The organism is Pelomonas dachongensis (assembly GCF_043555865.1).
GTDB lineage: Bacteria > Pseudomonadota > Gammaproteobacteria > Burkholderiales > Burkholderiaceae_C > Pelomonas > Pelomonas dachongensis.
Genome location: NZ_JBIGHY010000019.1, coordinates 1 through 50,256, shown reverse-complemented (window position 1 = coordinate 50,256; position 50,256 = coordinate 1). Strand labels below are relative to the sequence as shown.

General features: G+C 64.2%; 44 protein-coding genes and 3 pseudogenes. 25 read left to right on the top strand and 22 right to left on the bottom strand.

The window, feature by feature from the left end:
• Positions 1–122: 122 nt before the first annotated feature.
• The 3 genes from ACG02S_RS25565 to imuA (ACG02S_RS25555) are packed head-to-tail and all read right to left on the bottom strand — an operon-like array spanning position 123 to position 5,310.
• Positions 123–3,215: an error-prone DNA polymerase gene (locus ACG02S_RS25565; RefSeq protein WP_394473326.1), complete on the bottom strand. Its 3,093-nt coding sequence runs from the start codon at positions 3,213–3,215 to the stop codon at positions 123–125.
• Between the two features lie 9 nt (positions 3,216–3,224).
• Complete coding sequence (locus tag ACG02S_RS25560) at positions 3,225–4,541, bottom strand: Y-family DNA polymerase (RefSeq protein ID WP_394473325.1); 1,317 nt, start codon at positions 4,539–4,541, stop codon at positions 3,225–3,227.
• Positions 4,471–5,310, bottom strand: coding sequence for a translesion DNA synthesis-associated protein ImuA (gene imuA, locus ACG02S_RS25555; RefSeq protein WP_394473324.1), 840 nt, complete (start codon positions 5,308–5,310; stop codon positions 4,471–4,473). The genes ACG02S_RS25560 and imuA (ACG02S_RS25555) overlap by 71 nt, the downstream gene beginning before the upstream one ends.
• Positions 5,311–5,469: 159 nt before the next feature.
• Here imuA (ACG02S_RS25555) and ACG02S_RS25550 point away from each other — a divergent pair, with 159 nt between their 5' ends.
• A complete protein-coding gene (locus ACG02S_RS25550; RefSeq protein WP_394473323.1) occupies positions 5,470–6,435 on the top strand; it encodes an SOS response-associated peptidase family protein in 966 nt (321 codons plus the stop codon).
• A 16-nt stretch (positions 6,436–6,451) separates the two neighbouring features.
• Positions 6,452–7,105 (top strand): zinc-finger-containing protein, encoded by a 654-nt coding sequence (locus ACG02S_RS25545; RefSeq protein ID WP_394473322.1) that lies wholly within the window; start codon positions 6,452–6,454, stop codon positions 7,103–7,105.
• Positions 7,106–7,116: 11 nt separating this feature from the next.
• Here the strand turns inward: ACG02S_RS25545 and ACG02S_RS25540 are convergent, their stop codons facing one another.
• Positions 7,117–7,419: a helix-turn-helix domain-containing protein gene (locus ACG02S_RS25540; RefSeq protein WP_394473321.1), complete on the bottom strand. Its 303-nt coding sequence runs from the start codon at positions 7,417–7,419 to the stop codon at positions 7,117–7,119.
• On the opposite strand from ACG02S_RS25540, the gene ACG02S_RS25535 reads away from it, so the two are divergent.
• The 5 genes from ACG02S_RS25535 (at position 7,371) to ACG02S_RS25515 (ending at position 15,408) form a co-directional block, all read left to right on the top strand.
• Entirely contained in the window at positions 7,371–8,300 is a 930-nt protein-coding gene (locus tag ACG02S_RS25535; protein WP_394473320.1) for a transposase, read from the top strand. The two genes, ACG02S_RS25540 and ACG02S_RS25535, sit on opposite strands and share 49 nt — an antisense overlap.
• Positions 8,297–8,791 carry an RNA polymerase sigma factor gene (locus ACG02S_RS25530; protein ID WP_394473319.1) on the top strand — a complete coding sequence of 165 codons (495 nt, stop codon included), beginning with the start codon at positions 8,297–8,299 and terminating at the stop codon, positions 8,789–8,791. The genes ACG02S_RS25535 and ACG02S_RS25530 overlap by 4 nt, the downstream gene beginning before the upstream one ends.
• Positions 8,792–8,793: 2 nt before the next feature.
• A complete protein-coding gene (locus tag ACG02S_RS25525; RefSeq protein ID WP_394473318.1) occupies positions 8,794–9,855 on the top strand; it encodes a FecR family protein in 1,062 nt (353 codons plus the stop codon).
• A 71-nt stretch (positions 9,856–9,926) separates the two neighbouring features.
• Positions 9,927–12,944, top strand: a complete 3,018-nt coding sequence (locus tag ACG02S_RS25520; RefSeq protein ID WP_394473317.1) for a TonB-dependent receptor domain-containing protein — start codon at positions 9,927–9,929, stop codon at positions 12,942–12,944.
• 142 nt (positions 12,945–13,086) lie between these two features.
• Complete coding sequence (locus ACG02S_RS25515) at positions 13,087–15,408, top strand: prolyl oligopeptidase family serine peptidase (protein WP_394473316.1); 2,322 nt, start codon at positions 13,087–13,089, stop codon at positions 15,406–15,408.
• A 220-nt stretch (positions 15,409–15,628) separates the two neighbouring features.
• On the opposite strand, the pseudogene ACG02S_RS25510 reads toward ACG02S_RS25515, so the two are convergent.
• Positions 15,629–16,316 (bottom strand): annotated as a pseudogene (locus ACG02S_RS25510) (IS30 family transposase); the annotation flags it as partial.
• Positions 16,317–16,347: 31 nt separating this feature from the next.
• Between ACG02S_RS25510 and ACG02S_RS25505 the strand changes: the two are divergent.
• Complete coding sequence (locus ACG02S_RS25505; RefSeq protein WP_394473315.1) at positions 16,348–16,695, top strand: transposase; 348 nt, start codon at positions 16,348–16,350, stop codon at positions 16,693–16,695.
• On the opposite strand, the gene ACG02S_RS25500 is transcribed toward ACG02S_RS25505, so the two are convergent.
• Both ACG02S_RS25500 and ACG02S_RS25495 read right to left on the bottom strand, forming a co-directional pair.
• Entirely contained in the window at positions 16,623–16,982 is a 360-nt protein-coding gene (locus ACG02S_RS25500; RefSeq protein WP_394473327.1) for a FecR/PupR family sigma factor regulator, read from the bottom strand. The two genes, ACG02S_RS25505 and ACG02S_RS25500, sit on opposite strands and share 73 nt — an antisense overlap.
• Positions 16,983–17,026: 44 nt before the next feature.
• Positions 17,027–18,028: a transposase gene (locus tag ACG02S_RS25495; RefSeq protein WP_394473314.1), complete on the bottom strand. Its 1,002-nt coding sequence runs from the start codon at positions 18,026–18,028 to the stop codon at positions 17,027–17,029.
• A 468-nt stretch (positions 18,029–18,496) separates the two neighbouring features.
• On the opposite strand from ACG02S_RS25495, the gene ACG02S_RS25490 reads away from it, so the two are divergent.
• Both ACG02S_RS25490 and ACG02S_RS25485 read left to right on the top strand, forming a co-directional pair.
• Entirely contained in the window at positions 18,497–18,613 is a 117-nt protein-coding gene (locus tag ACG02S_RS25490) for a benenodin family lasso peptide (protein ID WP_394473313.1), read from the top strand.
• Between the two features lie 140 nt (positions 18,614–18,753).
• A complete protein-coding gene (locus ACG02S_RS25485) occupies positions 18,754–19,224 on the top strand; it encodes a hypothetical protein (RefSeq protein WP_394473312.1) in 471 nt (156 codons plus the stop codon).
• A gap of 29 nt (positions 19,225–19,253) precedes the next feature.
• Here the strand turns inward: ACG02S_RS25485 and ACG02S_RS25480 are convergent, their stop codons facing one another.
• Genes ACG02S_RS25480 through ACG02S_RS25460 form a run of 5 tightly spaced genes read right to left on the bottom strand, consistent with a single transcriptional unit; the run spans position 19,254 to position 24,326 of the window.
• Positions 19,254–19,484, bottom strand: coding sequence for a hypothetical protein (locus ACG02S_RS25480; RefSeq protein ID WP_394473311.1), 231 nt, complete (start codon positions 19,482–19,484; stop codon positions 19,254–19,256).
• Between the two features lie 27 nt (positions 19,485–19,511).
• Complete coding sequence (ku, locus tag ACG02S_RS25475; protein ID WP_394473310.1) at positions 19,512–20,462, bottom strand: non-homologous end joining protein Ku; 951 nt, start codon at positions 20,460–20,462, stop codon at positions 19,512–19,514.
• A gap of 34 nt (positions 20,463–20,496) precedes the next feature.
• The gene (ligD, locus tag ACG02S_RS25470; RefSeq protein ID WP_394473309.1) at positions 20,497–23,904 is read right to left on the bottom strand and encodes a DNA ligase D; all 3,408 of its coding nucleotides are present in this window, start codon (positions 23,902–23,904) and stop codon (positions 20,497–20,499) included.
• Positions 23,905–23,919: 15 nt separating this feature from the next.
• Positions 23,920–24,147: a hypothetical protein gene (locus ACG02S_RS25465; protein WP_394473308.1), complete on the bottom strand. Its 228-nt coding sequence runs from the start codon at positions 24,145–24,147 to the stop codon at positions 23,920–23,922.
• On the bottom strand, positions 24,144–24,326 hold the full coding sequence (locus tag ACG02S_RS25460; RefSeq protein ID WP_394473307.1) for a DUF3606 domain-containing protein: 183 nt from the start codon (positions 24,324–24,326) through the stop codon (positions 24,144–24,146). Before ACG02S_RS25460 ends, ACG02S_RS25465 begins: the two co-directional genes overlap by 4 nt.
• A gap of 582 nt (positions 24,327–24,908) precedes the next feature.
• Here ACG02S_RS25460 and ACG02S_RS25455 point away from each other — a divergent pair.
• The 6 genes from ACG02S_RS25455 to ACG02S_RS25430 all read left to right on the top strand — a co-directional run bounded on the left by ACG02S_RS25455 (position 24,909) and on the right by ACG02S_RS25430 (position 29,999).
• The gene (locus ACG02S_RS25455) at positions 24,909–25,304 is read left to right on the top strand and encodes an HPF/RaiA family ribosome-associated protein (RefSeq protein ID WP_394473306.1); all 396 of its coding nucleotides are present in this window, start codon (positions 24,909–24,911) and stop codon (positions 25,302–25,304) included.
• Between the two features lie 343 nt (positions 25,305–25,647).
• Complete coding sequence (locus ACG02S_RS25450) at positions 25,648–25,917, top strand: hypothetical protein (RefSeq protein WP_394473305.1); 270 nt, start codon at positions 25,648–25,650, stop codon at positions 25,915–25,917.
• A 211-nt stretch (positions 25,918–26,128) separates the two neighbouring features.
• On the top strand, positions 26,129–26,650 hold the full coding sequence (locus ACG02S_RS25445) for an energy transducer TonB (protein ID WP_394473304.1): 522 nt from the start codon (positions 26,129–26,131) through the stop codon (positions 26,648–26,650).
• 417 nt (positions 26,651–27,067) lie between these two features.
• Entirely contained in the window at positions 27,068–28,516 is a 1,449-nt protein-coding gene (locus ACG02S_RS25440; protein WP_394473303.1) for a tyrosine-type recombinase/integrase, read from the top strand.
• Positions 28,517–28,691: 175 nt separating this feature from the next.
• Positions 28,692–29,009, top strand: a complete 318-nt coding sequence (locus ACG02S_RS25435; protein WP_394473302.1) for an AlpA family phage regulatory protein — start codon at positions 28,692–28,694, stop codon at positions 29,007–29,009.
• Positions 29,010–29,813: 804 nt separating this feature from the next.
• A complete protein-coding gene (locus ACG02S_RS25430; protein WP_394473301.1) occupies positions 29,814–29,999 on the top strand; it encodes a hypothetical protein in 186 nt (61 codons plus the stop codon).
• A 138-nt stretch (positions 30,000–30,137) separates the two neighbouring features.
• Here the strand turns inward: ACG02S_RS25430 and ACG02S_RS25425 are convergent, their stop codons facing one another.
• From ACG02S_RS25425 to imuA (ACG02S_RS25410), 4 genes are all read right to left on the bottom strand, one after another.
• Positions 30,138–30,545 (bottom strand): hypothetical protein, encoded by a 408-nt coding sequence (locus ACG02S_RS25425; protein ID WP_394473300.1) that lies wholly within the window; start codon positions 30,543–30,545, stop codon positions 30,138–30,140.
• A 290-nt stretch (positions 30,546–30,835) separates the two neighbouring features.
• Positions 30,836–33,934 (bottom strand): error-prone DNA polymerase, encoded by a 3,099-nt coding sequence (locus ACG02S_RS25420; RefSeq protein ID WP_394473299.1) that lies wholly within the window; start codon positions 33,932–33,934, stop codon positions 30,836–30,838.
• 8 nt (positions 33,935–33,942) lie between these two features.
• Entirely contained in the window at positions 33,943–35,271 is a 1,329-nt protein-coding gene (locus ACG02S_RS25415) for a Y-family DNA polymerase (RefSeq protein WP_394473298.1), read from the bottom strand.
• Positions 35,195–36,088, bottom strand: coding sequence for a translesion DNA synthesis-associated protein ImuA (imuA, locus tag ACG02S_RS25410; RefSeq protein ID WP_394473297.1), 894 nt, complete (start codon positions 36,086–36,088; stop codon positions 35,195–35,197). The genes ACG02S_RS25415 and imuA (ACG02S_RS25410) overlap by 77 nt, the downstream gene beginning before the upstream one ends.
• 199 nt (positions 36,089–36,287) lie before the next feature.
• Between imuA (ACG02S_RS25410) and ACG02S_RS25405 the strand changes: the two genes are divergently transcribed.
• Together ACG02S_RS25405 and ACG02S_RS25400 are read left to right on the top strand one after the other, a co-directional pair.
• Entirely contained in the window at positions 36,288–37,253 is a 966-nt protein-coding gene (locus ACG02S_RS25405; protein WP_394473296.1) for an SOS response-associated peptidase family protein, read from the top strand.
• Positions 37,254–37,273: 20 nt separating this feature from the next.
• Entirely contained in the window at positions 37,274–37,924 is a 651-nt protein-coding gene (locus ACG02S_RS25400) for a zinc-finger-containing protein (protein ID WP_394473295.1), read from the top strand.
• 82 nt (positions 37,925–38,006) lie between these two features.
• Here ACG02S_RS25400 and ACG02S_RS25395 read toward each other — a convergent pair whose 3' ends face one another.
• The 4 genes from ACG02S_RS25395 to ACG02S_RS25380 all read right to left on the bottom strand — a co-directional run bounded on the left by ACG02S_RS25395 (position 38,007) and on the right by ACG02S_RS25380 (position 40,251).
• Positions 38,007–38,591 carry a thermonuclease family protein gene (locus ACG02S_RS25395; protein ID WP_394473294.1) on the bottom strand — a complete coding sequence of 195 codons (585 nt, stop codon included), beginning with the start codon at positions 38,589–38,591 and terminating at the stop codon, positions 38,007–38,009.
• A 119-nt stretch (positions 38,592–38,710) separates the two neighbouring features.
• The gene (locus ACG02S_RS25390; RefSeq protein ID WP_394473293.1) at positions 38,711–39,310 is read right to left on the bottom strand and encodes a hypothetical protein; all 600 of its coding nucleotides are present in this window, start codon (positions 39,308–39,310) and stop codon (positions 38,711–38,713) included.
• Positions 39,311–39,346: 36 nt separating this feature from the next.
• Positions 39,347–39,772, bottom strand: a complete 426-nt coding sequence (locus ACG02S_RS25385) for a hypothetical protein (protein WP_394473292.1) — start codon at positions 39,770–39,772, stop codon at positions 39,347–39,349.
• Between the two features lie 20 nt (positions 39,773–39,792).
• Positions 39,793–40,251 carry a hypothetical protein gene (locus ACG02S_RS25380; RefSeq protein WP_394473291.1) on the bottom strand — a complete coding sequence of 153 codons (459 nt, stop codon included), beginning with the start codon at positions 40,249–40,251 and terminating at the stop codon, positions 39,793–39,795.
• A gap of 66 nt (positions 40,252–40,317) precedes the next feature.
• On the opposite strand from ACG02S_RS25380, the gene ACG02S_RS25375 reads away from it, so the two are divergent.
• The 5 genes from ACG02S_RS25375 to ACG02S_RS25355 all read left to right on the top strand — a co-directional run bounded on the left by ACG02S_RS25375 (position 40,318) and on the right by ACG02S_RS25355 (position 48,807).
• A complete protein-coding gene (locus tag ACG02S_RS25375; RefSeq protein ID WP_394473290.1) occupies positions 40,318–40,614 on the top strand; it encodes a helix-turn-helix domain-containing protein in 297 nt (98 codons plus the stop codon).
• Between the two features lie 679 nt (positions 40,615–41,293).
• The gene (locus ACG02S_RS25370) at positions 41,294–42,739 is read left to right on the top strand and encodes a hypothetical protein (RefSeq protein WP_394473289.1); all 1,446 of its coding nucleotides are present in this window, start codon (positions 41,294–41,296) and stop codon (positions 42,737–42,739) included.
• Entirely contained in the window at positions 42,736–43,464 is a 729-nt protein-coding gene (locus ACG02S_RS25365; protein ID WP_394473288.1) for a hypothetical protein, read from the top strand. Before ACG02S_RS25370 ends, ACG02S_RS25365 begins: the two co-directional genes overlap by 4 nt.
• A gap of 1 nt (position 43,465) precedes the next feature.
• Positions 43,466–47,797: a coiled-coil domain-containing protein gene (locus ACG02S_RS25360; RefSeq protein WP_394473287.1), complete on the top strand. Its 4,332-nt coding sequence runs from the start codon at positions 43,466–43,468 to the stop codon at positions 47,795–47,797.
• Positions 47,794–48,807 carry a Wadjet anti-phage system protein JetD domain-containing protein gene (locus tag ACG02S_RS25355; protein WP_394473286.1) on the top strand — a complete coding sequence of 338 codons (1,014 nt, stop codon included), beginning with the start codon at positions 47,794–47,796 and terminating at the stop codon, positions 48,805–48,807. The genes ACG02S_RS25360 and ACG02S_RS25355 overlap by 4 nt, the downstream gene beginning before the upstream one ends.
• A 55-nt stretch (positions 48,808–48,862) precedes the next feature.
• On the opposite strand, the pseudogene ACG02S_RS26475 reads toward ACG02S_RS25355, so the two are convergent.
• Positions 48,863–48,970, bottom strand: a pseudogene (locus ACG02S_RS26475) (nuclear transport factor 2 family protein); the annotation flags it as partial.
• Between ACG02S_RS26475 and ACG02S_RS25350 the strand changes: the two are divergent.
• Together ACG02S_RS25350 and ACG02S_RS25345 are read left to right on the top strand one after the other, a co-directional pair.
• On the top strand, positions 48,920–49,138 hold the full coding sequence (locus ACG02S_RS25350; RefSeq protein ID WP_394473328.1) for a hypothetical protein: 219 nt from the start codon (positions 48,920–48,922) through the stop codon (positions 49,136–49,138). The pseudogene ACG02S_RS26475 and the gene ACG02S_RS25350 overlap by 51 nt on opposite strands.
• Positions 49,074–50,012 (top strand): hypothetical protein, encoded by a 939-nt coding sequence (locus ACG02S_RS25345; RefSeq protein ID WP_394473285.1) that lies wholly within the window; start codon positions 49,074–49,076, stop codon positions 50,010–50,012. The genes ACG02S_RS25350 and ACG02S_RS25345 overlap by 65 nt, the downstream gene beginning before the upstream one ends.
• Before the next feature lie 85 nt (positions 50,013–50,097).
• Here ACG02S_RS25345 and ACG02S_RS25340 read toward each other — a convergent pair.
• A pseudogene (locus ACG02S_RS25340) lies at positions 50,098–50,256 on the bottom strand (transposase); the annotation flags it as partial.

Genomic DNA, 50,256 nt, shown 5'->3' with positions numbered 1-50,256 from the left:
ATTCCCCACGACGATCACCACAGATCGCCGTCGACCCGCACCCAGCACGCAAACAGCCCTTTACAGAGCTTGGAGCGGAACCGCCATCTCACCGCCGAATAGAAGCGGATCCTGATCGCCGTTCACAAGCGGAAATCCCGACTGCTCGTTTCCAGTTCGCCCAGCAGTGGTGTGAGGTCCTCAAGGCTTCTGGCGATCAGGCTGCAGGCATCGCCTTGTCGCTGCCACCGACCCTGCACGGCCAGCAGCCGAGACTGCAGCAACTCCTTGGGCTGGTCTTGACGAACGCTGGGCCAGACGATGACCTGCACGTTGCCGGTCTCGTCCTCGAGGCTGACGAAGACCACGCCCTTGGCGGTTTCGGGTTGCTGGCGCAGGGTGACGATGCCGCAGTAGTCCACGGTCTCCCCGTCATCCGTGAGCGACAGCTCCTCGGCGGTCAGGAATCGCCGCTCATCGAGTCGGTGGCGAAGCAGCTGTAGCGGATGGCTGCGTAGCGTCAGCCCGAGCGTGCGGTAGTCCCAGATCACCTCTTCACCTTCTGCTGCGGCCGCGAGTTCCAGGACGGGTTCGTCAACCGGTGCGTCGCGCAGCAGCTCCGGCGGCCGGCGCAGTGCGGCGGCGTCCCAGACCTGCTGTCGGCGATGGCCGCTGAGGCTGCGCAGCGCGTCGCTCGCTGCGAGCTGCTGCATGTCCAGGTGCTCAAGCCTCGCCAGACGCGCCAGTTCCTCGGCGCTCTCGAAGAAGGTGCCAGCACGGGCAGCGGTGATGCGGTCGGCGGACGCTTCCTTGAATCCCTTCACGAGCCGCAGGCCCAGCCGGACGGCGGGCTGATGCTCGATGTTCTCCAGCGTGCAGTCCCAGTCGCTGTGCAGCACGTCGATGGGCCGCACGTCAACGCCGTGTCGCTTGGCGTCCTGCACCAGTTGGCTGGGTGAATAGAACCCCATGGGCTGTGAGTTCAGGATTGCGCACAGGAACTCGGCCGGGTGATGGCACTTCACCCAGCAGGACGCATAGACCAGGATCGCGAAGCTGGCTGCGTGGCTCTCTGGGAAGCCATAGCTGCTGAAGCCTTTCATCTGCTCGAAGACGTTGCGTGCGAACGCGTCGGTATAGCCGCGCTCCAGCATGCCCTGGATGATCCGCGGCTCGTACTTGTCCAGGCTCCCCGTGCGACGCCAGGCCGCCATCGCACGACGCAGCCCATCGGCCTCGCCGGGCGTGAAGCCCGCGCAGAGGATGGCCAGCTGCATGCACTGTTCCTGGAACAGCGGCACGCCCAATGTTCGTCCCAGGGCCTTCTCGATCTCGGGGCTGGGATAGCTCACGGGCACGCGACCACTGCGGCGATCCAGGTACGGGTGCACCGAGCCGCCCTGGATGGGGCCGGGCCTCACGATGGCCACCTGCACGACCAGGTCATAGAAGCGGCGTGGGCGGTGCCGGGGCAGCATGCTCATCTGCGCGCGGCTCTCCACCTGGAACGTGCCGACGGTGTCGGCCCGGCAGATCATGTCGTAGGTGACCGGATCCTCGGCGGGGATGTCCTGCATCTCCATCATGTGGCCCTTGCGTTGCCCGATCAGGTCCAACGCCTTGCGCAAGGCCGTCAACATGCCCAGGGCCAGCACATCGACTTTGAGCAGGCCCATCAGGTCCAGGTCGTCCTTGTCCCACTGGATGATGCTGCGATCCGGCATGGCAGCGTTTTCGATGGGCACCAGCCGGCTCAACGGCCCGTTGGTCAGCACGAAGCCGCCGGTGTGCTGTCCGAGGTGACGCGGGAAGGACAGCAACTGGCCCGTCAACTCGCGCAGTTGACGCACCAGCAGGCTGTCCTTGTTCAGTCCAGCCTCGGTGATGAGTTCGTCGTTGAGATCCAGCTCCCAGGCGCTGGTGCCGCTGCGCAGCACCTCCATGGCTTCGTCGGCAATGCCGAGTGCCTTGCCGACATCGCGCAGCGTGCTGCGCGGCCGGTAGCTCGCGACGGTGGCTGTCAGCGCCGCGCGATCGCGTCCGTACTTGCGGTAGAGGTACTGGATGACCTCCTCGCGCCGCTCGTGCTCGAAGTCCACATCGATGTCTGGCGGCTCACCGCGTTCCTTGCTGATGAAGCGTTCGAACAGCATCGAGCTGCGCAGCGGATCCACCTCGGTCACTCCCGCGCAGTAGCAGACGACGGAGTTGGCGGCCGAACCTCGGCCCTGGCAGAGGATGCCGCGGCTGCGCGCGAACGCGACGATGTCGTAGACCGTGAGGAAGTAGTGCTCGTACTGCATCTCGGCGATCAGGGCCAGCTCATGCTCGATCTGGGTCTGGGCCTCCGCGGGGATGCCGCTGGGCCAGCGCCGGCCGGCTCCCTCATACACGATGCGCCGAAGGTAGGTCGTTGGCGTCTCGCCCGCAGGCACGACCTCGTCGGGGTACTGGTATTTCAGCTCATCGAGGCTGAAGTCGCAGCGATCGGCAACGCGCAGGGTCTCCAGCATCAGCTCGGGCGGGCAGCGCTCTGCAATGCGCCGGCGCGTGCGCAGGTGCTGCTCGGCGTTCTGGCGCAGCTTCAGCCCGCATGCCGTGATCGGCATGCGCAGCCGGGTGGCAGTGAGCACGTCCTGCAGCGGCTTGCGTGAGCGCACATGCATGTGCACGTCGCCGACCGCGACGATGGGCACGGCCGTGAGTTCGCTGCATTCACGCAGCTTGTGAAGCTGCACCTCGTCGTCAAGACGACGCAACTGCTCCCACCCCAGCCAGCAGCAGCCTGTCCAGTGCCGCAGCAGCCACCGCGCGATGACCTCCATCTGTTCCAGGGTGCAGCGCCGGTCCGGCACCGCGATGACGACGCAGTCGGCGAGCGTGCGGCTGTCGATCTCGGCCAGATCCAGGTAGTAGCTGCCCTTCTCGGAGCGGCGGCGCAGGTGCGTGATGAACTCGCACAGGTTGCCGTAGCCGTTGCGGTTGGTGGCCAGCACGACGAAGCTGAACGGCGTGTCCGAGCGCACCTCGAACTGCGAGCCCACCAGCAGCTTGATGCCGGCCTCCTTGGAGGCCGTGTGCGCCCGCACGATGCCGGCCATGCTGCACTCGTCGGCAATCGCAATGGCGGCATAGCCCAGCGCCTTGGCGCGCTGCACCAGCTCCTCGGGCTTGCTGGCGCCGCGCAGGAAGGTGAAGTTCGAGACGCAGCGCAGCTCGGCATAGGGCGGGATCATGGCCGGACCTCACCCGAAGATGCCGTGCAGGAACCAGCCGACACCATCGTCCAGCTTGGCCTGGAAGATCCACAGCAGGCCGGCATGGCGGGACTCTGCGAGCCAGTAGTCGCGCATCACGAGGCGCCCGGACCCGGCCGCCTCGTCGCGGTCCCACCAGCCGCCTTCGACGCATTGCGGCCCGGCCAGCAGTTGGAGCTCGCCCTGATAAACGGGGCGGTGGTTGCGAACACTGAGCTTCAGCGGCTCCCTCAGCACCCACGTCGGCTGGGGTAGATCGGTGCTCGGCTCTGTCTGCCTGGACAAGGGTTCGGCGGCGGCCTGCCAGTGCGCCATCCACTCCTGTCGGTGGTCCGCGTGCACGACGCAGCGGCGCACGGCGTCAGGCCCAAGGCGCGCAGCCATGCGCTCCAGCACGAGATGCGGCGACTCGGTGACGTCGGTGTCGTCCAGCAGCAGCGAGCCATTGCTGCCTGCCTGGTCGTGGACCTCTTCCGCGCTCAGCATCAGGTCGCCCACCGGCGCGAGGAGCTCGACCTTGGCCAGGTGTTCCGCCAGCAGCCGGCACAGGTGCTCGACGTCCCGACTCGGGTCTGCCGTCCCCACCGTCAAGGCCCCGCCGTCGCCGGCATCGCGCGATCGCATGGCGTCATGGCACCAGCGCAGCGTGAAGGCGGTGGTGCCTGCATGCCGCGCGGCCAGCCACCCGCACATCTGCACCAGCAGCCGGCGTGCACCCTGCAGCAGGGCGGGCGCGTGTTCCACCCGGAATGGCAGCTCCAGCCGCGCGTTGAACTGATCAGGCAGGACTTCCCAGACGTAGCCCTCCGGCTCGTGACCGTAGGCGCGGTCCATCGCCTGCCGCAACTCCTTGCCGAAACGGCGCGCGAGGCCGGCGCGGGGCAAGGCACGCACGTCGCCCAGGGTCCGGCAGCCGGTCTGAGCCAGCGTCGTTGCGTGGGGCCGCACAGCGCTCAAGCTTTCCATGGGCAGCGCGTCAAGGATGTCCTGCAAGGGGCGGCGGATGCCGTCTTCGCGGTGGTTGCGCGCCAGGGCGAGTGCGCCCAGGCTGGTGGGGGCCCAGGCGACCTTCTGGACCGCCAGTTCCTCGGCTTCGGCCACGACGCGGTCGCGCAGCGCACGTTTGCCGCCAAACAGCCGCGTGCTGCCCTGGACCTCCATCAGGACGGCATCCTCGAAGACCGCGACGCGGGGCGTGAATTGCAACGCCCAGGTGGCCACGGCTCGGAGCGCGTCAGGACTTGGAGGACTCGGCGAGTTCGGATCGTTGGCGCACGGCGGCAACAGCAGGGCTGACCACAGCATGGCTCGGCTCGATGGGAGTGAGGCGGCTGGGATAGCGCAGCCTCGGGGTCATGATGCTGGCGAGGCCGCCGGGCATCGACGTCAGGTGCAGCGTCTGCTCCAGCGGCACGCCCTTGCGCTTGAGCACGTCCACGGCGATCTGCCAGTCGGTGGCGACGCGAACCATGACGCGCAGCGGCGCGGCGGACGAGTCCTGTGCGGCGACTTCAGGCCGGCACAGGAAGAGGGGACCCTTGCAGCGGCTTGCCAGCACCTGCAGACGGCGGATCTGCTCCGCGCGCACCAGCGGCAGCCAGGCGATGACGGCGCCGAAACTGCCGGCCTTGACGACTTGTTCGGTGGCCCACAGCCGGTCGCGCGGGGTGTCCACATCGATCCAGACCAGGTGACGCTCGTCGATGCCATCGTGGCGCAGGCCCGGAGCGTGTGGGGACAGCGAGGGGCCAATGAGCGCCACGCTGCGGCCGGCGCGGGTCTGGTGCGCGATGACGGGGGACAGCAGGCGCAGCTCGGCGATGGAGAACTGACTGACCAGGACTTCCGTCAGCGCGCCGCAGGGCCAGCCGCCACCCGGCAGATGGACGTCCAGCTCGGGAAACCCGCTGGACAGCACGTCGGCCACCGGACCCCCCAGCTGATCGCCGCGCCACAGCGCCGCCTCCACCTCGTGAGGCAGGGGCTCATGCGCGCCGAGGGCGGCGTTTTGAGCAGGCGAGGGCAGACCGTGGGGCGGCGACGCCCCAACCAGCCCGGGGGTGGCGGGAAGCATGGAGATGGGCAAAAGACTGTATGCACATACAGTATATGCAAGCGGGTTCGGCGTCCAGTCAGACAAGACGCTGGATCGCGGGAGGAGTTGGCGGCTGCTGGAGCTGCCGGCCGCGCCGTGAGATAACTGCCCCATCCCCCTTGCCAGGAACAGACCGCGATGTGCTATTCAGCTCAGATCCGCGCCGACTACCGTGACTACACGCGGATGTTTGGCGCGCACATCAGCATCAAGGAGTTCGTGCAGGTCTTCTACGGCCGGCAGCAAGCCAAGCTGAAGATCCCCAAGGCCATGGAGGCGGCTTTCGACGGTGAGGCGACCTCGCCTGAAGCGCTGGAAATCCAGCGGCTGATCGCCGCCTACAAGGCCGACCGGACGATGGCGCTGGAGCAGGAGCTGTTCGCGCAGCGCAAGCGCCTGGCGGATGCCGAGCGCATCGTGCAGACCAACCCCAAGCCGGCCACGACCGTGCTGGACAGCCTTCGTATCGCTCCGTCCAAGATCTCCAAGGCCCGGCTGGACCTGGACGATCTCCGTCGCACCGAGCTGCTGGACCGGGACTCGCGCATCTTCCCGGGCGGCTTCGCGCCCGTGATGGTCGTGCGCGACGGCCAGCGCGTCGTCCTGCCCATGCGCTACCAATGCCGGCCCGCAGGCAAGCCGGCCAACTACGACATCAAGTTCCCCGGCACCTACAACGCCCGCCGCGACAACCTGGAAGGCTTCTGGCGGGGCCAGTTCGGGGTCAGCCACGGCATCCTGCTGGTCGACACGTTCTACGAGAACGTCAAGCGGCACGACATGGAACACCGCGCGCTGGCACCGGATGAAAAGCCCGAGAACGTGATCCTGCAGTTCCAGCCCAATCCGCCGGAGCTGATGCTCATCGCCTGCCTCTGGTCGCACTGGAAGCAGGACGGCGAGCCTGACCTGTTGTCATTCGCCGCCATCACCGACGAGCCGCCGGCGGAAGTTGCGGCCGCGGGTCACGACCGGATGATCATCCGCATCAAGCCGGAGCACGTCGACGCCTGGCTGAATCCCGACCCGACCAACCTGAAGGCGCTGTACGAGATCTTCGATGACCGTACGCCGGTGTTCTACGAGCACCGCATTGCCGCATAGGCGTGGAGCCTCCAACGTGGTTGCGTACAGACAAGGTTCCGACGGGCAGGCCGGGCTGGGCGTTTTCGGCGAGGGCAATGTCGTGTCGCTAGACGGCGGCAAGCGGATCCGGATGGATGACAGGGTGGACTTCTGGCCGGGCAACCAGGCTTGGCAGACGATTGCCGACGGGCCGGATGGTCCTGCCACCGGTATCGGCATGACCAGCCTGCTCACCTATCTGAAGCGCATGCGAGAACTGGCAGGACGCCCGGTCCCGTCCCCGCCGCAGCGCGAGTCCGACCGGGACGTGGTCTGCAACTACTGCGGCCAGCGCGCCGAACTCCATGGCGGTCTGGCGGTCTACCCGGACCGCAAGGACCTGCAGGACAGGCAGTTCTGGGTGTGCTGGGCCTGCGATGCGTGGGTTGGTTGCAAGAGCGGCGGAGACGAACCGTTCGGTGACTTGGCCAATGAGGAGCTCCGTGCCGTGCGCACCTCGGCGCACAAGGCCTTCGATCCGGTTTGGAGCCACGGGCTCATGACCAAGCACGAGGCCTACGAATGGCTGTCAAACGCGCTGGGCATTCCTCGTCGGGAGTGCCAGATCGGCCGGATGAAGCTGGAGGACTGCTGCAGAGTCAGCCAAATTGTGTGGGAGAGATTTGGTCAGGTCGCGGGCGACGAGTGATGCGTCTAGCGCTACTCCACTGAGAGGTAGCTTGCCGGAAGCTGTGCCTCGACGGCTGCGAGCAGGGCAGACGGGCGACAGCCAAGGGCTTTCGCGATCTTGAGCAGCACTGTCAAAGATGCCTGGCGCTCCCCGCGCTCAAGGTGTCCCATGAAGCCGCGATCTACACCAGCGACTAACGCCAGTCCCTCCTGGGTAAGGCCGCGTTCCATCCGAAATTCCCGTACTGCCTGGCCGAAAGCTGTGGCTGGAATTGGATCAAAAGATGTTGCACCTGCAGGACGGCCACCAGAGCGCGGCGAGTGATTTGGCATTCCCAGATGCTTTGTCTCTCGCTACAATCGGACCACTGTTTATAAACAGTGCGGAGGTCCGAGAAATGTCGACTTTCATAGGTTCCACAACTGAGACTTGGGTGAGCCGGCCACTATGTCGCCGTTATGCGTACGTTGTGTTCCGAGCCTCGAAGGTGAAGCTCAGAACGGCAATCGAAGAAAACGGACCGACTTGGTGGGCGCTTGGAACGCTCAACGACGGAGGCTCAGAGTTCCTCGGGGCCTGGAAAAACGCCGATGGAAACGCCGGACTACCGCCCGATGTGTTCGGTCAGTTGTGCGAGCGCGGGGTGCTTTCGATACGGTTCTGCATCGGGAACATCGGTGGCGCCGAGATGGTGTTTAGAGAGACCCTTCGGCATGCGGCCATCGTCCCGTCCATGCAGGAGCTGATTTCCTCCGCAGACACTCTGGTCAGGCCTCGCCACCGTGTCAAAGTCGCAAGAATGCTGCGCACGGTGGCTGAGTTAGATAATTCGCAGGCTGCGCGTGCGAAGTTCCGGGAATTTCAAGGTTCGGCACTGGGTGAAAGATACCCAGAAATCGTCCATCAGTGGGATGAGGCGCTGTCACGATCCGAAGCGTTCTACGCGCTTGACGCACCTCTGCGTGAGCTGGTTCGCTCGGCGGACCGAATGGCTGCGGACGTGAGTGAGTGCCTGACGCGTGTGATCAAGCGCCATGGTCAATTCTCCGATTCCACGACAGCACTCGATTTCGTTGTTGCTTGCCTCGAGAAGGCCGAGCGTGGGTTGGACCGCGACCGGGCAGCAGCGCTTGCCACTGGTCGCGCTCGCTTGTCCTTCCGCCGAAGCGCCGCTTCAGCGCCCGGCGTTGCTCGCGTACTGACACTAGCATGAAGGGCATTGCCATGTTTGCCGACTTGCCGGGTCTATTCTCGCGCGTCAAGTCAGCGCTGATGAGGCGTGGCCAGTCCGAATGCGATGCGGAAGACATCTTGCATGACGCCTGGCTTCAGTTCCAAACTACCCAGCAGACGCAGGAAGTGAAAAGCCCGGAGGCCTTCGTGATGAAGGTGGCCTTGAACATGGCGATTGATGCTCACCGCATGTCTTTGACGCGCGGGGAACAAGTGCAGCCCGAGGATGAAGTCATCTTCGATGGTTCGCCCAGCGCCGAGGACGTCGTTCTCTCACGGGAGCTGGCCGGTCGGGTGATTGCGTGCCTGGCCCAGATGGACGACAAGACCCGCGCCATCTTCCTGGCGAGTAAGCTGGACGGGATGAAGTACAACGAGATCGCAGCCAAGTTCGGCATGACCCGCAGCGGGGTCGAGTGGCACATCTCCAAGGCGGTGATGCAGCTTTCGGACTGGATGGAGGGCTGGTAGCCATGGAGCGGCCAGAGGCCGGCGCCGCGGACGGCGCACAACGCCGGCCCAAGCCGTCGCCCGCCGTCCGTGCTCAGGCGGCGGTTTGGGTGACCAAGCTGCACAGCGAGGACCGGTCGCCCGAGATGGAACGGGAGTTCCGGAAATGGCAGGCGCAGTCCGCCGAGCATCGGGATGCATTTGAGAAGACAACGGATGCCTGGGTAGCCGCCGGCAACATCAAGTTTGCAGACGCCTACAAGGCCCTCGCGGCTCAGAACGTGAGGCACCCGGGGGGGGTGTATGGCGGGTTCTCGCGGTTGGCGGCCGGTGGCGTCGTGGCCGTTCTCGTCGCCGTCGGACTTTTTGCGGGTCAGCACTGGTGGGAGCGCGGCCTGTATCGGACAGCCGTGGGCGAACAGCGCGTTGTGATGCTGGACGACGGATCCCGCATGCGACTGAACACCGACACACGGGTACGCGTGAGCTTCAATGACAGCCAGCGCACGGTCACCGTCAAGAACGGGGAGGCGATCTTTGAGGTGTCGAAGGACCCGGCTCGTCCGTTCGTCGTTCGTGCGTCGGGCAGCGAGGTTGTTGCCGTCGGCACCGCGTTTGCGGTGCGGTACGGAACAACCACTGAGGGCAAATCGAATGAAGTGCTCGTCACGCTCATCGAGGGGCAGGTCAATGTCAGGCCTGCGGCGGAATCACCCTCGGACGCCATAGCGCCCGCGAGGCTCGTTGCGATGAAAGCGGGTGATCGACTGCGCCTGAGTCGTGAGGCGGGCAGCAAGGTCGCGTCTGCGCCGCAGGTCGATCGGCCCAATGTGGAGGCGGTCACCGCATGGAAGCAGAGCGAGGTGGTGTTCGACGCCGCCACGCTACCCGAGGCTGTTGCCGAGATGAACCGCTACAGCCGAACGTCCATCGTGTTGGTGGACGAGTTGGCTCGTACAAACATGCGCGTGAGCGGTCTCTATCCCACCGGAGACAACGTCGGATTCGCCAATGCTGTCGCGCACTTGCACGGCCTGCGGCTGAAGAATGAGGCTGGACGGTTGACGCTCGAAAAAGCAGAGTAGGGCATGTCCTGGCCGCCAGGCCCTCGACTGAAACGTCATCTTGTTGTGACCTCCAACAACAAGGACTTCAGATGAGACACATCCTCAGTCTCCGCAATCTCAGCCCACGCGAAGCGCTGCAGATCAGTGCGTGGATTTCGCTTTGTCTTGGCGCCGGTGTTGCCGCCGGGGCCGAGCCACCCCAGGCAGCGCGGTACGCGATCGAGCAGCCTTCGCAGGGCTTGGCCGAGGCCCTGGTTGCGATTGGTCGTCAGACCAACACGGCGGTGCTGTATGACCCGGGAACGGTAGCGGGTCGCGTGGCCAAGCCCGTGTCTGGGCGCATGTCACCGATCGACGCCATCAGCGCCGCGCTTCGGGGTACTGGCTTGACGGCGGAGATGATGCCGAACGGCACCGTGGTGGTGAAGCCTGCTGCCCCGCCTGCCGCGGAACGGCCCGCAACACCCGGCAGAAGTCCCTCCGGAGTTCCGACCGGTACTCGCATCGAGCCATCTGGCGTAGCAACGATGGGCATTGCAGAAGCCGAGGCTGCGGCCAGCAGCGCTGAACCTCGAGACGAGGCACGTCATGAGGAGTTGACCCGCGTCGAGATCACCGGTTCGCGACTGCGCCGTCTCGATGCTGAAGGCCCGGCGCCGGTGAACGTCTACACGCGAGATGACATCGCCAAGAGCGGCCAACCCAGCCTGCAGCGTTTCCTGGCTTCGCTGTCCGAGGTCTCGGCATCCGCCGGCGAAGGCACCTTCAGCTCGATGCTGGGCCACGGCACCGTCCAGTTGCGTGGCATGCCGCAAGGCGGGACGCTGGTGCTCATCAATGGACGCAAGGTGCAGGGCGTGGGCTCGTCCACTGGGGCGGTGTTCAATCTGAACCTCATCCCCGCTGCTGCAATCGAGCGGGTCGAGGTGTTGCCACTGGGGTCGTCAGCCGTGTACGGTGGCGACGCGTTGGCCGGTGTCGTCAACGTGATCCTGAAAAAGTCGATCAACGGCCAGAGCTTCTCGGCGAGCGCGGGCAAGGGGCGCGGCATTGATGACAACAGCGTGTCGGTGGCGGTCGGAAGGCAGGACGACGACGGGCAATTTCTGGTGATCGCGGGACGCAGCCATTCATCGCCCCTGACCATGCGGGAGCGTGAGTTCTTTCGGAACGTCGACTTCCGCCCCTTGGGCAGCATCGATTCACGACGCGAGTACTGCACGCCAGGCACCGTGCGCAGCGTTTCGGGCAACCTACCAGGTCTGAATTCGAATGTCGCAGGCATTCCGGCGAGCGCCTCTGGCCAGGCCTTGAGCATCTCTGACTTCCAGGCTACCGCCGGCTCGCCGACCCTTTGCAACCAGTACTTCACAGGCGTTGGCATGCCCCTCGTCTATGGCTACGAGACGGCGTCGCTTCATGTGCTGGGCGAGAGAAAACTGTTCGGGGACTGGACAGCCTTCACCGAGCTGACGCATGTCAGGGACCGCATGCAGGGGGCCGAACGTGGCAGCGTGCTGTACGACGCGACCGTGCCCGCCTCCAACCCATTCAATCCATTTGGCGTGGCCGTCACAGTGTCGACCGTTCTCGGTCCCGAGAACGGCCTGCAGGGGATCTCGCGGCAAACCAACTTCACGCGGGCGTTGCTGGGCGTCAAAGGCGAACTCGGCGCACGATGGGATGCCGAGGTGACGGTCTCCACGGCCAGTGACCGTGGAGGCTCGCAAACCTGGCTCGGCTCCATCAACGCGACGGCCATGGCCGCAGCGCTCGCGTCGTCGAACCCGGCCACCGCGCTGAATCCCTTCACGACGGGACGAGCGGCGAGCAATGGCGTCCTGCGCCAGATTTGGTCTGATGCGCTCAGGCGCAGTGTGGGTCGCAAGGATCAAGTCACGGCCCTTGCGCGAGGCGCCGTGCTCGATCTACCCGCTGGCCCGGTCGAGACGGTCGTGGGCGCTGAAGCGGCCGAAGATCATTTCGACGTGGTCACCAACTTGAACGAGACCCACGGCAAGCGTCGCAGCTATGCGGCATATGCGGAGGCGAGGGCGCCGCTGCTCCGCTCCGCGAACGAAGCTGGCGGCAGGTGGGACCTGGCGGCGCTGACGGTGGCCGCGCGACGCGATCACTACAGCGACTTCGGCTCGGCCAACACCTATCAAGGCGGCCTCGAGCTGCGGCCGGCGCGAAGTGTGCTCGTGCGAGCTTCCGTGGCGACCTCGTTCAAGCCGCCGACACTCACGCAGACGAACACGACCTCGACATCCTCCAACGCCGCGGGGCTTGACCTGACCGATCCCGCGCGGGGTGGGGCATTGCTCACATCCGGCACGATCATCAGAGGGACCAACCCGTGGCTGAAGCCAGAGCACGGGCAGTCGCGCAGCATCGGCGCGGTGTGGGAGATCGAGGGCGGGTTGGGCACGCGTGTAGGCATCACGCACTGGCAGATGCGCATCCGGGACATGATCGGATTCCTCACGCCCCAGGCGGTCTTGAACGCCGAGGCCCTGTTCCCCGAACTCGTGACGCGAGCGCCGAGCGTGAATGGTCAGCCCGGCATCGTGACCAGCGTTCGCTCGACCGAAGTCAACTTCGGTCGCCTGGACACCTCAGGCACGGACGTGGACCTGGCCTACGTCTGGAAGACAGCGGTGGGAAAGGTGACGGCCTCGGGGCGGGCGACACGCACGAGCCGGTATGACGTCCAGCTCGCTCCAGGCGCTGCGGTCGTGGACCGCCTGGGCCGCCGCTTCAGCGACTACTGGTCGCCGCCCTGGAAAGGGCAGGTTGGGGTGGGCATCGATCACGGCACTTGGAACCTCGGCGTGACGAGCCGCTACCTCGGGCGCTACGTGGACTCCGGCGCGAGCGACCGGCGCCTCGGCAACTTCTGGCTGCATGACCTGTCCGGCACGCTGGACCTGAAGAAGCTGTGGCCGGGGCTGCTGCCTGGTTTCAAGAACGCGTCGGTTGGCGTGAGCGTGGCCAACCTCGCCGACCGGCAGCCGCAGTATGCGCAGGGCGCGCCTTACTACGACCTCACGCAGGCGGACTGGCGTGGTCGCTACACCACCGTGCGCCTGACCCTGGACTGGTAGCACGCCGGCAACACGCACCGGCCTTCCTGCTGGCGTGTACTTCCTTTGACATTCCTCCCGGAGCTCTGTCCCTGAGCTCCGCTTTGCGCGGCCCGCGCTTCGAACGCGGGGCGTTGGGCCGCGCCATTTTTAAGTATTTGTCATGCGCATCTACCTACTCGCCTCGCTGATTGCAATGCTCGCGGCGGCCCTGTCGCCGGACACCGTCCATGGCTCGGTCGGCCCTTCCGTCCGGGATGTCGTGGAGTTCAAGAAGATCACCCAGCCCGCCGTTCATGACGCTGAGGCGATGAGCAAGCAGACATCGGCGGACGGCACGCGGGCGTTCATCGTCACCCGCAGGTCTGACGTGGCGACAGACATCAACCGCTACGAGATCCTGATGCTGGATCTTGATTCACGCCGCTTGGCACAAGGCCGCCCGGCGCCTCCAGAGGTTGTCTTCAAGCTTGATGCGGCTGTCGACGGCATTGGCGGCTATCCAGCGCTCGCGCAGGTCCAATGGGCGGGCGACCAGACGCTCGTCTTTCGCGCGAAGGTCCGCGACGAGGTCTTTCAGGTCTACAGCCTGGACCTGAAGACCCGGCAGGTGGTCCAGTTGAGCCATGCGTCGATGCCGATCGTCTCGTTTGCAATGTCGCGGGACCTGAAGCGGCTGGTCTATGCCGCGCGGGTGCCGAACCCGCCGATGAGGTCCGGCGAGCACAGCATCGTCGTGGGCAACCAGTGGATCCGAGCCGCGCTGTACGGGCAGCAATCGCCGGCACATCAAGTGCCCAAGTACAGCTTCTACGTGGAAGACGTCGGCTCAAACAGCCAACCCAGGCCGTTGGGCGAGCCCTTCCTGCAGTCCAACGGCGGGCTGCCAGTGGTCGACATCTCCCCGGACGGTCGATGGGCGATTCTTCCGAAGTTCGAGGTCGAGCGCGTGCGCGACTGGCGCACGCAATATCCGCTGCTGCGCCAGGCTGCGCAGGTCTACGGTCCATCGCTGACGCGGGACCCGTTGCGGTACTACAGCGGCCCGCTGGCCTTCGCCGCGCGGCGCATGGTTGCCTGGCGACTCGACGACGGACGTGCGCAGGACATCCTGGATGCGCCGGACGATGCTCGCATCGGCGGCGGACAGACCCGCCATGACAGGGTGTGGAGTCCCACCGGCGAGTCCGTGGTCCTGGCCGGCACGCATCTGCCACTGGTCGACAGCCAGGTGTCGACCGCCTCTCACGTCATCGAGTACTGGCCGGACAGCGGCAGATGGGTCATCGTCGCCCGGTTGGCGGGGCGCATGAACGAGGCCACCGCCATCGGCGATCGCATCGAGGTCGATGACGACGGCAAGACGCGGCAGTTTGAGCGTCTGGAGCGCGGTGGGTGGCGCGAGGTCGATCCCGTTGCGGCAGTAGCCAAGACGGATTGGGCGCTGAACGTGGAGGAGAGCCTGAATCAGCCCGCTGACGTGGTTGCCAAGGGGCCTGCGGGCCAGACCGTCCCATTGACCAACCTCAATCCCCAATTCGACGCCAACTCTTGGGGCGTGGCGTCGACCTTCAAATGGCAGGACGACCAGGGCAGGCCATGGGAAGGCGGACTGCTGGTGCCGAGTGACGCGGTGGCTGGCAAGCGACTGCCGCTTGTCATTCAGGCCTACACGTACGACGCAGGCAACTTCTATCTGGACGGGCCGAATCCGGCGGGACTGGGCTTTACCAGCGCCTATCCGGGGCGCGCGCTCATGCGCGAGGGTGTGCTTGTGCTTGGGATGAAGTTTCGCCCGGCGAATGCTCCGGCGATCATCAAGTCGGGGGAGAACCTCGTCTTCAACCAGGGGGTGAAGAGCGCAGTCCAGGCCTTGGTCAAACAGGGGCTCGTTGACCCCGCGCGCGTGGGGATCATCGGCTTCAGTGCCACGGGCGCGAAAGTGATGAACCTCATCACCTTCTCTGAACTGCCGGTGCGCGCCGCGACGATTGCTGATGGCGACGCGGACACACTGTTTTCCTACGCCATCACCTACTCGTCAACGGATGCCACGTGGGGGTACAAAGAAAGCGTCAACGGTGGTCTGCCCGTAAGACCGGATCTGGCCACGTGGATCGCTCGCGACCCCGCGCTGAATACCGACTGCGTGAAGACGGCGCTGCGCTTCGAAAGCTATGGCGCGCCGGTGACCAATTACTGGGACGTCTATGCGCTCATGCGCCGGCAGTACAAGCCAGCGGAGCTGATCCTCATCCCGGATGGCGCTCACATGCTGTCGACACCGAGCCATCGCATGATTTCTCTACAGGGCAACGTCGATTGGTTCAAGTTCTGGTTGCGAGGAGAGAAGCGCTTTGAGCCACTCCTCGCGACTGAGACGAAGGCGTCCTTGCGGACGAGGTACGAGGCCTGGGATCAGATGGCCGTCATGAAGGAGGTCGACGACCGGCGGCCGAAGTGTTCAAAGAGTATTGATGGCTGAGCGCCGAATCAAAGCCGTGCGATCCAGGTCCCACACCCGGTTCAACCCTGGTTAGCATCTGTAGAGAAGAAGCGAGTTGCCTTCCACGCTTCGCCGCCAGGGCCCCTTGTTGCAGTCCTGGCATCGCTCAGGTCGACGAAACGAGGCCGGTATTCGCGACGCATCGCGTAGGTGGTAACCAGGGTGGTTTCAAATCCCAACTGCAACACAGGCGTAGCGGTCAGTGAAGTGGTGAGGAAGGAGATTCTTGCAGCGCCTGCATGATCGCCCGGAAGCGCTGGATCGGGCTGTCCCAGCCCAAGCGGTTGCGAGGTCGGTTGTTGATCTCGTCGGCGATGAAGTCGAGTTGTTCCTGGCTGTGAACCGACCAGTCCGTGCCCTTGAGCAGGTACTGGCGGATCAGTCCATTGGTGTTCTCGCAGGCGGCCCGCTGCCAAGGGCTGTGCGGGTCGCAGAAGTAGACCTTCACCCCGGTCCTGCGCGTCAGCTCGGCGTGGCGCACCATCTCGCGCCCCTGGTCGTAGGTCATCGAGCGGCGCACCGGCTCTGCGATGTGGCTGAGCTTGTCAGTGAACGCCGCCAGCGCACTGGCTGCCGAGGCATCCGGCATACCTGGGGCGGGCGCACGTGGATGCTGACCATGTCCGGGATCTGGCCTCGGCGGTCGTCGCCGGCGCTGCGAGGCCGGCGCGCGTGTTCTTGGCCTGGCGCAGGCACTTGACGAGTTCGCGGCGCAACTCGCCGGCCGGCTGGGCGTAGATCGCCGTGTAGATGGTCTCGTGGCTGACGTGCATGTCGGGCTGGTCGGGGAACATGCGGCGCAGTGTGGCGCTGATCTGCTGGGGCGACCACCGCCAGCTCAGGCAGGTCTGAACCACGGGCCAGAGTTCGCGCTCAGGGTGCAGTTTGGGGTTGTGGTGAAACCTCAGCGACACGGCGATGGAAGCTCAGCTGCACGAGCGGCCGCTGTACCACCGCATTGCCGGCCTGCAATGCGCCCCGCGCATGCCCGACGAAGCCACCATCCTCCGTTTCCGCTCGCCGCTGAAGAAGCACAAGCTCGCGCCCCCCGATGCTTGCGGGATCAATGCTGACTTGGCCCAGCAAGGCCTGCTGCTGAAGGCAGGTTCTGTGGTCGACGCCACCATCATTTCCGCGCCCAGCTCGTTCAAGAGCAAGGACGGCGAGCGCGCCCCCGCTTTGCAGACGCGTCTTCATAGCGCGACGAGCACTGCCCCGATACAAACAGCAACCACCCCCAGCGCCACCCACTGGAGTGCTACATAGCGCCGGCGCCTGGCGCGTCGCTTGGACGCCTCAATTGCGGCTGCATAGGCCTGTGCAGTTCTCGTCCCCGGGATTGCCTGCCAGATGTCGGTCATCTCCTCGAACGCCTCCCTATGCGCGGGCGAAAGATTGAGCCAAGCACGCAGACCCTCTTCCATGGCGCCGTCTCTGTCAGGCCCGTGGAGGCTCACAACCCAGACAGCTGCTTCCGCGGCGATCTGGGGCGTCACCTGCTGGCGCCTGCCAGAGCCTTGACCATCGTCTCTATCGAACCCTATGTTGCTCATAAATTCCGGGCATGCGTCGTCCGGCACATCGCCGCGAGGCGGCTTCAGCAAGCTACATGCTGACGCCGTCGACCAAGGCTCATCGTCTCCTTGAGTATGGTAGCGACCGGGGTTTCCAGCAAATGCCGGTCCTCTGCACTTGCACGCGACGCAGCCATCTGCTCGCAGAGGGTCGCCTTGGCGCGCTTGAATCTACGTGCCATCGCGGCTGCGGAACAAAGCTTCGACTGGACTGCCAACCCGGCGACCAAGGCTCTCGCCCGAACTCCTACGGGGCCTGACAGCGTGCAGAGACACCGTCCTGGTGCGATCCTGAGCTTGTGGGCGACCCACAGCTCCAACAAGGTGATGGCGCCATCGATTCCGTCGTCGCCGCCAGCCGCGACGAGCGTCGCTGTAATGTCTGCGACCTCGCGAGCAACCGAAGCCTGGGGCCCGATCGTCCCAGTTGCAAGCGCCAGGCCGTGGTTCAACTCCCACTCCCGAAGTTCAACCTTGGGCGGTCGACCACGAACCACCTCGCGAATCGCCAGTCTCGCCTCGAGGCTCGCACTGTCGAATCTGCTGAGCAATGCCTTCGGCTCGAAGCCGTGGCACGCGCTCATGCCCACGGTGGCTCGCAGTGACGAGTTCAGGTAGTACGACGGCCTGGCACAGAGCCCCACCGCAACGGGACGCCAGGCCAACATGCGCAGCTCGTGCTTCAACTCCGCAGAGGATTTCACCGCGTGGGCCCGGTACCGCGCGGCGAACACCGGTCCCCGCGTGTGGTCGACTTCACGCACCCACCTGGAAACAAGGCTCCCGATCTCGCGAGCCAACAGTTGAGGGCTGTCCCCTTCTGGCAATGCAGAGAGCACATGGATCTCTGACGGCATCAACAGGTAGTACAGCAGCTGCCGCCCCGGAGGGGCGTGAGCCGCTCTGATCCGGGTCTGGATCATCTCGGCCACGGAGAGATTGACGAGCAGGCTGCGGCTCTTCGCGGCCTGCCAACATATGTGCCAGACGACCTGCGCTTCGTGAGAGAGGTTCCTGGTCTCCATACCTATATAACGTTTGAGCCCCGGAAATCCATAGTAAAAATCTCACACCAACGGCTGCATCGTTCGGTCGCCGTCTCTGGCGACGCCCCGCTTTTCCGGGTCGACGCCTCGCAGGCGTCGGTCTCGCTTTGACCGACTGAGATCCGATGCGCTCACGACCTGACGGGTCGAGCGGCATCCGATCTGGTGTCGGTGCTACCAACGGAAAAATTCAGTGCAGTACACCGCGATCCTGTGCGACCGGCCTCGGTAGAGGACTTGAGCCGAACAAGCGGATCGGAGTGGCAAAGAAAACTGTGATTTGAGAACGCCATGCGTTCATTGAGCGAGTCTGAACAGTCGGCAACCGAACGCTGCAATTCACCGGAAGAACCCATTGCACCGACGAGCCCACCGCTCCTATCTTTGGTTCGCCAGAGGCAATTTCGCCGAAGGCAATCCTGACCTCAACCACTGAAGGAGAACGTCATGAGCGAAGCACCGCAACTGGAGATCGTCGACCTGGGCGACGCGAAGGAGGAGACCAAGGGCACGATCCAGGGTGACGTCCTGGAAGACAACCAGACCGTCTTCTACCGGCCCTGAGCCAGGGCAGGCGGCTGCAGGCAGCTGCAGCCGCCCGTCCACCAGGATCACCATGTCCAAGACAACCGCGCTCCAAAAGGACGCGCTTCCTGATCCATCACTGCCCGGGCCAATCTGGCCTGCTACCGCCGCAGTTCCTGTTGCCCATTTCGGTGGCAATGAAGAGGCAGGAGGCAGACTACATCAAGGCTCTCACCGCCTTCAGCAAGCCGGCGCGTGGGCTTTGCGAGGTGACGTGGGCGGGGGACGAGCACTACGACTATGCGTGGGCGGCTGATGCGGAAGTCTGGTTCGGCTGCATGGACCTGACCGAGGCGGCAGTGTTTATGCTGGACATGGCTGAGGCCTCCCTGGAAACGCATATGCGGCAAAAGGTGGCTTTCCTCGGCCTGTTCGACCAAGTGAAGCGCTTCATAGATGCCCGGCACGACTTGCGAGGCAGCGACCTGGCGACGTTGATCGTTACCGTTTTTCAGAACGGTGGCACGCTTTCAAACAATCGGCGCAAGCGCTACGCCGAGCGAGTGCAGCCGGATGTGCTGGATGCCATCGAGGATGCCGTGCGCCGGGCCATGCGGGGCCAGGCCCTCGATGACACAGAGCAGGACTGACGAAGTCACCTGCGTGTCGGCAGAGGCAGCTATGGCTGTGGCAAGTGGCCCGTCGCCGCGACGACGGCAGCCTTGGGTAACTTGGAAAGCACGGAGCTGGGCGCGCGTGCGACGTAGCCCTCCATGACGGCCCGCTCCAACGCGAGCCCTGCGTCCTGCGCGGTCATGTCGTGCAGCGCGAGGGCCTGGATGAACTGGGCGTGGTTGAAGGTGTCGGGAAGTGAGGCTAGCGCGCCGCGGATGGCAAGGTCGACGTTCATGGCGGTTCCTTTGTGGCCGGTACTTGGTCAGGCCGCCTTTTTGGCCGGGCTCTTGGCGGTCGCAGCCTTCTTGGTCGCGGGAGCCTTCTTAGCGGTCGGCTTCTTGGCTGCTGCATCATCAGCAGCGGCCTTCGAACCCTTGGACCTGCTTCCCAGGCTCTGCCGCAGCAGTTCGCTCAGGTCCACGACGTTCGAGCCGCTGAGGTCTGGCGCTTCTTCGAAGGGCTCAACCGTCGCTGTCTTGCCGGCCTTCGCCTTCTTCTGGATGAGCGCGCGGATGGCACTGGTGAAGTCGTCTGTGAACTCGTCCGGCTTCCAGGTGGAGGTCATCTCCTCGATGAGCTGCTGCGCCATCTTGAGTTCGGCCGGCTTCAAGCTGTTGGCAGTCGCACCTTCCTTTGGCAATGACAGAGCATCAGGGGAGCGAACCTCGTTTGCCCAGCGAAGCGTGCCCAGCATGAGGGCCGGTCCGGCTGGGATGAGCGCTGCCAGATGCTCCTTGTTGTGCAGCACGAAGCGGGCGATGCCGATGACGCCGGCTTTCGTCAGCGCCTCGCGCAGCAGTGCGTAGACGCGGTCGGCCTTGCCTTGCGGCGCCAGGTAGTACGGCCGCTCGGTATAGACGAACGAGACGTCAGTCGCCTTGACGAAGGTCTCGATGGCGATGGTCTGGGTGCGCTTGGGGTACGCCGCCTTGATTTCATCGTCGGACAGCACGACGTACTTGTCGTCCTCGAGCTTCACACCTTTGACGATGTTGTCCTTGTCGATTTCCTTGCCGGTGCGCTTGTTGATGCGCTTGTAGCCGACCGGGTCCATCGTGCGCTTGTCCAGCCAGTCGAAGTCGATTTCCTGTTCATCAGTCGCAGAGTGCAGCGACACCGGAACGTGGACCAAGCCAAATGAAATGGCCCCCTTCCAGATGGACCGTGAGCTGGACTTGGGTTTCTCGGATGCTGCTGCCTTCTTGGTGGCCATGGTGGGTTCCGGTTGATGAATGAGGGTGCGCGGCCTAGGTCGCCTTGAGCAACTTGGTGGCCTTGATGAGGGTCTGCTTGGTCTTCCAGTAGTCCGCCCACGGGTCGTTCTTCTGGAAGGTCAGGTACTCACGCGCCGTGGCGATGGTCCATTGCGAGCCGCTCTTGAGTTCGGCCAGCTGCTCCCACGACACCGGCATCGAGACGCCGAGCCCGGGTCGAGCGCGCGCGGAGAACGCCGCGGCGGTCGTCTGGCCGTGCCCGTTGCGCAGGTAGTCGATGAATATCTTCCCGACGCGGTTCGAGCCTCCCGATTTGGCGACGAACCGGCTGGGTATCACTTTGGCCATGTGCTGCACGACGGCCTGAGAGAACGCCTTCACGGCGTCGTACTCGAGCTTGGGCGCCAGTGGCACGACGACGTGCAAGCCCTTGCCGCCGGAGGTTTTGAGCCACGCCTGCAGACCGAGTTGCTCAAGGAACCCTTTGGTCAGAACCGCAGCTTCCTGCAGGTGCGCCCAGGTCACGCCTTCGCCTGGGTCGAGGTCGAAGATGACCCTATCCGGTCGATTGATCCGGGCGGACCTGGCGTTCCAGGTGTGGAATTCGATGGTGTTGAACTGGGCAGCGTTGACCAGCGCTTCGGCGGAGTTCACGGCGAGCAAGGCGTCGTGGCCGGGCCACAGCGATGCGTCCAAGTCCGTCATGCCGGGGATCTTGGCCTCGGAGTGCTTCTGGAAGAAGAGCTGGCCCTCGATGCCCTGAGGTGCACGGACCAAGGACACCGGACGGTCCTTGAGGTGCGGCAGCATCCAGTCGGCAATGCTCTCGTAGTAGCGAACGAGCTCGACTTTCGTGATGCCGGTGGACTTGTCGATGACGCGCTCCGGGTGGCTCACCTTGACGCTGAGCGCCGCACCGTTCTTGGCGCTCTTGGATGCTTTGACCGTGCGGTTCATCGGGGGGGTGTCCTCTCGCCTGATGCTGGATGCGGGTTTGTCGGTGCGGACGCCGCGAAACGTCGCATGTCGCACGGAGCCATCGGGCGTCCACTCTGCAAAGGCCACTTCGACCACCATCTCGGGTTTGACCCAACGCTGGGCGCCGGCGGAGCGCTTTGACCAGCGACCGGGCTTGGCCGCGGCCGGGTCGACGGTGGGTGTCTTCACTTCGAGCTTCTTCAGCTGCGCGTAAATCTCGCGACCGGCGGTGGAACTCCAACCCGTGCCGACCGCGCCAGCGTGCATGAGCACGCCGTCGTCGTAGTAGCCGAGGGTGAGATTGCCGACCTCGCCACTCGCGTTGGAACGGTCCGTGAAGCCCACGACGACAAACTCTTGCCGGTGCTGACACTTCAGCTTGAGCCAGGTCTGCGTTCTGCCGCAGGCATAGGGCGCATCGGCTCGCTTGAGCATGACGCCTTCCAGACCGATCTGGCACGCGGCTGCCAGGAGCTGTGACGGCGGCGCATCAAAGGTCTGGCTCAGCCGGACGCGGTCTGACGCGCGGTCTTCAAGGAGCGCTTCGAGGACCTTGCGCCGGCTGTCAAAAGGAACCGCACGCAGGTCCTGTTGGGCGAGGTAGGGCACGTCGAAGACGTAGTAGACGATGTTCTCGCTCGCGGCCTTGTCGATGGCGGTCTGCAAGGCGTTGAAGTCCGGCACCCCGCGGTCGTTCATGACGACGATTTCGCCGTCGAGCCATGCGGCGTCGATGCCCAGGGCCTCGACAGCGTCCGCAACGCTGCGCAGCTTGCCGGTCCAGTCGTTGCCGTTGCGCGTGAAGAGCTGAACTTTGCCTTTGGAGATGCGCGCAAGAACTCGGTAGCCGTCGTACTTGCTTTCCGCCAGCCACCCAGCCTCCGCTGGCGCGGCGCTTGCCAGCGTGGCCAACTGGGGCTCGAGCTTGGCGGGGAGTGCGGCCTTCCTCGCGCTTGCCAGGTCAGGTTCCTGGCTGTTGCGAAAAGAGGAGGCAGCTGCCGGCGCGGCGCGCGGCTCGCGTTCCTCGACCGGCCCCAGAGGATGGGCGACGACGCTGTCCGGGAGCGCCGTGATGACGTCGTACTCGGCCAAAGGCCGCGCCCAGGCGTCGCCGCGCTTCTTCAACAGCAACCAGGGCGGCTTCTTGTCGCCGGGCTTGCCGATGCGCACGAGCTCCCACAGGCCGGCCAGCTTCTCGCCGTGCATGTGGAACATGAGCTTGCCCTTGGCGAGTCCTTCCTTCGCGTCCCCGACAGGCTCCCAGGTGCCGCGGTCCCAGATGATGACGGTGCCGCCGCCGTACTGGCCCTTCGGGATTTCGCCCTCGAAGGCGTTGTAGCTGATGGGGTGGTCCTCGACGTGGATGCCCATCCGCTTGATGGCGGGGTCGAAGGACGGCCCCTTGGGCAGGGCCCAGCTGACCATCACGCCGCCGAGCTCCAGGCGGAAGTCGTAGTGCAGATGGCTGGCCCAGTGCTTTTGGATGACGAACTGCAACTGGTCCGTGGTCTTCACCCTCTTGCGTGGGACGACACCTGCCGGCTCGCCAGTGATGTCGAAGTTGCGCTTGGCGTTGTAGTGTTCAAGCGGCGCAGGTGCGTCGGGAGGTGCGGGCTGGGCCTTGCGGGCTTTGGCGGTGGCGGCCGGCTTTACCGTCTTGGCAGCGACTTTCATCGATGGGGTTTTCCTGCCACGGGTGGATCTGAGCTCCGCCCAGACAGGAGCGTGGTCGCTGGGTCCGTCCTTGCCGCGCTCGTCCTTGTCAACGCCGGCGTCCAGTACCTTGAGCTTGGAGCTGACGAGAATGTGGTCAATCCGCAGGCCTGCGTCGCGCTCCCAGCGCTTGCGCATGTAGTCCCAGAATGTGTAGGGGGTGTTGGTGGGGAAGACGTGCTTAAGCGCGTCGGTCCAGCCCTGAGCGAGGACGTCTGCGAAGGCTTCACGTGCCTCCGGCTGAACGAGCGCGTTGTCACGGTACGACTCGGTTCGGTAGATGTCAGCGTCGGTTGGGACAACGTTCCAGTCGCCAAGCAGCACGACGGGTTCGCCTGAAGCCCACAGGGCTTCGGCCCGCTGTCGCAGCCTTTCGAACCACTTCAGCTTGTAGGTGAACTTGGGGCCGGGCTGCGGGTTGCCGTTCGGGAGGTACAGGCATCCGAACAGCACGCCATTGATGGCAGCCTCGACGTACCTCGCTTCGAGGTCCTTCGCATCGCCGGGCAGCCTGGTGGCGACCTCGACGATTTCATGGCCGCGTGCGAGAAGGGCGACGCCGTTCCAGGTTTTCTGGCCAACAACGAGGGACGCATACCCTGCCTCGCGCAGCGCGTCCCCAGGGAAGCGCTCCGTGACGACTTTGAGCTCTTGCAGCGCAACGACATCCGGCTTCGTGCGGTCCAGCCAATCCAGGAGCAGATCGAGGCGCCGGACCACGTTGTTGATGTTCCAGGTCGCGACCCGCATGGTGTGGCGCACGGTCTACGGGCCGGTGCTCGCGTTCTGGTGCGCATCGATCCAAAGCTCCCCCGCTTCGCGGCCCCGCGCGAACGCGGCCGTTGCGGTCTCGCAGGTCATGTCGAGCAGGTCGCTGTGCATGGGCTGGGCATCGGCGCGCTCGGCCACGGCGAAGGCCGGACGGTAGAGCTCTCCCTCGGGCCGGGCATCCACGAGCACCATCAGGCCGCCGTAGGGGTGCTGCTGAATCACCGCTTCCCCTTGAGGTGTGCCTCAACGGCGGCGGCATCGTTGCCGACGGCCTGAACCGCCGCGCGCAACTCGTCTGCCGTGACACCGAACGTCTGGGACCAATCGCGCACCTCGTAGTCCTCGCTCAGGCTGATGCGCTTGCGGTCTTGACCGCCGGATTTCGTCTTGTCGTCGGACATGGTTTGCTCCATCAACTGGCGCTTGACCGTAGTCGGTGCCGCGTTCGTTGCGTGTCGGACGACTGCTCAACCTGGTGGCCAATCTCGTGGGGCGCGCCGATTGCCCCCCGTTCTGCTCCCAGCCTTCCCGGAGACGCAATGGCCACCGACCCGATTCAACCGATGCCCGGACGACGCCCGGTGTACCCCGTGGACACCGAACAGGTGTCCGACACCCCTGGAGCACCGCCGCGCCCCAAGGCGCCTCCGGTGGAACCTGCCAAAGGCACCGATGAGGACCCGGACTCAGACCGGAACACCGAGTCCGCCAACCACCCGAACGACGAGTAGCGCGGCGGCAGCAGGACTGCCGCGGCTGAATCCACGCGAGGTCCTTGGTCGCGCGCGATGAAGGCATGGACGACGCAGGAGCGTCCATCGCATGCACCTCGAACGGTAAAGAGAAAACCCGCGCGCGAGGCAGTGGGGTTTTCAGCGGAGTGCCAGTGCGGAGAATCCCATGAAGGGGCCGGCTGGGCTGTCGGCACGGCGATTGCCGTGACGCGGGCGACATGCGCGTTTCGCATGGGCGAAAGGACATTTATGCAAGTGCAAGTACAGACCGACAGCCATATCGATGGTCGGGAAAAGCTGATTGAGCATGTCGAGGGCGTGATCCTGGATGCGGTGGACCGATATGCGGGCGAGGTCACGCATGTCGATGCGCACCTGGGCGACGTGAACGGCAGCGACAAAGGAGGTGACGCCGACATGCGCTGCTTGCTGCAAGCACGCGTCTCGGGCGTCAAGGACATCGTCGTCAAACACCAGGCAGGCAGCCTGCATCTGGCAATCGAAGGCGCTGCTGGCAAGCTGACGAACGCGTTGGAATCGGCGCTCGGGCGATCGCATGATCGACAGCGGCGGCATGCTGGTACCGGCAAGTTGAGCGCTGACATCGCACGCGAACTTGATGACGGAAAGATGTCTGATGGGTGATCGGTACGGCCCATCGCGATGATCCTGGATGGAACGAGGACGCAGTCAAAAGGGGCTCGCGATCATCAAGATGCCTTGGGCCGCGTCCGCAAGGCCGACCAAACGGACGTATTGAGCAGCAAACCCACGGAAGACGGCGACGATGGAAACGTTGAGCTCTGCCAATCCAGGTTGCGCCGGCCGGCTGAAGCGTCGCGTCGGGTGGCCGCTGGGGCGGGACGGTCGAAGCACAAAAAAATGCTGACTCACGCAAACGACTGACCGCTGCCTCCAGGTAGTCCAAGAAATTGTCCGCATCCCCGGGGGGCAGTATTGGATGTCGCCTGACAGGCGGCGAGTCGGCGTGCTGTTCCTGCGGTCCGGCAACTTCATGTGCAGGCACTGCGGACGCGTCGCGTACGCCAGCCAGTCCGAGGACGACATGGGCCGGGCCTGGATCAAGCAGCGCAAGCTTGAGCGCCGTCTAGGTGAGCACTGGCGCCGGCCGAAGGGAATGCACCGCGCCACCTATGAACGGATCGTCGGCGGGATCATGGCGTGCGAGGAGGCGAGGGACGCGGCGCTGATGGCCTTTGCCCAACGCTTCGGGCTGCTTCGCGACCTGGGTTTGTAGCGAGTCGCCCCTCGCTTGCACGAACTTGATCGGTGTTGCGGAAGCGGGCAGTCCCGACACTGCTTGGCGCCTGCATGTGCGCCTCAGTGCATTAGCGGCTTGCGGCCACAATTCGCTGGCGGCACTGAACGTCTAGGCCTTGGCGGCTGGCGCTGACTGCCACGACTGCGCCCAATCCAAAACGCCTCAAGCCCTCACGCTCCAACACTTCATGCCTAGCGGCTCTACTACCCTTCGCAACGTCATCACGCTGGCGCTCGCCCTCACCACCGCTGCGGCCCATGCACAGTTCGTGTCCGGGCCGGTTGTGAGCCCTGCGACCAAGGAGCGTTGTGTCAGTCCGACTGAAGCGGGCTGCGAGGATGGCTTCGTGCGCATCACTTGGCCCATCGCCATAGGGGGCACATGCCGCCGACCCGCATTCGTGCGCGACCTTCTTCCAGCCGGCTTCAAAGCGCGCACCATCGTCGATATCGCTGTGGACAAGGACGGCGCCGTCACAGACGTCAAGTTGTTGATCCCCAGCGGCACCAGCGCGCTAGACAACGCCTTGGTGGCTGCGGCAAAAACTTGCAGATTCCAGCCGGGCACCCGAGGTGGTGTGCCTGCGGCGCTGACGACGTCCTGGGTCGAGGTGTGGGAGCGGACACCCTCAGCGCCGCAGATGACTCGGGTACTACAACCGCCGACATCTGCACCATCTCACCCGGCCTCTTCTTCGCAGGGCGAATAACTCTGACGCCTCGCAGGAAATCAGCCCTGCGCCACGAAGCAGCGCCCCGCAAGACGCCGTTGACGGGCTGCGTTCAGCGTGAACGGTCGTCGACGCCTTGGGCACGGAATTCTGTTGCCCATTCTGTTGCCGGACTTCAGGAATCGACCGCACAAAGGAAAACGGCCTAGCTGCCGAAGCTGCTAAGCCGTTGATTCTCTTCTTGTTATTTGGTCGGGACGGCGGGATTCGAACTCGCTACCCCTTGCACCCCATGGAATTAAAGGTTGAACAACGGCGGATGCTGGCGAACATGTACGAATTGAATTTTCCCATTTAAATCAACATGTTATAGTTTATTCATGGGGCGAATCAGTTCGCCGGCGTTCGCGCCTTGCCGGTTCTTGGTTTACCCCTTTGTTTACCCCTTGAGTTGAGGTGACTGTGACTCGCTATCCAAAGCAAGGCAAAGGCCGGAAGTGGACTATCAAAGAACTGGAGGCGATCTCGGGCGCCTGGAAGGGCGACACGCTGAGCGATGGCGAAGGTCTAAGTGGTGAGGTTCGAGTCGCTGCGGACGGGGCAGTGTCGGTTCGTTTCAAGTACGCGTTCCGATGGTCCGAGAAGGTGGTTTGGTATCAGTGCGGCACGTGGCCCACTGTGAGTCTCGAGGCGGTGCGAGCCGCGCGCGACCAAGCCAGGGACCTGGTCGGACAAGGCATCAATCCCAATGACCAACGCAAAGCCCAGCGCATCGAAGCTCAGGCCCAGGTGGAGGCGGTAATAGCTGCAGCTACCCGCCAGGAAGCCGAGAATCTGTCCGTGCGCGCGATGTTCGATGCATGGATTGCTGACGGCGTAGCGCGTGCAGACGGAAACGCGGAGTTGCGCAGGAGCTTCGAAAAGGATGTGCTGCCGTCAATTGGCGCCAAGCCGGTGAAAGAGATCACCGAGCATGATCTTCGTGCGCTGCTGCGTGCGATGGTCAAACGCGGCGTGTATCGCATGACAGTGCGTACCTACAACGACCTCGTGCAGATGTTCGCCTGGGCTGAGAAGCGCAAGCCGTGGCGCACGCTGATGGTCGATGGCAACGCGGCAGAGTTGCTCGAAATCGACAAGATATTGCCTGTCGGGGTTGACACAGAGAAGCCCCGTGAGCGGATTTTGTCGGACAACGAGTTGCGTGAATTGCGCAGCAACTTTGAAAACGCAGAGTCTGCGTATGCGGCTGCGCCTGCAGGCAAGAAGTATGAAACTGCGCGGCCACTCAAGAAGGAAAGTCGCCTAGCTCTGTGGATTTGCCTCAGCACGACATGTCGGATCGGTGAGCTGTTGATGTCCAGGTGGGAGCACGTAAACCTTGAAGCTGGCGAGTGGTTTGTGCCCGCGGAAAACACCAAGACCGGCAGCGACTGGTTGGTCTTCCTCTCACCATTCGCGCTGCGTCAGTTCAAGGCGCTGAAGGCGTTGACCGGAGACACGCCTTACTGTTTTCCGGCACGCGCAGCAAAAGGTGAAGAGCCCGACCAGCACGTGTGCGTCAAAAGCGTGTCCAAACAAGTCGGCGATCGACAGGCGCAATTCAAGCAACGCAAGGGGCCGTTGAAGAATCGGTGTCATGACAACAGTCTTGTGCTCGCCGGGGGTGCGAATGGAGAGTGGACGTCGCATGATCTGCGGCGCACTGGCGCCACGCTGATGCAGTCCTTAAAGGTGCCGCCGGACGTCATTGACCGATGTCAAAACCACGTCCTGGCCGGCAGTCGTGTGCGTCGGCACTACCTGCATTACGAGTATGCGGACGAGAAGCGCGATGCATGGACCAAGCTCGGTGACCGACTGGATCTGATCCTGAATGGCGCCTTTGCGAGCCCGTCGTCCTAAACATTTATGTCGTGACAGCTGCGGATCTCGGCCGCTGGTGGTGGCGGCCTAAGCATTTATGCCTGGCCGCAGAAGGAATCTGTTGGCGAAGGGGCTGATCTTCCCGCTGGCGTCTTACTGGTGCGCGTTCTTCATCTCTCGCTCGGCCACGTAGCCATTCAGCAGAGAGATGCCCATGAGACACATGAACCAGCGGGACATCAACCCGCAAAACCACCCGATCAACTCAGCCGAAGCGCAAACCGGACACACACGTCCCGCCTTGGACGACTTGGCTCCCGTGCAGGTCTTTAATCAGCCGCGGCACAACTTGCTGCGCCTGGCCGAAGTGATGCGGCGAACGGCCATAGGTCGAACCTCGATCTATCAAATGATCAAGCTCAACACATTCCCAAGGCCTGTGAAGGTCGGAAGCGCCAGCCTCTGGATCGATGTTGAGATTTCAGACTGGATCACACAACTGATGGCCGCTCGGGGCCAGAGCAGTCAGTAATGTCCTGCGGTCACAGCCGCCGCGTTCAAAGTGCCGATGCGGCCCGCTGCATCGCACGACACCAGTTCGATTCAGCGTTCTATGCCTGCTCAACTCACAAACGGCACCAAGCCCACCATCTTCTGGGACACGCACGAGGTGGTGACAACGCTTCTGTCTCAAGCCGCTGAAGTTATGCAAATGCGCTCCGATCTGATCAAGTCCATCACGCATATGCAGATGAGTGCTAGCCAGAGGCTGAAGTCCATCCGACCGAAGGAACGGCCTATCGGCAGCGCATCGACACGATCTGCAAGGATCGTGACGCTGGCAAATATCACACCTTCATCACGGGCCACAAGCCTGCGCGGGAGCTTTGAAACTCGCCGATGGAGGCCGCAGGCCCTGCGCTCCATTGGCGCTTCGAATGTTCAGTTGAAGCGCCGCGCCGTCGTCGCAATGAGCCGGTGGCGTTCAATCCGCATCCTTGCATCGATCTGGCGCGGGAGACGCGCGGCCTATCAATCGACGAATGCGGCGACCTGCTGCGCCAACTTCAACGCGAGCTGTACCGCAGCGCGGGTCGCCGCGTCGGCACGGCCGCTGGAGCTGTGGTGCTTGTCCGCCGCTTCATGCACGTCGTCGCCTGCGCTTCCCTTTGCAGCGAATCTGGCCGACTGCGCAGGGCGTAGTCCGCTTCAACGGCCGTCTGCATCTCCCGGCTGATGCGTCCGTTTGCGGAATGACTCACACAAGGATCTTCATGAACATAATCCGACCGGACTCGCTGGTCTTCGGCGTCGACGACGTCGCTGCCTGCGTCCAGTGCCTGACCGACTATGGCGTCACTCCGGTGGGCATGACCGAGCCGGTGGCCGATTCGAAGCGCTGGTCGGCACCTCCGTCGTCATCGCCCGAGCCGACGGCCCGACTCTGCCGGCCGCAATGGGTACGGCCTCGCAGCTGCGCAACATCGTCTACGGCGTGGCCGAGGACGCGACGCTGATCTGACAACTGGCGTCTTGAATCAACGTATGTGACCCAGGCCAGCGCAAGGGTCGAGGCCGCATTCGGACAGCCATACTCGGCAGCCGGCAACGATGAAAAGGCCCCACGTCGTAGACATGGGGCCTCATGGATCGGTTCAGCCTAGATCTCAATAGTCGGCTCTGCGCGCTCCGGCGTTTGGCTGTTCGAAGTAATGGTGAGGTGGATGTGAGCCGGCAACATGTCGTCGGCGCCTTCCAACGTTCCGGTGACATGAAGTTCGTTGTTTGAACCAAGATGGCCTGCATACTGCCGCTGGCCGTCAATGTTCTGCCCATTTGGACGCATTACGCCTTCATAGTCTCCAAATGTCAGTCGGTATGCAGGCGCCCCATCAATAGTGTCAGGGTGCGCTGTTCCGTCCAGCTGAACGGACATGCATCCGAGTTTTCCAACGCTTCCAAAAACGATGAAGCCATGCAGGGGGTTGGGAGTCATTGGAGGGACAGCCGAGTCGAGATCGACGAAGAGCTTTCCCGTCCCGGTTCTAAGTGAGAGAGTGATGTTCATAGGTTCTCCATTGGGTTGATGCCAGGTGCCCTTGGGCGTTTGTCCTGGTCCGTGGAGATGCAGAACATGCGTTGTGAAGACGTGCACGTCCTCGGTTCGAGGCGAGGAGTCGTGTGAATGCGCGCATCTGCCCGGAGCGGGTAGTTTTCTGGGATGTGTCCCAGGTCGGGCCGATGCATCTTTTCCTCGCGTGATCTTGTCAGACGGCCATGCGATCTACTTGAATGACGTTGATCCAACCCGACGGCTGACTTCGTGTTCAGGCGCGGGGCCAACGGGCGCCATCAAAACTATCGAAATTCGCGCCGCTTTGTCTTCAAGCCCCCGAGCAGCGGCGTCAGGTCTTCCAGATGCCCCGCAATCAGGTTGCTCACGCCACCCACTCGCTGCCAGGTTCCCCTCACCGCCAGCAGCCGTGAGCTCAGCGTCTCCTGCCGCTGTCGTTCCCAGATGGCCTTGTGCACGATCACCTGCACCTCCCCGGTCTCATCCTCCAGAGAAATGAAGATCGTCCCGTTTGCGGTCTCGGGTTGCTGTCGCGTCGTCACGATCCCGCACGCTTTCACGGCGCGCCGGTTGGGAGCGGCATCCAGTTCCGCCGCAGTCATCAACTGCCGCTCCTGCAACTGCGGCCGCAGCAGCGCCAACGGATGGCGCCTGAGCGTCAGGCCCAGCGACGCGTAGTCCTTGACGACGGCCTCGCCTTCGGGAGCCTCGGGCAACTCCAGGTAGTCCTCGTTGACCGGCGCGCCTTCCAGCAGGGGCGGCGCCGCACGCAGGGCTGCTGCGTCCCAGGCCTGCTGTCGCCGGTGCCCGCTGAGGCCCATCAACGCGTCGCCGGCGGCAAGCGCCGTCATCTGCTGATGGTTGAGCCCCGCACGCAGCGACAGGTCCTCGGCACTCTCGAACGGTGCTTCGTCCCGGGCCTTCGAGATCGCCAGCGCCGAGGCTTCCTGCAGGCTCTTCACGAGCCGCAGGCCCAGGCGTACAGCGGTTCCCGACCCGGTCTCTTCGAGCTTGCAGTCCCAGTCGCTCAGCATCACATCCGGGGGCAGGACCGTGACGCCGTGACGCTTGGCGTCCTGCACCAGCTGGCTCGGCGAATAAAAGCCCAGCGGCTGCGCGTTCACCATCGCCGCCAGGAACTCCATCGGGTGATGGCATTTCAGCCAACATGAGGCGTAGACGAGCAGCGCAAAGCTGGCCGCATGGCTCTCCGGGAAACCGTATTCGCTGAAGCCCTTGATCTGATTGAAGATGGCCTCGGCGAACTCGCGCTGGTAGCCGCGCGCTGTCATGCCGTCAACGATCTTGTCGTAGTGCTGCTGCAAGCCGCCTTTGCGCTTCCAGGCCGCCATGTCGCGGCGCAGCCTGTCGGCCTCGCCGCCAGAGTAGCCTGCGGCAACCATCGCGACCTGCATGACTTGCTCCTGGAACAACGGTACGCCGAGCGTGCGGCCGAGCACGGCCTCAAGCTCTTTGCTGGGGTAGGTCACCGCCTCATACCTCTGCCGTCGCCGCAGGTAGGGATGCACCATCTGCCCCTGGATGGGCCCGGGTCGGACTATGGCGACTTCCACGACCAAGTCGTAAAAGCAGCGGGGTTGCAGTCGGGGCAGCATCGACCGCTGGGCGCGCGACTCGATCTGGAACACGCCGATGGTGTCGGCCTTGCAGATCATGTCGTAGGTGGCCGGGTCCTCGGCAGGGATGTCTTGCATCTGGAAATCGAAGCCGCGCGTCTGGCTCACGAAGTCGAGCGCCTTGCGGATGGCCGTCAGCATGCCGAGGCCCAGCACATCGACTTTCAGGAGGCCGGCGGCGTCCAGGTCGTCCTTGTCCCACTGGATGACGGTGCGATCCGGCATGCTGGCGTTCTCGATCGGCACGAGTCGCGTCAGCGGGCCGTTGGTCAACACAAAGCCGCCGGGATGCTGGGAGAGGTGTCGGGGCATGCCAATGAGGTCCTTGGTGAGTTCAAGCAGCTGCCGCACCGCGAGGTCTTCGATGTCGAGGCCGGCTTCCCGAAGCCGATCGGCGTCGATCACGTTGCCATCCCACCATTGGTGCGAAGCAGCCAGGCGCTCCAGTTCGTCCATGCCGAAACCCAGGGCCTTGCCCACATCCTTGATGGCGCTCTTGACCCGGTAGGAGATCACCACCGCAGCGAGAGCCGCACGGTCGCGTGTGTACTTGCCGTACAGGTACTGGATGACCTCTTCGCGCCGCTCGTGCTCGAAGTCGATGTCGATGTCGGGCGGCTCATTGCGCTCCTTGGACATGAAACGCTCGAAAAGCACGCTCATGCGGGCCGGGTCCACCTCGGTCACGCCGGTGCAGTAGCAGACCACCGAGTTCGCAGCCGATCCCCGCCCCTGGCAGAGGATGTGCTGGCTGCGCGCGAACTGGACGATGTCCGCGACGGTCAGGAAGTAGTGCTCGTAGTGCATCTCGGCGATCAGCGTCAGTTCGCGCTCGATCTGCTCGGTGACGGAGGCCGGGATGCCGTCGGGCCAGCGCCGGCCGGCTCCTTCGTAGGTGATGCGCCGCAGATAGCTGCCCGGCGTCTCGCCGTCGGGCACCACCTCCGACGGGTAGTGATAGCGGATCTCGTCAAGGGAGAACTCGCACCGTGCGGCAACCCGCAGCGTCTGCGCCATCAGATCGGCGGGGAAGGTCCGGGCGAGCCGCCCCCGCGTGCGCAGGTGGCGCTCGGCATTGCGATCCAGTGCCCGACCGCACTCGGTCAGCGGTTTGCCCAGCCGGGTGGCCGTCATGACGTCCATCAGCGGCTTGCGGCTGCGCACATGCATCGTCACGTCGCCGACGGCCACCAGCGGGATCTCGGTCAGCGCGCTGACGTCGCGCAAGCGCGCCAGCCGCACCTCGTCATCGCTGAGCTTGAGCAGGTCCAGCCCCAGCCAGACCCGCCCCATGAAACGGCTCAGCAGCCAGCGCGCCAGCGTGATCAGCGCCTCAGGCTTGGCACGGCGTTCCGGACAAGCGACCACGACGCAGTCGTCAAGATCGCTGGGCCCGAAGTCGTCGGGCGTGGCCGAGTACGTGCCCTTCTCCGAGCTGCGTCTCAGCTTGGAGATCAGCTGGCAGAGGTTGCCGTAGCCATTGAGGCTGCAGGCGTAGACGACGATGGTGTGGGGGAAAGCGCCGTCCACCTGGAACTGGCTGCCGACGAGCAGCTGGATCTCGTGCTCCTTGGCGGCAACATGGGCGCGGACGATGCCGGCCATCGAGCACTCATCGGTGATCGCGATGGCGGTGTAGCCCAGGGCCTTGGCGCGCTGCACCAGCTCTTCCGGCCAGCTGGCCGCCTTGAGGAAGGAGAAGTTGCTGAGGACCCTCAGCTCCGCGTAGCCCGGCAGCGTCGTCATGGTCGCGCTCAGGCGAAGTGGCCATGGAGGAACCACGCGATACGGCCATCGGCGTCCTGCGTGTTGAAGACCGACAGCACGCCTGCGTTGTCGGACTGGGCGATCCAGTAGTCCCGCACCACATTGCGCGTGGACGAGGTGCCGGGCAGCCGGTCCCACCACCCCCCTTCAACGCGGTCTGGGCCGACCAGCAATGTCAACGGCCCCTCGTAATGCGGCCGGTTGTTTATGACCGCCAGCTCTAGCGGTGTCTCAAGGACAAAGGTGGGCTCGGGCTGCTCGGGAACTGGCGCAGGTGTGCGCCTCTTCTGCTTGGCCAGCGGCGTCCAATGGGTCATCCACTCCAGGCGGTGGTCATCGACCAGCACCGGCTGCAGCACGCTCTTCGGCCCGAGGCGTGCGGCGATGCGTTCGAGGACGAGATACAGCGATTCACCCGAACCCATGCTCTCCGGCAGCAGCGATGCGCTTTGCTCGGTGAGGGCTTGGACGCCGATCGCATCGATCTGCAGCTCACCGACTGGCGCCAGCAGCTCCTGCTTGGCTAGGTGCTCGGCCAGCAACCTCACGAAGTGTTCCAGGTCTCGCAGCACCTCGGCCGAGCGGATCGTCACTTCGCCGCCGTCCCCTGCGTCCTTGGCACGCATCGAATCATGAATCCAGCGGAACCGAAAGCCCACGGCACCGGCATGCCTGGAGGCCAGCCAGCCGCACATCTGCATGAGCAAGGGCCGCGCGTACATCAGCAGTGCCGGCGCGTGGTCCTCACGGGCAGGCAGCTCGATCCGAGCCGAGAAATCCTCCGGGATCGTCTCGTACCTGAAGACCTCGGCACGCTGTCCGTAGGCCTGGTCCAGGGTGGCGAGCAATGCGGTCCCGAACCGGCGGCTGACCTGCGCGCGCGGCAGCCGGCGCAGTTCACCGAGCAAGGTGATGCCCGCACAGGACAGCGTTTCCTCATGGGAAACGGCGGCGGTCAAGGCAGCTAGCGGTAACTCGTCCATCACAGGCAGCAGCAGGCGGCGCCCCAGGTCGAGCACCCCGCATCGCGCCATCACGAGGGCCGCCATCGCCGTCGGCGCCCACCCGATGCCGACGACGCCCAGGTCTGGCGCTTCCGCACTGACGCGCTCCTTCAGGGATTCCAGCCCCTTGAACAGCCGCAGGCTAGATTCCACTTCCATCGCGACGGCGCAGCCCTCCACGACAGCCACGCGGGGCGTGAACTGCAGTGACCACAGCACCAGGCCGCGCACGCCGTCAGAGGCTGGCGACGCGCTCGAGGACTTCTCGGGTGAGATCGCTGGGATCGAGGTAAGCAGAACGACCCACAACAACGTGGTTCTCCTTGGTTGGCGTCAGGGCGCTGGGCCGGCGCGTGCGAGGGGTCAGGACGTGTTCGATGCCGCCAGGCACCGAGCTCAGCTGCAGTGGCACCTCCTGAGCCGGCCCCCTGCGCTTCACGATCTGCACTTCGATCTGCCAGTCCACCAATGGCCTGGACACGATGCGAAGCGGAGCCGGCGAGGGATCATGGCGGGCGACCAGGGGCCTGCAGATGAAGACCAGGCCTTCGCAGGCCTGCGCCAGCACCTGCAGACGCCTGAGCTGCTCCGGCCGGGCTTGCGGCATCCATGCCACGACGGCGGCAGCGGCATTGGCCCTGAGCAACTGTTCCGTCGCCCAAAGCCGTTGCGACGGCGCCGCTGCCGCCACCCACTTGAGCTGCTGCTCGTCGATCCCGAGGTGCCGCAGGCCGGGCAGGTGCGGGGGCTTGGGTGGACCCACGACCACAACGGCCCGGCCCCCGGTGAGTAGCGGGCGCAGCGAAGGCCCGATGAGGCGCCATTCCTGGACCGACGGTTGGGGCTGCAGGATCTCGATCAGGCAGCCGCAGGGCCAGCCTCCTTCAGGGATCTCCGCGTCCAGCGCCGCAAAACCGGTGCTGACGGCCGTCGTCCTCGCGTGGCCCAGTTGGTCCGCCCGCCAGACCGAATCGATCAGCGCGTCGGGAAGATGGCAGGCTGGCCCGGCAGCGTTCTGTGCAGGCGCAGGCAGCGCGACGGGCTCGAGGGCCGCGTCGTGCTTTTCGCAGGCAACAGAAGGACTTTGCAGCGAGGACAGCAAGTCCTCCTGCACCGGGTGGGCAGACATGGGGATGTGGCGTCAGCGGGGTTGGCGCGGCTCAAGCTTGTGTTGAAAGACTGTTTATTTATACAGTACACCACAAGGCGGCACGCGTCCAGCAGGCGGGCCACCGACACGGGTGCAGGCGGTCGTCCGTCACGTCACGCGCCCTCCGTGCATTGATGTGCGATAACGGCGTCTCCCCATCAGCAGGGACAGTTCATCCATGTGCTACTCAGCCCAAGTTCGCGCCAACTACCGTGACTACGTCCGCCTGTTCGGCGCCCACCTCAGCATCAAGGAGTTCGTCCAGCTCTTCTTCAACCGACAGGAGGCGAAGCTGAAGGTTCCGAAGGCCGTGGAAGCGGCGTTCGAGGGTGAGGCCACCACGCCCGAGGAGCAGGAGGTTAAGCGCCTCATCGAGGCCTTCATGGCCGACCGGGCGATGACGTTGGAGAAGGAGTTGTTTGCTCAGCGCAAGCGTCTGGCCGATGCCGAGCGCATCGCAGAGACGAACCCCAAGCCGGCCAAGACCGTGCTGGACAGTCTGCGTATCGCGCCGTCGAAGATTTCCAAGGCGCGGCTGGATCTGGAGGATCTGCGCAGAACGGATCTGCGTGATCGCGACTCGCGCATCTTCCCTGGCGTGTATGCGCCCGTGATGGTCGTCCGCGACGGCAAGCGCGTCGTGCTGCCCATGCGTTACCAGTGCCGGCCCGCCGGTCGGCCGGCCGCGTATGACATCGAATACCCCGGGACCTACAACGCCCGCCGCGACAACCTGGAACGGTTCTGGAAAGGCCAGTTCGGCTACACGCACGGCATCCTGCTGGTGGACACGTTCTACGAGAACGTCAAGCGCCACGACATGGAGCATCGCCCGCTCGGGCCCGACGAGAAGCCTGAGAACGTGATCCTTCAGTTCCAGCCCAATCCGCCGGAGCTGATGTACATCGCGTGCCTGTGGTCGCATTGGACGAAGGACGGCGAACCGGACTTGCTGTCCTTCGCGGCCATCACCGACGAGCCCCCGCCGGAGGTGCGGGATGCGGGGCACGACCGCATGATCATTCGCATCAAGCCTGAGCACGTGGATGCCTGGCTGAACCCGGATCCGAAGAACCTCAAGGCCCTGTACGACATCTTTGATGACCGCGCGCCGGCCTACTACGAGCATCGCCTGGCTGCGTAGCGAAGCGAAGGCGCAATCGCATGAGCAAGCCGATGAAGGGTGCCCCAGGCCAGATGGGCCTGGGCGGCTTCGGCGACGGAAGCGTCGTCAAGCTGGACGGCGGAAAGCGCATGCGGCTCGACGACCGGGTGGACTTCTGGCCGGGATCCCAGACCTGGAAGACCGTCGTTGACGGTCCCGATGGCCCGGCCAACGGCATCGGCTTCACCAGCCTGCTGGACTACCTGAAACGGACCCGTGAAGCGGAAGGCCGGCCCGTGGCCGGGCCAGTGGCTCTCGCTTCAGACCGGACCGTGATCTGCAACTACTGCGGCAGGCACGCGGACCTGCATGGTGGCCTTGACGTGTACCCAGACCGCAGGGATCTCGCGCAGCGGCAGTTTTGGGTGTGCTGGAGTTGCGATGCGTGGGTCGGGTGCATGAAGGAATCCGACGAACCTTTTGGCGAGTTGGCCGACGAAGCGCTACGCGCCGCGCGCATCGCCGCACACAAGGCATTCGACCCGATCTGGGAGCAGGGGCTGATGACCAAGCGCGAGGCCTACGACTGGCTGGCACAGGCGCTGACCATGTCGCGCGAGGAATGCAAGATCGGCCTGATGAAGCTGGAGGACTGCTCGCGTGTAGGTCAAGCGGTGTGGGAGCGCTTCGGCGAGCTGCCGCCAAGCTGACCGCGACTTTCTACCGCAGGTTCAGTTGTGGCGGTTCAGTTCCAGGAACACGAAGCTGCGCACCTTGGGCCAGTAGAGGAGGCTAGTCTTCCGCTCGCGACTTCTCAGGCTCATCTTGCTTCGCCAGCCAGGCATCAATGCGAGGGCCATATGCGGCATAGATTCCAGCCACTGCGGCGAGCGCTGCACACGTCGCGATGGCATAGAACCACCAGCGCATTACTCGCTCGAAGCGAGCACGGTAGTCTTTTGGCGGCTCGAGCCTGTCGAGGGCCCACATCCCACGGCGTTCGAGCTGGGCCTCCATGGACGCCGCTCCATAGCGATCACGCATTGCTGAGGCGTGTTTGTCGAGATAGTTGTGCCAAGCCAGTCCGCGTCGAACCAGCTCCAGATTCACGTTCGTTCCGTCTGGACTGAACACCTCGGCCAGCATGCATCCGTCGCCAGCCTTCCCCTCCGTTTGGACTGTGACGGCTCTGTTGAGAACGGCGGCGGCAAGCGCAGCCTGTGCCTCGTCACCGAAGGTCTGCCCTAGCTCGGGTGCATCAATGTAGGCGAGGCAGAGCTTGTACTCGTGCTGCTGCGCGTCAACCAGCGTCAGGACGTCTCCGCCTGTCACGCTGACCACCCGCCCGTGCAAGACGGTGTCCGCCCAGACAAGCATCGAGAGTGAAACCAGAAGGCAGCACGCTAGAAGCCGAGGGATCCTGGCGCTTGCGTTGACGACGCCAAAACCACCTGCTGAAACTCGAAGTAGACGAAATGGGTGGTGCACCGGCGGTCTCAAGCGGCGAGCTGATGGCGAATCGTCACCAGCGGTACATCAGCGGTCGCCCGCCATGCGTACTCCATGCCTGCCAGTGCCAGCTGAATCTTTCGGTCGACCTCCCGCTCGGGGTCCGGATCGACCTGTGCGCTGAGAACAAACCCGAGCAATCCTGCCACCAGTACGAGTATTAGCGAACAAGGAAGCCAGTGAGCCACTACGAAGGCAGGAAGGGTGTCCGTGTAACCGCCTTGCCCCATGGCGCAAGCCGCCAGCAAAGCGAGGAGCATCCCCCAGCGGCCATAGGCCCGACGGTCGTACGCGGTTGCAATGGCTTGGCTAATCGCGCGAGATTCGCCGGTTGTGCAGTTCCGGACCGCGACGAGGTCGCCGGCAGCAGCATCGTTCGCAGCGCACCACGCAAAAGCCAGTCTCTGGCCTCGGTTCACTGCGATGCCGAGCAGTCCAGCGGTGGACCGCCATTCCCGCCCATCGTCAGCGCGGATCCAGGTCTCGTGGTACCACTCGCCCCGGTAGATCCACGATCGTGTGCCGACCACGTCGCCGGCCGTGAACCAGTATCGGAGTAGGAGGCCGTTGCCAGATTGGAATTCCATGCTTTGAGGTCGTTTGCAGTAATAGACGGCTCTCTCTCAGCCTTGCGAGCCAAGGCTTCGAGCCAGAAGGCGTTCAAGTAGATGGCTGCCCAGCTCACTCGAATAAATCATCAGCGTCACGCTCGGGCTTTCCGCTGCTTGCACGCGGTTCCGCCACCCGGCAATCTGCAGCTCCCGATGGGGGCCGAGAACGCCTACGTAGTTGGGCCCGACGCCTGCAATTCGCATGCGATGGCTCATCCATCCTGTGATCCCGCCCACGGATACGCGATAGCGCAGCCTTGCGCCGCTTATGTCCAGCCATGCGTCGGCACGCACTCGCAGCAGTGAGGCGTGCCATCGCTCCGTAACGTCGAAATGAATCAACCCACTCAGAATCGGTTCGTCATTGGGCACCGCTCCTACGTAGATCGCGGGGTGGAGGGTTCCAGTGCCTTCGGAAAGGCGGAGATCAAAGGACATGTTGTTGGACCCGCCCCGCCTCATCGACGACGGCCACAGAAGTCAAAAAATGGGTCCTCGGCCAGCCAGTTGGGCCGACCGCGACGCCCCGCAGCTTGCGGTTGCGCGAAGCATGCAAACACAAAGGCGAGGATGGGTGAGATGCCAATCACGACCATGGCGGCTCCGGCCGTCAGGGCGGTGGACGTCATTGCATGCCAGCCCATGTAGCAGGCAAGTGCGGCCAGCAGTGTGGTGAGCATCCAGTCCGGCAGGAAAAGAAACAACAGGAGGCTGAAGAGCGCGGAAGTCTTGTAGGCGAGCGCGTCATCGGCTTGTGGCGGCCCTGCATGAGCAAGCTCCAGCGCAAACAGGCTGGAGAACAGCGCCAACCAGGCCAGGATCCTGGCGAGCTTGGTGCGGGCTTGGCGCCGGACGTTGCTGCGGACGCTGGCGAGGCGCGAACCTAGGGTGCGCCATGACGGAAGGTATTCAAGCAAAATGAGTCCTATAGGTTGTAGCCCTAAAGGATACATTCCGACGAAATTGGCGGCTAGAGAGCTGCCATGAAAACCACAGTCAAGTCCAACTTTCCGCGAGCATTGCGTCGGTTACGGCAAGCCCTCGGGCTGGCCCAAGAGGCCTTCGATGTGGTTTCTAGCCGTACGTACATAAGCAGCCTCGAGCGAGGCTTGAAGGACCCTACGGTAGGCAAGGTCGAGCAGTTGGCTGCGGTGATGGCCGTTCATCCGCTGACGCTGCTGGTGCTGGCCTACTCGGATGGTTCCAGCGGACAGGTCGGCAGATTGCTTACGCAGGTTGAACAGGAAGTGCGGGCAGCACTTGCGGCGGAGAACCACTGAGTCGCTCGGCAATGCGTTTTCGATGGGCCTGGTCGGACAAGTGGGTAGGCCTTTTGCTGCGGGGCTTGGGATACCTGGCGGAACGACGGTGCCGACTCAGTGATGTTCCGGTCGGGGAAAAGCGCGATGCACCCAGCGCGCAGGAGATGGCTGCCGCCCGCACCACGCCCTTGCTCGCAGCGGCGACCACGAGCTGCTGGCCGCACGTACGGAGGCAGAAAAGTACATCCTGCTGGCTACGCTCAATTTCGTGGAGTGCGTCACCTTCGTCGAATCGGGCGCTGCAGTCAGGTAGCTTCGCGCCTCGCCCGGGTCAAGGCGGCGTGGCCGGGCTCTCACGATATCCAAATTTCTAATACGGCGCTCCTGTTAGGTCAGTTGGTGACCTATGCGCCGCCTACGCTGAAATCTGATCCCTGGGCCAGCCTGGCCACTGGACTCAGCGCATGCCGGATAGCCAAGCTTGCACCGCTCGCCCACCATCTTCCCGGACCTATGGGGGTAACTCCGAGGTTGAGTGGCGCATTCGTCGCGTCACGTGCCTGGACGCCTTAGACGCCGCGCTTCAGAATGGTCTCAAGGGGAGGACTAGAACAATGCACGTACCTCTTGGCAGGAGTGAGCGTAAGCGTGCGCCGCCGCTATTGATTGGCCTGGGGCGGTTCATAGGCGGCGCGACATGACAGCGCGCCCGGCATCTTTGGATACTCTCCTGGATCTGACGCCTCAACAGCGAAACCTGCTGTTGATGAGGCCGCTGTACCAACTCGAGCTGACGAAGAACAAGTTCTCGGACTCGACCGCCGATGGACGAGGCCTCTTCGAAGGCGTCGACACCCATTACCTCACCCTGGCAGCCCTGACCTACATGATGGAGGGCACGGCGGTCGCTGTGGGGTACACCCTAGAAGAGGTGCTTCATCACCTCGTTTCCATCGTGCAGCGAATGAAGCCAGCGGCCGATGCCGGCCAATGTCGCCGCATCGCCGAGATCGTTCTGGACGCCGTGGACAACGCGTCCAACAACTACCTTGCGCACACCTACGACTACTTCCATGGCCCTTCCGGTGAGTTTCGTGTGGTCAGCTTCCGGCTGACAGCACACGAACCGGACCTCGAGGACATCTGGCGGTATCGGCCGACGGCCGAGGGTTACCTGGTGTTGATGGGCATGCTGGACTTGAAGGTCGAAGACCACCAGATCCTTGTCGAGCGGATGCTGCAGCTGCTCATCGAGCGCGGTCGGTTCGACCAAGCCTACGAGTTCGCCCGCAGGGCGCGCATGCTCTCGATCGAGCATCGGCAACAGATCCGGGACTTCATCCATCAGGCGTGGCGAGCCCCGGGATCGGTGGCCTGGGCGCGAGACATCGCGCCGCGCCTGAACGAGGCGCGTCAGCACATCCATGCCCGGCAAGAAGAAGACCGGCGCATGGAGGAGTCGGTCCGGGAGCAACTCATCCAGGTCACCGATCCGCAGGCCCGCCAGCAACTGGGGCGTCTGGACGAGGTCTTGAAGAGCGCCAGCAGCGTGCGCGCCCACCTGCAGGTCGACGTCACCGGCGCCGGCGACAAGTTCATGAGCGCACAGGCCGGCGCGTTCCGGTCACGCAGGCCGTCATCGTTTCCTGATCTCGAGACCGGCCTGCTGCCCGACGCGCTGGCCACCTCGCAGCAGGAACTCGTGAAGCACGTCGACGAGGTGATGCTGAGCCTGTACCCCGCCGTGTTCCCGAAAGCGCCGGACCTGTCCGACCTGCTGGCCTTGCTCCTCACCAAGCGTGAGTTCGACGCGCCAGGTGACGAGATAGGTGAGTTCGGCGAAATGGTGCCGTTCGTGGTCTACGAGGATCCATTCCCGGAAGAGATGGCGCAGGCGATACAGGCCTGGATCGGCCGGAAGTTCGCCATCGGCGGCAGCTGGACGATCGACGAGCTTCTCGCCGCTGCTGAGGACGAAGACATGTCGCTGCTGGAGCGCCAGTGCATCGTCTATGCGCTGTATCGCAGCTTCCCCGACAGCGAGAACCTGTTCAAGGGCATGAAGGCCCGGACCGATGGCACCTTTGATTCGGATGTCGCTGCGGGCGACAACCTTCGCTTTGATTCTGTGGAGATCCGATGAGCAGCACTCACCGCGACGCCAACGCCTTGCTCTACAAGGCGATCAACTTGACGGCGTCTCCGTCTCGCGACGTCGAGTACCGCGAGCTCCTGTCCAGGTATCGGGCGGACACGGCATTCGCCAGCGCGGTGCAGGAAGCCGCCATCGGCCTGCAGCTGTCGATCCTTGACGTCAGCGAGCGCGGGCTGATCGTCGCCCCGTCGTCCAAGGAGAGCCGGTTTTCAATGCGGATGTCCGACCTGCGCACCCTGTTCACATCCGAGCAGCGGGTGGCGCTCGCGATGGCCCACCTGGCGATCGCCGCCGTATTCTTTCCGACCACCGACCGTCTGGACGACGACGTGAAAGCGCCGCTGCCGGCCACGCTGGCGCGCTTTCGGGACACCCTTCTCGCCGTGGTGGGACGCCTTTCGGACAGCCACGAGGCAGAAGAGGGTGGCGACCAGGCGGAAGAGTTTGTCGCTGGGTGGCAGTACCTGAAAAGCCTGCCCGCGGTGAACCCGAAGGCCGAGCGTGCTGCCGCATCGTCGGTCGACGGGATCGTGCGAATCGCCGTCAACAAGATGCTCGAGTACGGCCTGCTTCGTCTGGTCAGGGGCAGCGAGGACGAGGCGCAGTCCTTGTACGGCCCGACGTACCGGCTGCGCGTGCATCTGCGCGAGCTCACATTGCCGCGCCTGTTCCACGTGACCCGCGACGCGGCTCGGGCCGCTGGAGACCACTGACATGCAGCGCATTTCGCGAATCCACGTTAGCCACTTCGGCAGCCCGACGGCCTGGTACGACAACCATGTCTTCGACCTGATTGACCCAGACACCGATGAGCCCACGGACACGGTCTTCAACCTCGAGAACGCCGGGGGCAAGACGTCGCTGCTGTCGTACATCTTCAGCTGCTTCGAACCGAAGCTCGACCGCTGGCTGCAGCACCTGCAAAAGCGCAACCACCGCTTCCACGAGTACTTCGCGCGGGACGGTCGCCCGTCCTTCATCCTGATCGAATGGCACATGCCGGGGCGCGCCGCGGGCGCTCCCGACTACAAGCTGCTGATCGGCCAGGTGGTCACGATCAAGGACACCGTCGAGCGCAGCGCCGATGTCGACCGGTCGTTCTTTGCCTTTGAAGTCACGAACGGCCTGTCGCTCGATGACGTGCCGGCACCTGGCCTGACCGACACGCCTGCCCGCTCCATGCCGGAGTTCCAGCAGTGGATGCATGAAGCGAGCTCGCGCTCGCGGGGCGACTTCTTCCGCACCAAGACGCAGGAAGACTGGGTCAAGCACCTGGGCAACGTGCGGATGCTGGACATGGATCTGCTGCGCATGCAGGTCGACTTCAACAGCAACGAAGGCGGCATGGAGGAGGGCTTCCTCACCTTCAACACCGAAGCCGACCTGCTGCGGCGGTTCCTGATGCTCACCCTCAATCCGGAGCGATCGGCCACCGTGCGGGAAGGGCTGGCACAGACGGCGGACAAGCTCAAGGCACGGCCGCGGTACGAGAAGCAGAAGACCCAGCTGACCAAGCTGCATGGCGTGATGCTTCCCTTCGTCGATGCAGCCGCCGAGTACGAGTCCACCCAGCGCGAACATGAGGCGACCCGGCGCGATGCGGCCCGCCTGGCCGCCGCTCTGCGACGTACCAAGCACGAGAGGTTGGATGCGGCCAATAGGGAGCAGGACTTCGCGTCAACCCAAGACGGGGTTGCCCAGACGTCGGAGAAGAACGCCGAGCATCACGCCGCCCACTCGGTGGCCATGAAAGGGTTGCAGATCGACCGCAAGGTCGTGATTGCCGAGCGGGCCAAGAACGCTGCGACGGAAGGCCTCGCGACCGGCGATAACCGACTGAAGATGCTGCACGGCGCCAAGGCAATGGGCCACCTGACCGCCCGGATTGCGGACGCCGATTCGCTGCAGGCGCTGATGGAACTCGAAGAGGAAGGTTTGAAGCCGGCGCAACAGGAGGCCGAGATCCAGGGGGCGCTGCTGGACAGCGCGCTGGCGGCGGCGCAGGCGGACGAGACGCGCAAGGCTCGCGCTGCGAGAGACGCCGAACAAGCCGCCAGGTCGCTGCTCGATGCGATTCAGCAGGATGAGAAGCGAGCGAACGATGCGCTTCAGGCCATCGCGGCCGAGCGCGGTCAGCTGGAGGGATTTCAGGCCGCCTATAAGACCCAGCGCGAGCAGCTCATTGCCGAGGGCGTGCTGACGGAGGCCGACGGAGGATCCATTTCGGCAGCCATCGATCGGCTGGCCGGATCGGAGGTGGAGCTGACGGCAAAGGTCCAGGCGCTGGATGACCAGTTGGAGATGTTCCAAGACGAGGAGCGCGGGCATCGCGAGCGGGCGGCAACCCAGGCGACCAAATCTGCGCAGGCGCTGGCGGCGCAGGAACCCCTCTCGCGCCTGCTTTCCACGGGCTACACCTTGCGTGACGAGCTCGCGCAAATGGAAGTCATGCGCACCGCGGCGGACGCTGAGCTTGCCGACCCGGACGAGCCGCTGCTCCTCGAGCAGTTGGACGCGCTATTGACCGCCGCCGATGAGGAGATCAGCGATTTCGACGTCCTGCTGGCGCAGTTTGCCAACGAACGGAACTCCATCATGGAGACCGGGCTGGCAGGCCGCAACGCCGACGTTGACGCGGCCGTGAAGCAGCTGCTCGCCGTCGGCGTGCGCTCAGCCAGGGCCGCGAGCTCATATCTGGCGGAGATGCTGCCCGATGCAGCGGAAGCGACGCCTGTCGTGCTTTCCGACCCTTCCCGGTTCCTGGGGGTGTCGGTCGCGCACGGCGACTGGGAAACACTCCAGAAGAGGCTGGCGGACCTGAAGGTCAAGCTCAGGGCCCCGGTCACGGTGGCCACCCAGACCCTGGACGCGCAGGCGCCCGGCGGCGACCGACTGGTCCTCGCGCCCGAGGACGCCGCGCTGTTCAACAAGGCCGCGGCGCAGGCAGCGCTGGTTCATCTCGACCAGCGCATTGCCGCCACCCGCGACCAACGTGGCGCCTACGTGCAACGCAGGAACGACGGCAACATCGGTCGGGCCAAGCTGCAGCGCTACCAGCGTGAATTCGGAGCCGCCCGGCTGCGACAAGCGGACATCGATCTCGAGGACAGGAAGGCCGAGGCGACGGCGGCGACAGCGCGCCAGCAAGAACTCCTTGCGCAAGCGACAACCAGCAAGAACGCCGCGGAGCAGGTCGTGCTGCAGCGAAAGCCCTTGCCGGCGGCCATCGCACGTGCCGAGGGCGGCCAGCGCCTGCTTAAGACCTTCCAGCGTGAATACGAAGACTGCAGCGCGGAGAAGCAGCGGCGCCTGGTCCAGCTTGCTGGTTTGGCGCACGTCCAGGTTGATCGGCTGGCCGAGTTGAGCGGTCAGCGCATCGAGATCGACATCCGTCGCCAGAACGCCAACCTGGATCTAGTCCGGCACGAGACGGCCGCGACGAGGCACGGGGACGACCGCGCGGTTATCGCCTACGTCGACAGGAAGTACCCGGCGGAGCAGCACCTTCGCGCGCGGGCCGTGTCCCTGGAGGCGCTTCGGATCACCTACGGCCGAGCCGTCGACGTGCTGCGCGATCTCCAGGCCAATCGCGACCCTCAACTGGCTGAGAAGCTCAAGACCGCACAGGTTGCAAAGAGCGAGGCGGAGCTCGCATTCCGGCAGTACGCCAGCTTCGACGAGACATTGCTGCGCGAACTACTTGCGTTGGACTTCGAAGCGGAGGTACGAGATCAGCTGGCCGCCAACCAGCGCTGGGCCGCGGCAAAGGACGCGGCAACTTTTGCGCACGTCGCCATCGATACCGAACGCAAGCTGTACCTGAAAACTCACAAGCAGCTCATGCGCCTGACGCCCGACGTGCAAGAGCTGGACGATGCGGCGCTGGATGAGCTTGTCGCGACCACCGATCAGGAAGCGCTGGCCGCTGCGGACATGGCGAGTCGTGCCCGTGCCCAGGCGGTTGAATCGCGGGGCCGCGCCTCGGAGCTCGAGACGGTCGCAACGCGACTTGCCAGCTTGCATTCATCGCTGGTCGCTGCGGTGGCCAATCTCGCGCCCGACCACGACCCGTTCGAGCTGCCGGCGGATCCGGATACCTACACCCATGGGCTCATCGAGCGCCATCGTGACCAGAAGGAGCGCGTGGACGCACAGCGCGAGAAGGCGCGCAACGCCTTCCAGGCCTTGTCGTCGGCCGCGACCTCGAAAGACCTGGTCGAGGTCGAAGCCGAGCTGGCCCGGGACATCTCCGAGAGCAGGTTCGACTTGGCCTGTTCGGATCGCCTGCGGGTGCTGGCGCTCATCACCGACCGGCTGGCGGCCGTCCAGGACACGCTGGACACTATGGAGCCGGACCTGCAGAACTCGGTCGGCGAGCTCTACAACCTGACCTTCGAGGGCATGTCCATGCTGTCCCGGGCCTGCGGCAAGACGATGCCCCTTGCCGCGCCGTACGTGGGCGGCAAGCACATCATCAGGATGAAGGCGAAGTTCCAGGGGATCACGATCGAGGTCCGCAAGGCCGCCATCCGCAAGTACTTCACCGAACTCATCGATGCCGGCGTGGTTCCCGCCAAGGGAGCCGACCTCGTGGCCAGGAGCCTTGTGGCCATCAGCGGGCGTCAGGACCTCGGCGTTGAGGTGCTGAAGATGGAGCAGAACGAAGCGCACCAGTACCAGCTGGCCAGCGAGCTCAAGGGGTCGAAGGGGCAGGGCACCGTGATCGCGATGTTCCTGTACCTCCTCATCAGCCAGCTGCGTGCGGACACCCAAGCCACCGCCAAGCGAGCTGGCGGCGGGCCGTTGATCCTGGACAACCCCTTTGCCAAGGTGCAGACCCGTGCGCTGATAGACGCGCAACGCTTGCTGGCCAAGGAGATCGGTGTGCAGCTCATCTTCTTCACGGCCAACGCCGACGCCAACATCCTGGCGGGTTTCCGCAGGGTCGTGCGCCTGCGCAAGTCCCACATGAACTCGAAGTCGCAGCGGTCCCACATCGAGATGGCCTCGGCGACGTTCGAGGACCTCACCGAGATGTCAGCGTGAGCGACGCCTTTCTGAACCAGCTGAAAGCCCATCCGCGCAAGCGCATGCTGCTGGTGGAGTTGCGCCAGTCCTGGCTCAACGTCTACCCGGAGCAGGTGCAGCATCCTGAGCGAGACGGCTTGATGCTTGAGGCGCTGGCGTCGATGGCCGCGGCGGGACAGGTCGCCTTGCCCTCCGCCAGCAGCTTCGAGCGGGTCGGCCGGCAGCCGATGCCCAAGTTCGTGACGATCACCGTCGACGAGCAGCGGGAGCCACCGACTGAATGGGGCCAGCTTCCCTGGCTGCCAGCGCTGGGTTTCTGGCCGCGCCTGACTACGTCGGAAAAGCAGGCCGCCTTTGCCATCAACGAGTGGATGCGCCGGCGAAAAGGCGACTTCATGATGGTCCCGCTCAAGGAGCGGTCGCTGGAAATCTTCGGCGACGAAAAATTCCTGGACCTGCGAGTCCGCAGCGACGCGCTCTTTTCTGGTCGCCTGCCGTTGAGCGCCATCGGCGCGTTCATGGTTGCTGCACCCCTGCCGCACCGCAAGGCTGACGCACCCGGCCGGCCCGTGGTCATAGTCGAGAACCACCACACCTACTGGTCCCTCGGACAATGGAACTTCAGCGCCAAGCGCTACGCGACCGTGATCTACGGGGCGGGCCACGCCGTGTCGTCAACCGGTCGCGCACTCGATGAGGTGCTGCGGGAAGTGCAGGGCGTCGGTGTCTTGTACTTCGGAGATCTCGACCCGGCTGGCGTTGGCATCCCGCTGCGCCTTCGCAACGATGGCGCCGGCGAGATCCAGCCGGACGTGCCCCTGTACAAACTCGTCCTGGCGCACGGTCGTCGGCGAGACGGCGTTCGCCGAACGTCAGACGACGTCGTCACGCTTCACAGCTGGCTGCCCTCGCTGGCGACGGAGGTGGAAACGATGTGGAAAGACGGGCAATGGCTGCCTCAGGAAGGCGTCGGCACCGAACTTCTGCACAAGCACGGCAATGCACTTTTGAACGCTCAGTCTTCCTAGAGCCGAGCATGCCCCGCGCCGAACTTTATATCCGGCGGCAGGACGGGCTGGTGGCTTAGAACATTGTGTTCTCATTGTTCACCGTGGCCGGGATGGGCTGCAGAACGTCCCAATGCTCAACGATGTGGCCCTGCTCATCGAACCTGAAGATGTCGACGCCGGCCGTTGGCGCTCCCGCCAGTTCAGATACCTGAACGCGACCGTGCGGGTCTTCATCGATTGGGCGGCCTCGCTCTTCGAGCGGCGCGCCTTTCAAGGAGAAAAAGATGACGATCGCCTATTGCTGGCTCGACATGTCGCTCTCGAGGGAGCGCATCACGGCCGTCTCTGACAGCCGCATCTCGCGGCAAACGGCCGGCGGGGCTTGGGTACCCATGCAGGAGGAGACAATCAAGCTCTTCAGGGTGCCCGTGAAGTGCTACGGCCAGGAGGGCTTCGACTTGAACACAGGTGCGTGGAAGGACCCGTACTTCGAAACTGAGTTGGGCCTTGCTTTCGCAGGCGACTGCGTGGAGGCGCTCTGCATCGCCAACGCGTTCATGCGCGGGGTGTCGCAGTTGGTGGCCACTGGAACAACAAGACCTAGGCCGGAGCCAATCAAGCTGTATCAAATGCTGGAGGCTGCCGGCAACCACTGGCTCTCGACCTACAAGAAGCCCACGGACGCAAGCGTGCACTTCCTGCTGTTCGGCTATTCCCCTGTGGACAGCAAGCCCTGGGCCGGCAGGTTGATCTGGCCGGAGCGCCCGGCGCCCGGTGGGAATCAATTCGAAAATCCGCTCTTCGACGCCAGCATCTTTGTGATCGGCGCTCACACCGTTCCTACAGCGGGGCCCTTTGCGGAAAAGCTGCGCCGGCTGATCCAGAACCAGGCAGGGAAGAAGATGAATGTGGCGGAGCTGCAAATGGCCGGCTTTGAGCCGGACCTCGAGCGAGTCAGGCTTCTGCACGCAGACAGCATGACCCTGGAGCAAGACGTCGTGAACCTGCTGGTGGCCGCGGCAGAGGTCACCATCGGCGGCACCATGCAGAAGTTGGAAGTGTTTCCAGAGGCGAACGGTCGCGCGGTCGTCTCGTTTTGCCGAGACGATGTGGACCTCAGCCACGATTTTGACGAGGCCGCCGATGGGCTTATCTATGTCAGCAGTGCGCAAAGAATGGGGTGGGCCGCGCGCCCAACGCCTTCAGACGACAGCTTCGTCTGACCGAGGCGACCGAGCATCTCGCGCGCCGAGGACTGGACGTCAGGTGCCGTCGGCCAGATGTGCCCTGACCTCTTCGACTAAGAACTTATCCGTAAATTATGTTTGTAGCCGTTGGCATTGCGGAAGGCAATGATGGCGGCAGCCAGATGGTTCAGCGCGAGGAAACTGCGTTCAAGCTTCTCGTAGCGCACGAGCAGCTTGCGGAAGCGGTTGAACCAGCTGTGGCACACCTCGACGACCCAGC

Bases quoted from the DNA above. Each gene is read 5' to 3' on its own strand.
- ACG02S_RS25365 (WP_394473288.1), top strand. From the start codon at position 42,736: ATGAGCAGCACTCACCGCGACGCCAACGCCTTGCTCTACAAGGCGATC.
- imuA (WP_394473324.1), bottom strand. From the start codon at position 5,310: ATGCTTCCCGCCACCCCCGGGCTGGTTGGGGCGTCGCCGCCCCACGGT.
- ACG02S_RS25490 (WP_394473313.1), top strand. From the start codon at position 18,497: ATGAGCGAAGCACCGCAACTGGAGATCGTCGACCTGGGCGACGCGAAG.
- ACG02S_RS25515 (WP_394473316.1), top strand. From the start codon at position 13,087: ATGCGCATCTACCTACTCGCCTCGCTGATTGCAATGCTCGCGGCGGCC.
- ACG02S_RS25525 (WP_394473318.1), top strand. From the start codon at position 8,794: ATGGAGCGGCCAGAGGCCGGCGCCGCGGACGGCGCACAACGCCGGCCC.
- ACG02S_RS25405 (WP_394473296.1), top strand. From the start codon at position 36,288: ATGTGCTACTCAGCCCAAGTTCGCGCCAACTACCGTGACTACGTCCGC.
- ACG02S_RS25520 (WP_394473317.1), top strand. From the start codon at position 9,927: ATGAGACACATCCTCAGTCTCCGCAATCTCAGCCCACGCGAAGCGCTG.
- ACG02S_RS25370 (WP_394473289.1), top strand. From the start codon at position 41,294: ATGACAGCGCGCCCGGCATCTTTGGATACTCTCCTGGATCTGACGCCT.
- imuA (WP_394473297.1), bottom strand. From the start codon at position 36,088: ATGTCTGCCCACCCGGTGCAGGAGGACTTGCTGTCCTCGCTGCAAAGT.
- ACG02S_RS25530 (WP_394473319.1), top strand. From the start codon at position 8,297: ATGAAGGGCATTGCCATGTTTGCCGACTTGCCGGGTCTATTCTCGCGC.
- ACG02S_RS25560 (WP_394473325.1), bottom strand. From the start codon at position 4,541: ATGCTGTGGTCAGCCCTGCTGTTGCCGCCGTGCGCCAACGATCCGAAC.
- ACG02S_RS25435 (WP_394473302.1), top strand. From the start codon at position 28,692: ATGAGACACATGAACCAGCGGGACATCAACCCGCAAAACCACCCGATC.
- ACG02S_RS25420 (WP_394473299.1), bottom strand. From the start codon at position 33,934: ATGACGACGCTGCCGGGCTACGCGGAGCTGAGGGTCCTCAGCAACTTC.
- ACG02S_RS25535 (WP_394473320.1), top strand. From the start codon at position 7,371: ATGTTGCACCTGCAGGACGGCCACCAGAGCGCGGCGAGTGATTTGGCA.
- ACG02S_RS25345 (WP_394473285.1), top strand. From the start codon at position 49,074: ATGACGATCGCCTATTGCTGGCTCGACATGTCGCTCTCGAGGGAGCGC.
- ACG02S_RS25350 (WP_394473328.1), top strand. From the start codon at position 48,920: ATGCTCAACGATGTGGCCCTGCTCATCGAACCTGAAGATGTCGACGCC.
- ACG02S_RS25460 (WP_394473307.1), bottom strand. From the start codon at position 24,326: ATGTCCGACGACAAGACGAAATCCGGCGGTCAAGACCGCAAGCGCATC.
- ACG02S_RS25445 (WP_394473304.1), top strand. From the start codon at position 26,129: ATGCCTAGCGGCTCTACTACCCTTCGCAACGTCATCACGCTGGCGCTC.
- ACG02S_RS25500 (WP_394473327.1), bottom strand. From the start codon at position 16,982: ATGAGCAACATAGGGTTCGATAGAGACGATGGTCAAGGCTCTGGCAGG.
- ACG02S_RS25480 (WP_394473311.1), bottom strand. From the start codon at position 19,484: ATGAACGTCGACCTTGCCATCCGCGGCGCGCTAGCCTCACTTCCCGAC.
- ACG02S_RS25495 (WP_394473314.1), bottom strand. From the start codon at position 18,028: ATGGAGACCAGGAACCTCTCTCACGAAGCGCAGGTCGTCTGGCACATA.
- ACG02S_RS25455 (WP_394473306.1), top strand. From the start codon at position 24,909: ATGCAAGTGCAAGTACAGACCGACAGCCATATCGATGGTCGGGAAAAG.
- ACG02S_RS25390 (WP_394473293.1), bottom strand. From the start codon at position 39,310: ATGGAATTCCAATCTGGCAACGGCCTCCTACTCCGATACTGGTTCACG.
- ACG02S_RS25395 (WP_394473294.1), bottom strand. From the start codon at position 38,591: ATGCTTGTCTGGGCGGACACCGTCTTGCACGGGCGGGTGGTCAGCGTG.
- ACG02S_RS25385 (WP_394473292.1), bottom strand. From the start codon at position 39,772: ATGTCCTTTGATCTCCGCCTTTCCGAAGGCACTGGAACCCTCCACCCC.
- ligD (WP_394473309.1), bottom strand. From the start codon at position 23,904: ATGCGGGTCGCGACCTGGAACATCAACAACGTGGTCCGGCGCCTCGAT.
- ACG02S_RS25550 (WP_394473323.1), top strand. From the start codon at position 5,470: ATGTGCTATTCAGCTCAGATCCGCGCCGACTACCGTGACTACACGCGG.
- ACG02S_RS25425 (WP_394473300.1), bottom strand. From the start codon at position 30,545: ATGAACATCACTCTCTCACTTAGAACCGGGACGGGAAAGCTCTTCGTC.
- ACG02S_RS25505 (WP_394473315.1), top strand. From the start codon at position 16,348: ATGGAAGCTCAGCTGCACGAGCGGCCGCTGTACCACCGCATTGCCGGC.
- ku (WP_394473310.1), bottom strand. From the start codon at position 20,462: ATGGCCACCAAGAAGGCAGCAGCATCCGAGAAACCCAAGTCCAGCTCA.
- ACG02S_RS25400 (WP_394473295.1), top strand. From the start codon at position 37,274: ATGAGCAAGCCGATGAAGGGTGCCCCAGGCCAGATGGGCCTGGGCGGC.
- ACG02S_RS25540 (WP_394473321.1), bottom strand. From the start codon at position 7,419: ATGCCAAATCACTCGCCGCGCTCTGGTGGCCGTCCTGCAGGTGCAACA.
- ACG02S_RS25565 (WP_394473326.1), bottom strand. From the start codon at position 3,215: ATGATCCCGCCCTATGCCGAGCTGCGCTGCGTCTCGAACTTCACCTTC.
- ACG02S_RS25375 (WP_394473290.1), top strand. From the start codon at position 40,318: ATGAAAACCACAGTCAAGTCCAACTTTCCGCGAGCATTGCGTCGGTTA.
- ACG02S_RS25360 (WP_394473287.1), top strand. From the start codon at position 43,466: ATGCAGCGCATTTCGCGAATCCACGTTAGCCACTTCGGCAGCCCGACG.